At 49.1% G+C, this 50,107-nt stretch carries 50 protein-coding genes, 1 tRNA gene and 1 pseudogene (1 of these 52 only partly in view); 25 read left to right on the top strand and 27 right to left on the bottom strand.

Features of this window, described 5'->3' with window-relative positions:
• Positions 1-502: 502 nt before the first annotated feature.
• From ACTHS4_RS04455 to ACTHS4_RS04405, 11 genes are all read right to left on the bottom strand, one after another.
• Positions 503-928 carry a F0F1 ATP synthase subunit epsilon gene (locus ACTHS4_RS04455; RefSeq protein ID WP_070826683.1) on the bottom strand — a complete coding sequence of 142 codons (426 nt, stop codon included), beginning with the start codon at positions 926-928 and terminating at the stop codon, positions 503-505.
• A gap of 10 nt (positions 929-938) precedes the next feature.
• Positions 939-2,336, bottom strand: a complete 1,398-nt coding sequence (gene atpD / locus ACTHS4_RS04450) for a F0F1 ATP synthase subunit beta (protein WP_003683789.1) — start codon at positions 2,334-2,336, stop codon at positions 939-941.
• Positions 2,337-2,374: 38 nt separating this feature from the next.
• Positions 2,375-3,250, bottom strand: a complete 876-nt coding sequence (atpG, locus tag ACTHS4_RS04445; RefSeq protein WP_070826682.1) for a F0F1 ATP synthase subunit gamma — start codon at positions 3,248-3,250, stop codon at positions 2,375-2,377.
• Between the two features lie 24 nt (positions 3,251-3,274).
• Positions 3,275-4,822 carry a F0F1 ATP synthase subunit alpha gene (gene atpA, locus ACTHS4_RS04440; RefSeq protein WP_070646547.1) on the bottom strand — a complete coding sequence of 516 codons (1,548 nt, stop codon included), beginning with the start codon at positions 4,820-4,822 and terminating at the stop codon, positions 3,275-3,277.
• A gap of 10 nt (positions 4,823-4,832) precedes the next feature.
• The gene (locus ACTHS4_RS04435; protein ID WP_070826681.1) at positions 4,833-5,366 is read right to left on the bottom strand and encodes a F0F1 ATP synthase subunit delta; all 534 of its coding nucleotides are present in this window, start codon (positions 5,364-5,366) and stop codon (positions 4,833-4,835) included.
• 4 nt (positions 5,367-5,370) lie between these two features.
• A complete protein-coding gene (locus tag ACTHS4_RS04430) occupies positions 5,371-5,841 on the bottom strand; it encodes a F0F1 ATP synthase subunit B (RefSeq protein ID WP_004464459.1) in 471 nt (156 codons plus the stop codon).
• 73 nt (positions 5,842-5,914) lie between these two features.
• Positions 5,915-6,151 carry a F0F1 ATP synthase subunit C gene (gene atpE, locus ACTHS4_RS04425; RefSeq protein WP_003748101.1) on the bottom strand — a complete coding sequence of 79 codons (237 nt, stop codon included), beginning with the start codon at positions 6,149-6,151 and terminating at the stop codon, positions 5,915-5,917.
• Between the two features lie 64 nt (positions 6,152-6,215).
• Positions 6,216-7,082, bottom strand: a complete 867-nt coding sequence (gene atpB / locus ACTHS4_RS04420; RefSeq protein WP_003748099.1) for a F0F1 ATP synthase subunit A — start codon at positions 7,080-7,082, stop codon at positions 6,216-6,218.
• The gene (locus ACTHS4_RS04415) at positions 7,072-7,425 is read right to left on the bottom strand and encodes an ATP synthase subunit I (RefSeq protein WP_049331704.1); all 354 of its coding nucleotides are present in this window, start codon (positions 7,423-7,425) and stop codon (positions 7,072-7,074) included. The genes atpB and ACTHS4_RS04415 overlap by 11 nt, the downstream gene beginning before the upstream one ends.
• Positions 7,426-7,706: 281 nt before the next feature.
• Positions 7,707-8,564: a ParB/RepB/Spo0J family partition protein gene (locus ACTHS4_RS04410; RefSeq protein WP_101755790.1), complete on the bottom strand. Its 858-nt coding sequence runs from the start codon at positions 8,562-8,564 to the stop codon at positions 7,707-7,709.
• Positions 8,565-8,665: 101 nt separating this feature from the next.
• The gene (locus tag ACTHS4_RS04405; RefSeq protein WP_440365541.1) at positions 8,666-10,447 is read right to left on the bottom strand and encodes a chorismate-binding protein; all 1,782 of its coding nucleotides are present in this window, start codon (positions 10,445-10,447) and stop codon (positions 8,666-8,668) included.
• Between the two features lie 167 nt (positions 10,448-10,614).
• Here ACTHS4_RS04405 and ppk2 point away from each other — a divergent pair, with 167 nt between their 5' ends.
• The gene (gene ppk2 / locus ACTHS4_RS04400; protein WP_036492084.1) at positions 10,615-11,544 is read left to right on the top strand and encodes a polyphosphate kinase 2; all 930 of its coding nucleotides are present in this window, start codon (positions 10,615-10,617) and stop codon (positions 11,542-11,544) included.
• Between the two features lie 52 nt (positions 11,545-11,596).
• Here ppk2 and ACTHS4_RS04395 read toward each other — a convergent pair whose 3' ends face one another.
• The 5 genes from ACTHS4_RS04395 to tpiA all read right to left on the bottom strand — a co-directional run bounded on the left by ACTHS4_RS04395 (position 11,597) and on the right by tpiA (position 13,975).
• Positions 11,597-12,031, bottom strand: a complete 435-nt coding sequence (locus ACTHS4_RS04395) for a pyridoxamine 5'-phosphate oxidase family protein (RefSeq protein ID WP_070826678.1) — start codon at positions 12,029-12,031, stop codon at positions 11,597-11,599.
• Positions 12,032-12,085: 54 nt separating this feature from the next.
• A complete protein-coding gene (locus ACTHS4_RS04390; RefSeq protein ID WP_070826677.1) occupies positions 12,086-12,643 on the bottom strand; it encodes a UbiX family flavin prenyltransferase in 558 nt (185 codons plus the stop codon).
• A gap of 90 nt (positions 12,644-12,733) precedes the next feature.
• Positions 12,734-12,819, bottom strand: a tRNA-Leu gene (locus ACTHS4_RS04385).
• 15 nt (positions 12,820-12,834) lie between these two features.
• On the bottom strand, positions 12,835-13,194 hold the full coding sequence (gene secG, locus ACTHS4_RS04380) for a preprotein translocase subunit SecG (RefSeq protein WP_004519013.1): 360 nt from the start codon (positions 13,192-13,194) through the stop codon (positions 12,835-12,837).
• A 7-nt stretch (positions 13,195-13,201) separates the two neighbouring features.
• Complete coding sequence (gene tpiA, locus ACTHS4_RS04375) at positions 13,202-13,975, bottom strand: triose-phosphate isomerase (protein ID WP_004519014.1); 774 nt, start codon at positions 13,973-13,975, stop codon at positions 13,202-13,204.
• Positions 13,976-14,157: 182 nt separating this feature from the next.
• Here tpiA and ACTHS4_RS04370 point away from each other — a divergent pair, with 182 nt between their 5' ends.
• Entirely contained in the window at positions 14,158-14,814 is a 657-nt protein-coding gene (locus ACTHS4_RS04370) for a protein-L-isoaspartate O-methyltransferase family protein (protein ID WP_070826676.1), read from the top strand.
• Positions 14,815-14,864: 50 nt separating this feature from the next.
• The gene (locus ACTHS4_RS04365) at positions 14,865-15,194 is read left to right on the top strand and encodes a rhodanese-like domain-containing protein (protein WP_003679997.1); all 330 of its coding nucleotides are present in this window, start codon (positions 14,865-14,867) and stop codon (positions 15,192-15,194) included.
• Between the two features lie 55 nt (positions 15,195-15,249).
• Here the strand turns inward: ACTHS4_RS04365 and ACTHS4_RS04360 are convergent, their stop codons facing one another.
• The 5 genes from ACTHS4_RS04360 to ACTHS4_RS04340 form a co-directional block, all read right to left on the bottom strand.
• On the bottom strand, positions 15,250-15,942 hold the full coding sequence (locus ACTHS4_RS04360; protein ID WP_440365540.1) for a hypothetical protein: 693 nt from the start codon (positions 15,940-15,942) through the stop codon (positions 15,250-15,252).
• A gap of 179 nt (positions 15,943-16,121) precedes the next feature.
• Positions 16,122-17,369 carry a beta-ketoacyl-ACP synthase II gene (gene fabF, locus ACTHS4_RS04355; RefSeq protein WP_440365542.1) on the bottom strand — a complete coding sequence of 416 codons (1,248 nt, stop codon included), beginning with the start codon at positions 17,367-17,369 and terminating at the stop codon, positions 16,122-16,124.
• Between the two features lie 161 nt (positions 17,370-17,530).
• Positions 17,531-17,767: an acyl carrier protein gene (acpP, locus tag ACTHS4_RS04350; protein ID WP_003679644.1), complete on the bottom strand. Its 237-nt coding sequence runs from the start codon at positions 17,765-17,767 to the stop codon at positions 17,531-17,533.
• 289 nt (positions 17,768-18,056) lie between these two features.
• Positions 18,057-20,690: a DEAD/DEAH box helicase family protein gene (locus ACTHS4_RS04345; protein ID WP_440365539.1), complete on the bottom strand. Its 2,634-nt coding sequence runs from the start codon at positions 20,688-20,690 to the stop codon at positions 18,057-18,059.
• A 10-nt stretch (positions 20,691-20,700) separates the two neighbouring features.
• Entirely contained in the window at positions 20,701-22,434 is a 1,734-nt protein-coding gene (locus ACTHS4_RS04340) for a site-specific DNA-methyltransferase (RefSeq protein WP_141761486.1), read from the bottom strand.
• A 66-nt stretch (positions 22,435-22,500) separates the two neighbouring features.
• Between ACTHS4_RS04340 and ACTHS4_RS04335 the strand changes: the two genes are divergently transcribed.
• Positions 22,501-22,656, top strand: a complete 156-nt coding sequence (locus ACTHS4_RS04335) for a hypothetical protein (RefSeq protein WP_371460174.1) — start codon at positions 22,501-22,503, stop codon at positions 22,654-22,656.
• 281 nt (positions 22,657-22,937) lie between these two features.
• Here ACTHS4_RS04335 and ACTHS4_RS04330 read toward each other — a convergent pair whose 3' ends face one another.
• Both ACTHS4_RS04330 and ppk1 read right to left on the bottom strand, forming a co-directional pair.
• On the bottom strand, positions 22,938-24,953 hold the full coding sequence (locus ACTHS4_RS04330; RefSeq protein ID WP_070826673.1) for a prolyl oligopeptidase family serine peptidase: 2,016 nt from the start codon (positions 24,951-24,953) through the stop codon (positions 22,938-22,940).
• A 102-nt stretch (positions 24,954-25,055) separates the two neighbouring features.
• Positions 25,056-27,113: a polyphosphate kinase 1 gene (gene ppk1, locus ACTHS4_RS04325; protein WP_101755779.1), complete on the bottom strand. Its 2,058-nt coding sequence runs from the start codon at positions 27,111-27,113 to the stop codon at positions 25,056-25,058.
• A 208-nt stretch (positions 27,114-27,321) separates the two neighbouring features.
• Between ppk1 and fabI the strand changes: the two genes are divergently transcribed.
• On the top strand, positions 27,322-28,110 hold the full coding sequence (gene fabI / locus ACTHS4_RS04320; protein ID WP_003748060.1) for an enoyl-ACP reductase FabI: 789 nt from the start codon (positions 27,322-27,324) through the stop codon (positions 28,108-28,110).
• A gap of 448 nt (positions 28,111-28,558) precedes the next feature.
• The gene (mscL, locus tag ACTHS4_RS04315; protein WP_003748057.1) at positions 28,559-29,002 is read left to right on the top strand and encodes a large conductance mechanosensitive channel protein MscL; all 444 of its coding nucleotides are present in this window, start codon (positions 28,559-28,561) and stop codon (positions 29,000-29,002) included.
• Between the two features lie 121 nt (positions 29,003-29,123).
• Here the strand turns inward: mscL and ACTHS4_RS04310 are convergent, their stop codons facing one another.
• Complete coding sequence (locus tag ACTHS4_RS04310; protein ID WP_199900426.1) at positions 29,124-29,843, bottom strand: hypothetical protein; 720 nt, start codon at positions 29,841-29,843, stop codon at positions 29,124-29,126.
• Positions 29,844-30,076: 233 nt separating this feature from the next.
• Positions 30,077-32,974 carry an Rne/Rng family ribonuclease gene (locus ACTHS4_RS04305; protein WP_440365538.1) on the bottom strand — a complete coding sequence of 966 codons (2,898 nt, stop codon included), beginning with the start codon at positions 32,972-32,974 and terminating at the stop codon, positions 30,077-30,079.
• 514 nt (positions 32,975-33,488) lie between these two features.
• On the opposite strand from ACTHS4_RS04305, the gene ACTHS4_RS04300 reads away from it, so the two are divergent.
• The 3 genes from ACTHS4_RS04300 (at position 33,489) to ACTHS4_RS04290 (ending at position 35,744) form a co-directional block, all read left to right on the top strand.
• Positions 33,489-34,475, top strand: coding sequence for an RluA family pseudouridine synthase (locus tag ACTHS4_RS04300; RefSeq protein WP_070826669.1), 987 nt, complete (start codon positions 33,489-33,491; stop codon positions 34,473-34,475).
• Between the two features lie 39 nt (positions 34,476-34,514).
• A complete protein-coding gene (locus tag ACTHS4_RS04295; protein WP_070826668.1) occupies positions 34,515-35,006 on the top strand; it encodes an SHOCT domain-containing protein in 492 nt (163 codons plus the stop codon).
• Positions 35,007-35,093: 87 nt separating this feature from the next.
• On the top strand, positions 35,094-35,744 hold the full coding sequence (locus ACTHS4_RS04290; RefSeq protein WP_070826667.1) for an HAD-IA family hydrolase: 651 nt from the start codon (positions 35,094-35,096) through the stop codon (positions 35,742-35,744).
• A 65-nt stretch (positions 35,745-35,809) separates the two neighbouring features.
• Here the strand turns inward: ACTHS4_RS04290 and ACTHS4_RS04285 are convergent, their stop codons facing one another.
• Positions 35,810-36,616 (bottom strand): DNA ligase, encoded by an 807-nt coding sequence (locus tag ACTHS4_RS04285; protein WP_070826666.1) that lies wholly within the window; start codon positions 36,614-36,616, stop codon positions 35,810-35,812.
• Positions 36,617-36,727: 111 nt separating this feature from the next.
• On the opposite strand from ACTHS4_RS04285, the gene ACTHS4_RS04280 reads away from it, so the two are divergent.
• The 9 genes from ACTHS4_RS04280 (at position 36,728) to ACTHS4_RS04240 (ending at position 44,114) form a co-directional block, all read left to right on the top strand.
• Positions 36,728-37,366, top strand: coding sequence for an MBL fold metallo-hydrolase (locus ACTHS4_RS04280; protein WP_004519037.1), 639 nt, complete (start codon positions 36,728-36,730; stop codon positions 37,364-37,366).
• A gap of 460 nt (positions 37,367-37,826) precedes the next feature.
• Positions 37,827-38,342, top strand: coding sequence for an outer membrane protein assembly factor BamE (locus ACTHS4_RS04275; RefSeq protein WP_070587953.1), 516 nt, complete (start codon positions 37,827-37,829; stop codon positions 38,340-38,342).
• An 8-nt stretch (positions 38,343-38,350) separates the two neighbouring features.
• Positions 38,351-38,779: a hypothetical protein gene (locus ACTHS4_RS04270; RefSeq protein WP_049332858.1), complete on the top strand. Its 429-nt coding sequence runs from the start codon at positions 38,351-38,353 to the stop codon at positions 38,777-38,779.
• A 301-nt stretch (positions 38,780-39,080) separates the two neighbouring features.
• Positions 39,081-40,298, top strand: a complete 1,218-nt coding sequence (locus ACTHS4_RS04265) for an MFS transporter (RefSeq protein ID WP_440365537.1) — start codon at positions 39,081-39,083, stop codon at positions 40,296-40,298.
• A gap of 164 nt (positions 40,299-40,462) precedes the next feature.
• Entirely contained in the window at positions 40,463-41,122 is a 660-nt protein-coding gene (locus tag ACTHS4_RS04260) for an amino acid ABC transporter permease (protein WP_070826664.1), read from the top strand.
• On the top strand, positions 41,112-41,780 hold the full coding sequence (locus ACTHS4_RS04255) for an amino acid ABC transporter permease (RefSeq protein ID WP_049344971.1): 669 nt from the start codon (positions 41,112-41,114) through the stop codon (positions 41,778-41,780). Before ACTHS4_RS04260 ends, ACTHS4_RS04255 begins: the two co-directional genes overlap by 11 nt.
• A gap of 1 nt (position 41,781) precedes the next feature.
• On the top strand, positions 41,782-42,513 hold the full coding sequence (locus ACTHS4_RS04250) for an amino acid ABC transporter ATP-binding protein (protein WP_440365536.1): 732 nt from the start codon (positions 41,782-41,784) through the stop codon (positions 42,511-42,513).
• A gap of 74 nt (positions 42,514-42,587) precedes the next feature.
• A complete protein-coding gene (locus tag ACTHS4_RS04245) occupies positions 42,588-43,442 on the top strand; it encodes an amino acid ABC transporter substrate-binding protein (protein ID WP_315611280.1) in 855 nt (284 codons plus the stop codon).
• Positions 43,443-43,658: 216 nt separating this feature from the next.
• Positions 43,659-44,114, top strand: a complete 456-nt coding sequence (locus tag ACTHS4_RS04240; protein WP_371460179.1) for a four-helix bundle copper-binding protein — start codon at positions 43,659-43,661, stop codon at positions 44,112-44,114.
• A 61-nt stretch (positions 44,115-44,175) separates the two neighbouring features.
• Here the strand turns inward: ACTHS4_RS04240 and ACTHS4_RS04235 are convergent, their stop codons facing one another.
• Positions 44,176-44,709: an acyltransferase gene (locus ACTHS4_RS04235; RefSeq protein ID WP_371460180.1), complete on the bottom strand. Its 534-nt coding sequence runs from the start codon at positions 44,707-44,709 to the stop codon at positions 44,176-44,178.
• A gap of 281 nt (positions 44,710-44,990) precedes the next feature.
• On the opposite strand from ACTHS4_RS04235, the gene rpmE reads away from it, so the two are divergent.
• The 7 genes and pseudogenes from rpmE to ACTHS4_RS04200 form a co-directional block, all read left to right on the top strand.
• On the top strand, positions 44,991-45,206 hold the full coding sequence (gene rpmE / locus ACTHS4_RS04230) for a 50S ribosomal protein L31 (RefSeq protein ID WP_003681847.1): 216 nt from the start codon (positions 44,991-44,993) through the stop codon (positions 45,204-45,206).
• Positions 45,207-45,441: 235 nt separating this feature from the next.
• Positions 45,442-47,100 carry an ArnT family glycosyltransferase gene (locus tag ACTHS4_RS04225; RefSeq protein ID WP_371460181.1) on the top strand — a complete coding sequence of 553 codons (1,659 nt, stop codon included), beginning with the start codon at positions 45,442-45,444 and terminating at the stop codon, positions 47,098-47,100.
• 139 nt (positions 47,101-47,239) lie between these two features.
• Positions 47,240-48,127, top strand: a complete 888-nt coding sequence (locus ACTHS4_RS04220; protein ID WP_371460182.1) for a hypothetical protein — start codon at positions 47,240-47,242, stop codon at positions 48,125-48,127.
• A 113-nt stretch (positions 48,128-48,240) separates the two neighbouring features.
• Positions 48,241-48,717 carry an SMI1/KNR4 family protein gene (locus ACTHS4_RS04215; RefSeq protein WP_070826657.1) on the top strand — a complete coding sequence of 159 codons (477 nt, stop codon included), beginning with the start codon at positions 48,241-48,243 and terminating at the stop codon, positions 48,715-48,717.
• A 308-nt stretch (positions 48,718-49,025) separates the two neighbouring features.
• Positions 49,026-49,268 carry a YrhB domain-containing protein gene (locus ACTHS4_RS04210; protein ID WP_440365535.1) on the top strand — a complete coding sequence of 81 codons (243 nt, stop codon included), beginning with the start codon at positions 49,026-49,028 and terminating at the stop codon, positions 49,266-49,268.
• A gap of 112 nt (positions 49,269-49,380) precedes the next feature.
• Positions 49,381-49,587: pseudogene (locus tag ACTHS4_RS04205) on the top strand (hypothetical protein); the annotation flags it as partial.
• A 189-nt stretch (positions 49,588-49,776) separates the two neighbouring features.
• On the top strand, positions 49,777-50,107 hold the start of the coding sequence (locus ACTHS4_RS04200) for an ABC transporter ATP-binding protein (protein WP_440365534.1). It continues 470 nt past the right edge of the window; 331 of the gene's 801 nt are visible here — the first part of the coding sequence; the start codon lies at positions 49,777-49,779; its stop codon lies beyond the right edge, outside the window.

Below are 50,107 nucleotides of genomic sequence, written 5' to 3'. Positions count from 1 at the left end.
TAATTAGGAGCGGAAATAGACGAAAACCTGTTTTGGAGTTTCAGCTGTCGAAGGAAGGGCTTTTTTGCAAAGGTCTCATTGGGTAAGGGAAAAGGCAAAGGTCTCAACCTGTGTTTAGGTTTCAGTTGTTGGGGGGGAGGAATTTTGCAAAGGTCTCAGGCCGTCTAAAACTTTTCAGACGGCCTGTTTATACAAGAGCTTCCGCAAATTCTAATATTTTCAATACTGATCAATTCAGATCTGTTGCAGTAGCAATAAATTAGGAATCATCCAATCTATTTTTTGAGGATAAAAAGATTGGGGGGGCTATTTTAAATGTGAATCACAAGGCTAACTGCTTCAATAATGATCCGCCAACAATTTAGTCATAAAAGCCGGTTCTAGCGTTTCGATTTCAAGTTTGCCATCTACTCGTCTGTCGACATTTCAATATCAAGCCGCTTATCTTCAAGAAAATAAAAAAGCACAACATTTCGTTGTGCTTTTTCTTGATGAACCCACATTACTTGTTTTTTTGCGAACGAAGGTAATCCAAAGTTTTCAGCTGGGCAATGGCTGCTGCCAATGCTTTGTGCGCTTCGGCCAAAGATTTTTCGTCTCTAGCTTCATTAACACCTGTTTCGGCTGCTTTTTTAGCTGCTTCAGCACGCGCCTGATCCATTTCTGTACTGCGAACGGCAACGTCTGCCAATACGGTAATCTTATCAGGCTGTACTTCTAAAACGCCACCGGAAACGGCAACCAGCACTTCTTCAGCTTCACCCGGAACAGTCAAACGCAATGCTCCGGGGCGTACCAAACTCATAATCGGCTCGTGTCGTGGATAAATACCAAGCTCACCTTGAACGGTCGGAACCACCACAAAGCTGGCCTCGCCCGAATAGATGTTTTGCTCGCTACTAACCACTTCAACTTGCATGGTGCTCATGCCGGCCTCCTTAGTTTAAGGTTTTCGCTTTCTCAGCCGCTTCTTCGATACCGCCTACCATGTAGAACGCTTGTTCAGGCAGATGGTCGTATTCGCCGTTCAAGATGGCTTTAAAGCCGGCGATGGTGTCACGCAATGAAACGTATTTGCCTGGAGAACCGGTAAATACTTCGGCAACGTGGAACGGTTGAGACAGGAAGCGTTGGATTTTACGGGCACGCATCACAGTCAGTTTGTCTTCGTCAGACAATTCGTCCATACCCAGAATGGCGATAATGTCGCGCAATTCTTTGTATTTTTGCAAAGTAGACTGTACACCGCGCGCTACGTCGTAGTGCTCTTGACCCAATACCATCGGATCCAATTGGCGTGAAGTAGAATCAAGCGGGTCAACTGCCGGGTAAATACCCAAAGATGCAATGTCACGGCTCAATACGACGGTCGCGTCCAAGTGGGCGAAAGTTGTCGCTGGAGACGGGTCAGTCAAGTCATCCGCAGGTACATATACGGCTTGGATGGAAGTAATGGAACCGGTTTGGGTAGAGGTAATACGCTCTTGCAAACGACCCATTTCTTCAGCCAATGTCGGTTGGTAACCCACTGCAGAAGGCATACGGCCCAACAGTGCAGATACTTCGGTACCGGCCAGAGTGTAACGGTAGATGTTGTCAACGAAGAACAATACGTCGCGACCTTTACCGTTTTCGTCTTTTTCGTCACGGAAGTATTCAGCCATAGTCAAACCGGTCAAAGCAACGCGCAGACGGTTGCCCGGAGGTTCGTTCATTTGGCCATACACCATGGCTACTTTATCCAATACGTTGGAATCTTTCATCTCGTGGTAGAAGTCGTTACCTTCACGGGTACGTTCACCCACACCTGCGAACACGGACAGACCGCTGTGCGCTTTGGCGATGTTGTTGATCAATTCCATCATGTTCACGGTCTTGCCCACACCGGCACCACCGAACAGACCTACTTTACCGCCCTTAGCAAACGGACACAGCAAGTCGATCACTTTAATACCGGTTTCCAGTAATTCGGTAGTTGAAGACAACTCGTCGAATTTTGGAGCAGTTTGGTGAATGGCACGGCTCTTGTCGGTATCGATCGGACCTGCTTCATCAACAGGCGTACCCAATACGTCGACAATACGACCCAATGTACCTTTACCTACCGGCACAGTGATTGGCGCACCAGTATTGCTTACAGACATGCCGCGTTTCAGGCCGTCTGAACTACCCATTGCAATAGTACGGACAACGCCGTCACCCAGAAGCTGTTGAACTTCCAGAGTCAGACCGTTCTCGTCCAATTTCAGGGCATCGTAAACATGCGGGATAGCGTCGCGTGGAAATTCCACGTCAACCACCGCACCAATAACTTGTACGATTTTGCCTTGGCTCATTATCGTATCCTAATTTCCTGTTCAGGCTTCAGACGGCATTAAACTGCCGCTGCACCTGCTACAATTTCTGACAATTCTGTGGTAATCGCGGCTTGACGCGATTTGTTGTACACCAAGCGTAATTCTTTAATGGCATTGCCTGCGTTGTCGGTTGCAGCTTTCATCGCTACCATACGCGCGGCTTGTTCAGATGCCATGTTGTCGCTCAATGCCTGATAAACCACAGACTCTAAATAGCGGCGAACCAAATATTCCAATACGGCGATAGGACTCGGCTCGTAGAGGTATTCCCAAGTAAATGAAGAATGACCTGTTCCATCGTCAATAACGTTTTCACCGATAGGCAGCAAAACTTCCATACGCGGCTCTTGGCGCATTGTATTGACGAAACGTGAGTAAACCATATGGATACGGTCTAATTCATGCTTCTCATAACGTTGGAAGATTTCGGTCAGAGGGCCGAGCAGCAATTCCATTTTTGGGGTATCACCCAAATTGGTTGCGCTGGCAATAACATTCAAACCGATGCTTTGGCATGCAGCCAAACCTTTACTACCCAGGCACACGACTTCGACTTCGATGCCTTGTTCCTGATACTCTTGAACTTGCGCCAAAAACTTTTTCAGTACGTTTGCGTTCAAGCCACCGCACAAACCTTTATCCGAGGTAATCAAAATGAAGCCGACACGACGCACTTCACGGTGCGGCTCCAACAATTTGATACCATGATCGGCATTAGTCTGTGCAAGATGGCTCATCACTGTACGCACTTTTTCGGCGTACGGACGCGCTAAGCGCATCCGGTCTTGAGTCTTCCGCATTTTAGAGGTCGACACCATTTGCATCGCTTTAGTGATCTTTTGGGTATTTTGAACACTACGGATTTTGGTGAGAATCTCTTTTCCGACTGCCATTTCAGACTCCTTTCATCTCAATACTTATGCTTGGTAAGCGTAAGAAGATTTGAAAGATTTCATGGCTTCGGTCAATGCTTTTTCGCTTTCGTCAGACATTGCGCCTGATGCATTAATCGCTTCCAGAACGTCAGGATGTTGCGTACGTACGAAACTCAAGAATTCTGCTTCGAAAGCCAAGGCTTTGGATACCGGAACATCTGCGTAAGAACCGTTGTTGATCGCCCACAAAGTCAATGCCATTTCGGCAGTGTTCAATGTGCTGAATTGTTTTTGTTTCATCAATTCAGTAACCACTTCACCGTGTTGCAGCTGTTTGCGTGTTGCTTCGTCCAAATCGGAAGCAAATTGCGAGAACGCTGCTAATTCACGGTACTGTGCCAACGCCAAACGGATACCGCCACCCAGTTTTTTGATAACTTTGGTTTGTGCTGCACCACCTACGCGCGATACGGAAATACCGGCATTGATTGCAGGACGGATACCGGCGTTGAACAAGTCGGTTTCCAAGAAGATTTGGCCGTCTGTAATCGAGATTACGTTGGTTGGTACGAATGCTGATACGTCACCGGCTTGGGTTTCAATAATTGGCAACGCAGTCAGAGAACCGGTTTTGCCTTTTACTTCGCCATTAGTCAGTTTTTCAACTTCGTTTTCGCTGACGCGGGCTGCACGTTCCAACAGACGGGAGTGCAGATAGAATACGTCGCCAGGATATGCTTCACGGCCAGGAGGACGGCGCAACAGCAGGGAAATTTGACGGTATGCAACGGCTTGTTTAGACAAGTCATCGTATACGATCAGTGCATCTTCACCACGGTCACGGAAGAATTCACCCATGGTACAACCGGAGTAAGGAGCGATGTATTGCAGCGCAGCGGCTTCAGAAGCAGTTGCAGCAACCACGATAGTATGTTCCATCGCGCCATGCTCTTCCAATTTGCGTACTACGTTGGCAATAGAAGATGCTTTTTGACCGATAGCCACATAAATACAGATAACGCCTGTACCTTTTTGGTTAACGATGGCATCCAGTGCTACGGCAGTTTTACCAGTTTGACGGTCACCAATGATCAACTCACGTTGGCCACGACCAACCGGAACCATAGAGTCAATGGCTTTCAGGCCGGTTTGCATTGGTTGGTCAACCGATTTACGCGCAATCACACCTGGTGCAATTTTTTCGATTGGAGCAGTCAATGTTGTGTTGATTGGACCTTTACCATCGATAGGACGACCTAATGCATCAACCACGCGGCCAACCAGTTCACGACCGATCGGCACTTCCAAAATACGGCCGGTACAGGTAACTGTATCGCCTTCTTTAATGTGTTCGTACTCACCCAACACTACGGCACCGACGGAGTCACGCTCCAAGTTCATGGCTAGACCGAAAGTGTTACCGGGGAATTCGAGCATCTCACCTTGCATCGCGTCTGACAAGCCATGAATGCGCACAATGCCGTCTGTAACAGAAACAACGGTACCACGGGTACGTACTTCTGCATTGACGGACAGATTTTCGATTTTGGCTTTAATCAAATCGCTAATTTCAGCAGGATTAAGCTGCATGAAAACTCTCCTAATTTGTCATAGTCGCATACAAAGCATTCAGTTTGCCTTGTACGGACAAATCCAAGACCTGATCACCCACTTCTACTTTGATGCCGCCGATTAATTCAGGGGCAACTTTAGCTACCACATCCAATTTGCTGTTGAAGCGTTTTGTCAGGATATCGGTAACATCGGCCAGCTGCTGAGAACTGAGCTCATACGCGCTGTAAATTACTGCCGATTTCGTACTGTTGTGTATCAAGGTCAAATCTTGATATTGGGCATAAATTTCCGGCAATACTAGCAAACGCTTTTGCTCGGCCAAAACGGTAATGAAATTTGCCAATTCGACATTTTTGATACCGACAAGACCTTTGAGCGTTTCTGCTTTTTCGGAAGCTCCTGTTTCCGGTTGCTCGATGAGCGCAATGACTTTCTCATCTTGAACAACCGCTGCGAGTTCTTTCAGTTCGCCCAACCAAGACTCGATTTGGTTTTTTTCCTGAGCCAGACTAAATAATGCTTTCGCATAAGGTCTGGCAATCGTTGCGAACTCTGCCATAAGATTACAGCTCCTGTTTTAAGGTACTGAGCAAATCTGCATGTTTGGAAGCATCAACTTCTTTACGCAAGATAGATTCCGCACCTTTAACAGCCAGTGTAGCAACCTGTTCGCGCAACACTTCGCGCGCACGGTTAACTTCTTGCTCTACATCAGCTTTTGCTTGGGCTGCAATGCGTGCTGCTTCATGAGAAGCTTGCTCTTTGGCTTCTTCTACAATTTTTGCAGCACGTTTTTCGGCGTTGGCAACCATTTCGGTTACCTGATTACGCCCTTCGGCCATAAGTTCTGCAACTTTTTTCTCTGCCTGCTCAAAATCGCTCTTACCGCGCTCGGCAGCAGCCAAGCCCTCGGCGATTTTTGCGGCACGCTCATCCAATGCTTTGGCAATCGGAGGCCATACGAATTTCATCGTAAACCAAACCAAGCCAAAGAAAACTAGGATTTGCGCAAATAAGGTTGCATTAATATTCACGTTACTTAACCTTCGTATCTGGGTTAATCAAACAGACGGCAAGCCTGTATCTGAACGGATCGCTCCGTCTTGATTACGCACCACCAAACGGGTTAACGAAGGCGAACAACAGGGCAATAGCCACACCGATCAAGAAAGCCGCGTCGATCAGACCAGCGATCAAGAACAGTTTGGTTTGCAGAGGACCGATCAGCTCAGGTTGGCGAGCAGAAGATTCCAAGTATTTAGAACCAACCATTGCGATACCGATAGAGGCACCCAATGCGCCCAAGGCAACGATCAAACCACATGCGATAGCAATCAAACCCATTTTTAAACTCCTTAAAATAGTAAAGGTTAAACTACAAAAAACAAACTACAAAAAAACTACTTGATTAGTGTGCATCATGCGCCTGTCCGATATATACGAACGCCAACGCCATGAAAATAAATGCCTGCAAGGTGATGACCAAAATGTGGAAAATCGCCCAAGCCAAACCGGCAATCAGGTGGAACACAAATAAAATCGGATCCAAAGTTTCAACACTACCGGTTGACGCCCATGCACCGCCCAACAGAGCGATCAACAGGAACACCAGCTCGCCGGCATACATATTACCAAACAACCGCATACCGTGGGATACGGTTTTGGACAAAAACTCTACCAAGTTCAGCAGGAAGTTGGCTGGAGCAAGCCACGGACCGAAAGGTGCGCAGAACAACTCGTGAATCCAACCGCCAAGGCCTTTTATTTTGACATTGTAGTAAATACAGATCAGCAATACGCCAATCGCCAGAGCCAAAGTCGTATTCAAGTCAGCTGTCGGCACGACGCGCAACAGAGCATGATGATTACCGGTAATGCCTTGCCATGCCATCGGCAGCAAATCAACCGGCAGCATATCCATGGCATTCATCAAGAGAATCCAGACAAATAAGGTCAGACCCAACGGGGCAACGGCTTTACGCGATTGTTCGTTATGGATAATGCTTTTACACATGTCATCCACGAATTCGAACAGAATTTCAACAGCCGCTTGGAAACGACCGGGAACACCGGCCGTCGCTTTTTTGGCACCGCGCCACAAAAGGAAGCTGCCGATTACGCCCAACAGAACGGCAAAAAAGATTGCATCAAGGTTAATGAACGAAAAATCAGCAATGTTTTTCAGTCCTTGACCCTGAGTAACATCCGACATACTGGTCAAGCTTTGCAAGTGGTGCTTGATGTAGTCGGCAGCGGTCATAGTTTCACCTGCCATAGTGTTTCACTCTCAACAATACTAAAAAAACCAAATGACTGACGCCAAGAAACGCCAATAAAAATGGGTAAAATACCAGTGATCGATGCCATATCGCAAAAACGACCAACATAGATACCAGCGACAGCACTACTTTTAAAACCTCTCCGCCGATAAACATCGAACTTTGCAGATCGGGATTTCGTCGGGAAAACTTTAAAAGTAAAACTGCAACTAGGGTAGGCAAAATGTACGAAAATCCTCCCGCCAAAGCAGAGAGGAAGCCGGGCAATCCGGAAAATAATGCACAAACAACTGAAATTATTAACAATACAATCACTTGCAATGGGACTATCTGATTCATTGTACTTTGTACCCCAAAAAGCAAGGCAGGCTAATATAATCAAGAAGTTTGTTAACGTCAAGCAATATGTTAATCTTTGTGAACCTTTCACAAATAAATGATTAACACATATAAAACAAATCTTTGCTGGAATGGAGTTTAACACAAATTACATGTTGTTACATAGATTTTACAGAAGATTTTGATTTGTATTGTAAACATTTATACGCTCTACGCTTTTTCAAAAATTGAGGCCGTCTGAAAAGCTTTTTTTCAGACGGCCTGTTCTGTTTATAAAGCCGTTAGAACGCTTGATTGATGCCCAACTGCTTCAGCAAATATTCGAATGTTTCCGGCGTATCAAAATGCAGCACGATTTTGCCTTTTTTCTGATTGCTGGTTTTGACTTCGGCATTAACGCCCAAATGCTCGGTCAATGCATCATTGATGCGGCGGATATCCGGGCTGATGGTTTTGGCTGCTTCGGGCTTGGCTTTTTGATGCGCCAATTGGCTGCGGCGTTCTACTTCGCGCACCGACCAGCCGTTTTTGACGGCTTTTTGCGCCAACTCCAATTGATCGACCACATGCAAGGTCAGCAACGCACGGGCATGACCCATTTCCAGACGGCGTTGGTAAAGCATTTCCTGAACCGGCTCAGGCAGGCCCAGCAGGCGCAGGCTGTTGGAGATGGCGCTGCGGCTTTTACCGACGGCTTTTGCGATGGTTTCGTGGGTCAGGCCGAATTCGTCGGCGAGGCGTTTCAAACCTTGCGCCTCTTCAATCGGATTGAGGTTTTCACGTTGCAGGTTTTCAATCAAACCCATGGCCAACGCGGTTTCGTCACTGATGGTTTTGATGACGACGGGAATTTCGGTCAAACCGGCTAACTGGGAAGCGCGCCAACGGCGTTCGCCGGCAATCAATTCATATTGAGACAGACCACGTTCGCGTACGATAACCGGCTGGATAATGCCTTGCGCTTTAATGGAGTCGGCCAATTCCTGCAAGGCTTCGTCATCCATTTGCACACGCGCCTGATAGCGGCCGGGCTGAATATCGGCGATGGCAACCGTTGTCAGGCGGTCGCTACTGCTGCTGTCCACCGCATTGGATATTAGCGAATCCAAACCGCGTCCCAATCCTTTTGCTTTTGCCATATTGTTTTCCCTTTCAGACGGCCTCAATGTTGAAATGACGTATTCTATCGGATATTGCCGCTTTACGACAATTTGAATCACGATGATTTGACCCTCGCTATTTATTTACGGAGCGAAACCGCAAACACACCCCTTAAAGCATTGCTCAAGCGGATTTCTTCCGCATTTTCCAACATAGAACGCGAGATGTGGGTTTCTTTGATTGTATCCGCACCTAAAAGCCGCGGCTGCTTCAATACCGCTTGGCGCATTACCCCATTCAAAATATCCAAATCCAAAGACGGCGTAAGCCATTGTCCCTGATATTTGATAAACACATTGCTTCTTCCGCCCTCCAACAACAGGCCGTCTGAATTGAAAAACAAGCTGTCAAATGCGCCCTGCCCTTCTGCCGTTTTCCACGCTTGGTCAAACATTTCACGGCGCGTGGTTTTGAAACGGCGCAGATAATCGCGTTGGCTTAATGTGTGCTCACTCAAGATGACGTATTGTTGTTCACTCAATTCAGAAACAGCCGCATGGCTCAATGCGAGGCCGTCTGAAAACAAGGCGGCTTTGACTCTAAATAACCCTCTTGGCAACGCATCTATATAATGTTGGATTTGCTCTATTGCGTTTTCAGGCCAAGTCAGGTTGAGTGCTTGCGCCGAGCTGTTCAGACGGCCCAAATGCAAATCAAGCAACCGGCATTGTTTGTCTTCCACGCGCATGGTTTCAAAAATACCAAAATCAGGCCGCAAGTCATTGAGAAAGCGCGCCTTCCAACCGCACTCGCGATATTCGGCCTCCGGATCGCTATCAATCACAATCCCCGAACCTACACCATAAACACCTTGATAAAGGCCGTCTGAAACCGGCTTCAGAGATAAAGTACGGATCACGACATTGAACACACCTTCAAACCCCAAACCCGTATCACACGGATGCAAAAAGCCAATGCTGCCTGTGTACAAACCGCGCGGCTCAAATTCAAGGGACTCAATAATCTGCATACTCATGCGTTTGGGTGCGCCGGTGATACTGCCGCACGGGAAGGCTGCGCGGATAATATCGGCAACCGAAACATCAGCCAGCGCCTGCGCTTCGATGGCACTGGTCATCTGCCAAACCCTGCCGAAACGGGAAACTTTAAACGGTTCAGGCACGCGTACTTTGCCTGTCTGCGCGATTTTGCCGAGGTCATTGCGCAACAAGTCGACAATCATCACATTTTCGGCGCGGTTTTTCGGGTCGTTTTGCAATTCAACGGCACGGCGTTCATCTTGCCCATCGTGAAGAATCGGCGCAGTGCCCTTCATCGGCTCGGTTGTAATCAGGCCGTCTAAATCGATTTTGAGGAAAAGTTCAGGAGAAAAACACAAAGTCCACGCCTCCTGCCCTACCCCGTCGGGCAGACAAGACAAAACGGCATACGGCACAGGCTGGCGCAAGCGGCGGTAAAGCTGGATCGGATTGCCGTAAGTTTGCAGGTGCAGGCGTGCGGTGTAATTGATTTGATAGGTATCGCCGCGGCGGATGGCTTCGTGGATTTGACGGATATGCTCGAGATAATCGGCTTCGGATACGGAGAATCGGGGAGTAGAAATACCTGCCTCAAGGCCGTCTGAATGATTGGCCAGCCAGCTTTCGGCATCGATTTTGGAACAATCGGCAAACCAGTGCAAACGCAGACTGCCACTGCGGCCAGATGGAATATCCATCAGCGGCAACCCAAATTCGTAGTCTGCAAACAACACTGCATGCAAACCCTTTTTCCAGCCGGCTTGCAAAATACTTGTTAACGAATCCAGTTCGTTATGATAAAACCGATGGCTTTCTACATGATTTTGATAGAGTTTTGCTCGGCCGCTCACGGCATCGTCGAACAGGGCGAAATAAGGCATGATGTATGATACAAATAGGCTGATTATACGCTGGTTTTACAAAAATTATCAAACAAGTCGGAAAAAATCGCTTATGTGTAATTTTATGTAGGCTAACACAGCATAAAGAGGTAAAATCAAGTCATACCACACCATATCATTTAAAACTTAATCGATAAGGAGACTTTATGGCAGACCACCAATTAGAACCGTTCGAGAATGTTGAACTGGGCGAGAAACAAGACCAGCTGCAAGTATTCGAAAAGGCTGTTTTGGAACACGAAGGACGCGGCACTGACGAAGATTCCAGCAGCGCACCGCTTCCTGCCAACTACCCGTACAAACAACGTATGCGTCGCTCTGTTTACGAAAAAGAAAAACAGAAGCTGCAAATCGAATTGTTGAAAGTACAAAGCTGGGTTAAAGATTCCGGTCAGCGTATCGTCAGCCTGTTTGAAGGCCGCGACGCAGCCGGTAAAGGCGGTACCATCAAACGCTTTATGGAACATTTGAATCCGCGCGGCGCACGCGTTGTCGCACTGGAAAAACCGACTACTACCGAACGCGGCCAATGGTATTTCCAACGCTACATCCAAAACCTGCCGACCGCAGGCGAAATGGTATTCTTCGACCGCTCATGGTACAACCGTGCAGGCGTAGAACGCGTAATGGGCTTCTGCGAACCCAACGAATACCTGCTCTTTATGCGTCAAACCCCTGAATTGGAACGTATGCTTGTTGCCAGCGGCATCCATCTGTTCAAATTCTGGTTCTCCGTATCCCGCGAAGAACAACTCCGTCGCTTCATCTCCCGTCGTGACGACCCACTGAAACACTGGAAACTGTCCCCTGTGGATATCCAGTCACTCGACCGCTGGGACGACTACACCGAAGCCAAAAACGCTATGTTCTTCCACACCCACACCGGCGACGCGCCTTGGGTCATCATCCGTTCCGACGACAAAAAACGTGCACGTTTGAACTGTATCCGCTACTTCCTGCATCAACTGGACTATCCGGGCAAAGACGTGAAAGCCATCGGCAAAGTGGACGATAAAATTGTCTTGATTCCCGACACGCGTTACAAAGAAAAAACCGTAGACATCGGACACGATTAATTCTTAAAGCATCAAAGGCCGTCTGAAATTTCATCTTTCAGACGGCCTTTTCTTAATCCTCACGATTCCAATACGTTTTTTGTGCGAATACCAATTTATTGTCAGTGAATTTTACATTATCCAAATTCAACACCCAGACATCACTTTTCATCACTCGAGCAGCAGGATGCGCTTTGTAAAATAAAGACTGCGCCGCTTTCAAATCCGCTTCATCTTCAATCAAAGCGGCAGTCGCCGCAAACTGAACACCGCTGATTTTCGTGATACTGTCAGGCTGTCCGGCAATGGTGCCGGCTACTTTGGCAGAACGGCTCATCAGTCCGCCATGCTTTGTTTTCAAAGAAGTCAGCACAATCAGGCGGGCATTGGCTTCATCAAACACATAAAAACAACAAGCCGCCCAAACTTCGCCGTCTGCCGCAGCGGCAATACTGACGACATGATGATTGCTCAAAAATTTAACGATATTGGTAGGAATCGCTTGCATGATTTTTATCCTCTTTCTCAGTGTATTAAATTTATTTTCAGGCCGTCTGAAACATCAGCCCTGCCAGCGCGGCGCATCGGTTTGAAAAATACCGAACAAGTCCAAAGCATGAGACACGCTGTGTGTAATCATATCTTCGATGGATTCGGGCTTCTGATACAGAGCCGGAACGGGAGGAAACACGATACCGCCCATCTCTGTCACACGGCGCATATTTTCAATGTGCGCCAAGTTTAACGGCGCTTCACGCACCATCAACACCAGCTTGCGCCGCTCTTTCAACGTTACATCCGCCGCACGGCTGAGCAAATTATCGGCAAATCCATGAGCAACCGAAGCCAAAGTTTTCATTGAACACGGCGCAATCAACATTCCATCCGTCAAAAACGATCCGCTGGCAATACTTGCCCCGACATTACGGACGGAATGCACGACATCTGCCAAAGCATAAACGTCTTCTTTAGTGTAATCCGTTTCCAAAGCGCGGGTCATTTCCGCCCCTTGCGAAACCACCAAATGCGTTTCTACCTGATGCTCACGCAAAAGCTGCAAAGCCTTCACGCCATACTGAAAACCGCTGGCACCGCTGATGCCGACAACCAAACGCTTCATTGTATTTCCCTGTCTCGGCCTAAAAATAAATGAAAGGCAGATTCTCAAGACGAAAAAATAACCGCTAAAAAGCGGTTAGATTTTCTAATGTGGTGCCGACAGCGAGATTTGAACTCGCACAGCCTACGGCCACTACCCCCTCAAGATAGCGTGTCTACCAATTCCACCATGTCGGCATAAATTAAATTGTCTTACTGCTGCTGAGGATTCGGTGCAACAGGAGTTGTATTGTTTTGTGCAGGCGTTGCAGGCTTAGGAGCTTGCTGGGTCTGCTTCACATCGCTGAAGTCTAAACCATGCTTACTGGAGTGGGTGTGAATATACACCATTGCCATGCAAGTCGCAAAGAAAAATGTTGCAGCAACGGCAGTCGAGCGGCTGAGAAAATTGGCATTACCGGCAGAACCGAATACGCCTTGCGCGCTACCGCTGCCGGAACCGAATGTTGCTCCGGCATCCGCACCTTTACCGTGTTGCAGCAATACTAACACGATTACGAATAGAGCGGAAATAATATTAATAATCCAGATAAGGGTTTTAAAGGCTTCCATATGTTTTCTACGAGGCTTGTGCTGCGTTGATGATGGCGGTAAAGGAGTCATATGATAATGACGCGCCACCAACCAATGCGCCGTCTACATGAGGTACTGCGAAGATGTCGGCTGCGTTATCCGCTTTCACACTTCCGCCGTAAAGAACGCGGATTTTAACATCGCTTCCGCACAAAGACAAGATTTCTTTGTAGATAAATGCGTGCATGTCGGCGATTTGTTCGACGGTGGCGACTTTGCCTGTACCGATCGCCCAAACCGGCTCGTAGGCAACGGCGATGTTTTTGGTGTTTAAACCTTGCAGGATGGAAAGCTGGTGGGCAATGACTTCGTGTTCTTTACCGGCTTCGCGTTCTTCCAAGCTTTCTCCGACGCACAACAATGGAATCAGGCCGACGTTGAGGACGTTTTCCATTTTGCGGCGTTGGATTTCGTTTTTCTCGCCGAAATAAAGGCTGCGCTCGGAGTGGCCGATGAGGACGATGTCTGTACCGATGTCGGCAAGCATTTCGGCGGACACTTCGCCGGTGTACGCGCCGTTATTCGGGAAACGGCTCACGTCTTGCGCACAGGTCAAGATACGGTTGTTCAAAACAATCTGCATGGCGTTGTGCAGTTGCAACAGATAAACGGTCGGAGCGGCCAAGCCGATTAACACGCGTTCTGCGGTTGGCATGACACGGAAGCGGTGCATAAGCGCATTGTTGTTTTGGAGTCGGCCGTTCATTTTCCAGTTGCCGATAACCCATTTTTGGTCCCACATTCCGATTTGGTGATACATCTTTATTGCTCCGTGTGTTGGTTGTTGCTTGTTGTAGCGTGGTGTAATGTGAAAGTTTAGTGGATATATGTGCGCTTGGCAATTATTAACAAGCCTTGAGGCCGTCTGAAAGATGGCACACTCTCCGACAAGGATTTATAATGTATGTTTCGATAAAATTAAGAATTGAACGGAGCACAAATATGGACTTTGAAAAAGCGCGTTTCAATATGGTTGAACAGCAGATTCGTCCGTGGGATGTCTTGGATTTCGACATTTTGGATGCTTTGGAGGAGATCGGGCGCGAACATTTCGTCGGCGAGGCTTTTCAAGGCTTGGCCTATGCGGATATGGAGCTGCCGCTGGCCAACGGCCATAAGATGTTGGAACCCAAAGTCGTTGCCCGCCTAGCTCAAGGTTTGAAACTGAAAAAAGACGAAACCGTCTTAGAAATCGGTACAGGCTCAGGCTATGCAACCGCCCTGCTGTCCAAATTAGCCGGCAAAGTCGTCACCGACGACATCGATGCCGAGCAGCAGCAACGCGCCAAAAAAGTTTTGGACGAATTGGGCTTTGCTAACGTCGATTATGTGCAAAACAACGGCCTGACCGAAGCATCGCAAGGCGCGCCTTTTGATGCGATTTATGTGGGCGGCGCAGTAGACAGCGTGCCTGAAATCTTAAAAGAGCAATTGAAAGACGGCGGCCGCATGGTGGTCATTGTCGGTCGCAAACTGGTACAACGCGCGCTTTTGCTGACGCGTAACGGCAACGAGTTTTCCGAAAAGGTATTGTTCGACACCGTCGTAGCACACTTGGAAGACAAATCGGCCAATCCGTTTGGCGATTTCGATTTTTAAACAACAGGCCGTCTGAAAATTCAGACGGCCTCATGCTTTTACCCAACCCTATGACCGACATCATCCAACTCTCACCCACCGAATTGAAACAATGGCAGGACGAAGGCCGCGCATTTCACCTGCTCGACGTCCGCACTGATGAAGAACGCGCCATCTGCACCCTGCCCGCTGCCATTCATATTCCGATGAACCTCATCCCCCTGCGTCAAAACGAGCTGCCCGACGACGATTTGCCCATTGTCGTTTACTGCCACCACGGCATCCGCAGCCTGCACACGGCAATGTATCTAGAAGACGCCGGATTTGAAAACCTTTACAACCTGCAAGGCGGTATTGATGCTTGGGCAATGCAGGTGGACAGCAAAATGATGCGGTATTGAATCGGTTTTATCAATAAAAGGCCGTCTGAAACTGGATTTCAGACGGCCTTTGCAATTATTTCACAAACCGTGCATCTGCCATAAACGGCCGTGTAGCAGCCGGTTTGGCGGAATAGAAGCGGGAGAAAGTGCTGTCGATTTTAGTCTGTATCGGCTTACCGTCCAATGTTGCCGATGCTTCCAATTTCACGCCACCGCCACTGGTTTCGCCCAATTTCATATTTGGCAACGTCAGTTTGGCAATATTGAGTTTCACATTTTCCACTTTGGTATCGGGAGACATCAGCTGTTTGCCGACCGGACGGATTTTTTCACCCTCATCATGAGGCGCAGCACCACCGTTATCGTCAACCACGCCGATATTAATCAATCGGGCAGCTGCCAAATCCATCTTGCCGTTTTTAACCGGAATACCAACAAACAGTTTTACGCCGCGATGAATGAACGTATTGTCCCGCCACTGAGTTTGGCCCTCTTTCGGCGGTTTGGTTTCTGCCGCCACCGAATAAGTACGGCCCATAATCATCAATTTATAACCTGGAATTTTTTTCGAACCGAATCCATCGGTAATGTCTTCGACCAGTTGCGGCGCAGTCAGGGTTTCGTTTGCCAAAATACGGGCTGAAGTTTCTGCCAGATGGGCAGGCTTGCCGTCTATGGTCAATGCCTGTTCATGGCCGAAATCAGACGCAAATGCGGGCACGGCGGCCAGTGCAGCGGCCAATGCTAGAATACGAATAGTTTTCATTGCAGACTCCTTAAAAATGTAATTGGGTTGATTACCCGATAAAATTCGGGCGATATTGATAGGAGTCGATATTTTTATATAAATGATACAGATTATCAAGAATATTTGTATTTTAAAATAAAAAAGGCCGTCTGAAACTTAGTTTCAGACGGCCTTTTCAATCTACTTAAAACCTTCTATCAGTCTTTGAAGCGTTTGAATACCAATGTGCCGTTGGTACCGCCAAAGCCGAAGGAATTGGAGATGGCAACGTCGATTTTCGCATCGCGTGCTTCATTGGCGCAGTAGTCCAAATCGCAACCGGCTTCAACGTCTTGTTCAAAGATATTGATAGTCGGTGGAGATTTTTGCTCGTATACCGCCAACACGCTGTACAACGCTTCCACACCGCCGGCCGCGCCAAGCAAGTGGCCGGTTATGGATTTGGTGGAGTTAACGATGACCTTGCGCGCATGACCGCCCAAAGCGCGTTTGAGGGCTTTGGTTTCGTTGGCATCGCCTAAAGGAGTCGATGTACCGTGTGCGTTAACGTAATCAACGTCTTCAGGATTCAGACCGGCATCTTTCAGGGCGCGGGTAACGGCCAATGCAGGACCTTCTTCGTTAGGCGCGGTAATGTGGTAAGCATCGGAGCTCATACCGAAGCCGACGATTTCGGCGTAAATTTTCGCACCGCGTTTTTTCGCATGTTCCAATTCTTCCAACACCAGCACGCCAGCGCCTTCGCCGATAACGAAACCGTCACGGCCTTTGTCCCACGGACGGGAAGCGGTAGCAGGGTCGTCGTTGCGGGTGGAAAGTGCTTTCATGGCAGCAAAACCACCAACGCCCAAAGTGCTGATCGCGCCTTCTGCACCGCCGGCAATCATCACATCCGCGTCGCCGTATTTAATCAGTCGTGCAGAGTCACCGATGGAGTGTGCGCCGGTCGTACAGGCAGAAACCATACCGTAGCTCGGGCCGCGGTAGCCTTTGAGAATAGTGACGTGGCCGGAAATCAGGTTAATCAGCGAGCCTGGGATAAAGAAAGGATTGATTTTGCGCGCGCCGCCTTCGATGACGGCTTTACCGGTCGCTTCAATGCTCGGCAGGCCGCCGATACCGGAGCCGATATTGACACCGACGCGGTCTTTGTCGAGGGTTTCCAAATCGTCCAAGCCTGAATCATTAATGGCCTGCAGGGCGGCGGCAATACCGTAGTGGATGAACACGTCCATACGGCGCGCTTCTTTCGCGCTGATGTATTGGCCGATGTCGAAATCGCGAACTTCGCCGGCGATTTGGCTGTTGATGTCGGATGCGTCAAAGCGGGTAATCCGTCCGATGCCGCTTTTGCCTGCGAGCAGATTGCTCCATGCGGTGGCGACGTCGTTGCCGACCGGTGATACTTGGCCAAGACCTGTGATGACTACTCTTCTCTGACTCATGATAATCTCGCTGTTGGTTGTCGGGATTTTCGCGGCAGCCTTGCTCTTTTTCTTCGTAAAACGGGCAAAACTCATGCCGTCTGAAATTTCAGGGGTTTAATAATAAGGTAAAAGCCTCTATTGCGATGGCGCAGCAGAGGCTGGATGTTTGGTGCGACCGATTAGCCTTGGTGGGCGTTGATGTAGTCGATAGCCAATTGTACGGTAGTGATTTTTTCAGCGTCTTCATCAGGGATTTCGCAGCCGAAAGCTTCTTCCAAAGCCATCACCAGTTCTACGGTGTCCAGAGAGTCAGCACCCAAATCGTCTTGGAAAGAAGATTCGTTTTTCACTTCGGCTTCGTTTACGCCCAGTTGTTCAGCAACAATTTTTTTAACTTGTTGTTCGATGTTTGACATGTCAGTCGTTCCTTTTCGCCTTGCGGCAGGTTGTTTAAGGGAAATGATTCGTCGGTATTGTACCGAATTCGGATAGAGTTTTCCATCTAATCCTGCATTTTAGCACAGATTATTCAGTAAAAACCTGTTGTTGCGCATATTAGCATAGGCTGATTTTAACCTACAAGCGGGAATTTGTTTTTGTTTGATATCATAGGGTTAAGTTTGATTATCGTGAATCGTGGCCGTCTGAAAACCCTAATATCGGCTTCTCAAACGGCTTTAATGCAATTTCAAATATTTCCTCCAATTATTTTTCCAAACTGCCCACATCATCCGTCTCACGATATTCCAGCCCGTCCAATGCCGCAAAATGCCGCTTGCCGCATTCGATTTTCAGCCTCTCATTTTGGCGTAGTTTGTCCGTATCCACACCAGCCTGAATGCCTTTGCCAGTATTTTTGGTTTCTGCAACAAAGTACACTTTGCCCTGAACCTGTTTTACCACTGCCCAATCGGGATTGTAATTGCCCAGTGGGGTAGGGATTTTGAACCAGCCGGGTAGTTTGAAATAAAACGCTACACCGCCTTCATGGTCAGCATCATAATGCTCGCAATCGGCGGCAAAGTTTTTTTCCGTCCCGGAATCCAATGGGATATAGTTTTCGCAAATGGTTTTTTGCGGATTACTTACTGCAAATGTAAAGCTGTTCTCATAAAACTCAATGCCTTCACGAACCATATTTTCCAACAGCTTTTGGTCATACACTTTGCCGGTTTGTTCATACTCGATTCCTGCCGCCATCAACGCGTACAGACTGCGGTTTACCGCTTCGGCGGCAAGGTCGATAAAGCGTTGCGGATTACCAGTTACATCTTTCAGACGACCCGACTGTGTGATGATTTCGTACACCGTGCGCCGCGTCAGCCCTGTCTTTTTTTGGATCTCGCCGAGTATGTCCGGGATTTCCCATTGAACGTCCATTTCGCGGCTGCGGCTGGCAATTTCGACTGTTTCGATACCGTAGGTTTGTGATTGTTTCAATTGTGCCTTGCGGACGCGGATTCTCGGCTTTTGGATTTCTGGCAGGTTTGCCACTGCTTCCGAAGCCTGTTTGATCAATTCTTCCGTATCAAAGCGCACCCGGTAGCGCGTTTTGTATTTCAACCTCTCCCAAATTGCCTGAAATTCGGGATCAAGCGGAAAATCTTTGCGAAATAGCTGTTTTTTCTTCTTGTTGCCGTTTTTGATGTTTTCGGCGGCAAATTTAATACCGCATTCATCTTCGTATTCTTTTTGCAGATTTGCGGCAAATAATTCGTAGCTTTCGTTCGGCACTACAGTCAGTATGTTCACTTTTTCATCGCGCACGCGCCGTCCTTCCTGATTGACGGCTATACGCAGCCCGCGCCCGATTTCCTGCCGCTTTTTCAGCGGCGAGCGGGTTTCGTTGAGCGTGCAGATTTGGAATACATTGGGGTTGTCCCAGCCTTCTTTCAGCGCGGAATGGGAAAAGATAAAGCGCAGCGGGCTGCCGAAGGAAAGCAGGGTTTCCTTGTCGCGCATAATCAGGCGGTAGGTATCGTTGTCCGCCTGCGTTGTGCCATCGGTGTTTTTCAGACGACCTTTCTTGTCTTGTGAGAAATAGCCGTCGTGTACGCCCGCCGTATCGGTGTTGCCTGCAAGCTCTCGATAGATTTCTTCAAACCAAAGGGCAAACTTGCCTGCTGTTCCGTCTGCCGCACGGTAATTCTCTACGCGGTCGATGAAAAACAGCGACAACACCTTAATCCCCAGCGGATTCAGCCGTTTCTCCTTCGCCAAATGCTCCCTTACCGTTTCGCGGATTTGGTTTTTCATGATTTCATCGCGCACCGCGTCGCCGTCTCCGCCGCGCGTAATGGTTTTACCGCTTGAGCACGCCAATTCCTGATTCTCGAAATCCATGCCGTCAATGATGAAACCGTGGCGGTAGGCTTCGTTGCCGCCCGATTTTTCAAACAAATCGTCTCCATATTTGACGGATACCTTTTTCTTCTTGGTTTCTTTCTTATCCTGATAATGAATGTTCAAATCGGCTTTCAGACTGCCTTTGGCCGCCTGTTTCACTTCCAGCAGCTCCGCAAATGCGCCGTTCACATCGTTTTCCGCCAATACCGGTAAAACTTCAATCTGTTTGACCAGCTTCAAATTGTATGCCTGCACGGGATTCAGGCTGTAAACCTTGTGGTACGGTTTTTTATGCGTTGCCGAATAGCGCAGGGTAAAAAGCGGATTGAGCGATGCCAAGGCGTTCAGACAGCCTTCCGTTTCCATATTCTGCGGCTCGTCGATAATAACGATAGGACACGTTTCCTGAATAAACTTAATCGGCGCTTCCCCGCTTTCGTTTACCTTATTGATAACGTTTCCATCTTTTTCAAACGACTGGATGTTGATCACCAAAATCTCGATGTGGTCGTTTACCGCAAAAGCGCGCAAGTCCGACAGCCGGCCGCTTGAATATTCCGCATAACGCATCACGGGCCTGCCAAACACCCCGTCAAAATGCGCCTTCGTAATTTCCAGGCTTTTCAACACGCCTTCTCGTATCGGTACGCCCGGCACGACAATCACAAATTTCTTCCAGCCATAACTGCGGTTCAATTCGTAAATCGTGCGCAGATAGACATAGGTTTTGCCCGTCCCCGTTTCCATTTCCAGGGAAAAATTCAGCCCGTGTGCGCCGATTTCCGTTTCAGGCTGTCCGTTTTGCTTTTGCACCGCATTCAAATTCCGGCCTAGCGTTTCCCAATCCAAATCCAAGCCGTTGCCGACAAACCGCCCTGTCCCCTGACTGGTCAAATCAAATGTCCGGGCATGGTTCGGTTGCCCTGCAAAAAGGTTCGCAACGGCATTTACCGCATCAAGCTGATAGGGCAGTTCTTCAAATTTCAGTTCCATCGTTTTCTCCCTACACACACTCGAACATCACGCCCGCGTCCTTCATCTGCAATACAGTATTGCTTTTAAGCGCGTCGTCGCCCTCGAACAGCCTGTCCAATGCCGCTACCTTGACGGGATGCTTCGCCAGCACGGCATCAATCAAACCTTGATCCACACGTTCCAGCAGGAAAGCGTACAGCCCGCCCGTATCCTCGTCTTCCACGAAATATACGCCGTCTGAAAACGAAACCTTGCAGGTCAGCTTCAAACCCATACGCAGCATCAATTCGTAGAGCAGATTTTCAGACGGCGTTTCAGACAGCACGGAATCGATATTCAACGACAATTCGCGTTGCAGGGCTTCCGTATCGGCCTGCTCGGGCTGCCGCCATTGTTTGAAACCGCTTTCGGCAAGTTTGAAAACTTTGAAACCAGTATCTATTCCTGTTCCGTCTTGAAGGCCGTCTGAAATCTGCCTGCCCGCGCGGCGGATGCGTTCTTTGGCGATTTCGGCAATATTCTTAGGCAAATCATGCTCTTCTAAAAATTCCATTGCTGCTAAGATGATCTTCTTAGCTTTGTTTGATGTGGCTTGTCGCGTATCCAATTCTTCAGGTAATTGAATCGATAACCAACGAATATTTTTCTGATTTTTTGCATTCAAATCATAAACAGCATGAGCCAGCGTTCCACTACCTGCAAAAAAATCTAAAACTGTAAAATGGTTATCTTGGCAAATGGATAAAAATGATTTGATCAATTCCAAAGGTTTAGGATTGGAAAAGACTGTTATTTCTGTTTCAAACATTCGTTTCAAATTATCGCTATCTTTGCGCGTTTGCATTTTAAAATAGGCACGCAAAACATCTAATCGCTCTGTACTTACATAAGTTTTTTTTGCTGGTAAACTATCATCATTTTCTGGAAAATGTATTAAGTTATCTTTTTTCCACTCCTCCCATGTCTCTATATTACAGCTCCATCCTCTGCTTGGTATTTTGCAAGGGTTTCCAGTTTTGGGATTTATCCTAACATCTGTAGCCCCTGATGATTGTGGGTCATCAATCGGTCCTATTCGATAAATACCATGTTCATCACAAAATTTATAATTAGCGATATTGTCATCGGCTAGTTGATTTTTCTTGTAAAATTTTTGCAATTCTTCTTCAACAATGTTTTTCCCTTGTGAGAAATTCTTCTCAAATATTTTAAGTAATTCCGCATAGATTGGATTTTTTATTCCATAATTCTCAGCTTTAGCACTTTCAAAATTTTTAGTATACACAAGGCAGTATTCATGTGCCGTTGAAACAATATAAGGATCATTTTTTGGAGTCCCCTCTACTACAATACAAGCTACAAAATTCTCCGCCCCAAACACTTCATCACACAGCAATTTCAACTGTGCCTGTTCGTTGTCGTCAATGCTGATGAAAATCACGCCGTCTTCGCGCAGCAGGGTTTTCGCCAGATGCAGGCGCGGCAGCATCATGGAGAGCCAGTTGCTGTGGTAATGGCCGCTGTCTTTGCCGTTTTTGCGCCACGCCCCTTGGAATACGCCGTCGCGCTTCAGGTAGCCCGCGTCGTCGGTATCGCCCACGCGGCGGGCGTATTCATCGCGGCTTTCAGAGAATTTGTCGGGATAGATAAAAGAATCGCTGCCGGTATTGTAGGGCGGGTCGATGTAAACCATCTTCACGCTGCCGGCGTAGGATTTTTGCAGGATTTTCAGGGCTTCGAGGTTTTCGGCTTCGATAAACACGTTTTGCGTGCCGTCAAAATTTGAGGATTCTTCTTTACAGGGAGCGAGGGTGCGGGAAGTGGGGCTTTGCAGGTTAAGATAGGCGGCGGTTTTGCCTGCCCAATCGAGTTGATAACGTTCGCCTGCGTCGGCAAGGTTTTCTGCGCCAAGGACGAGTTTGAGCTTCTCAAAGTCGATTTGGTCTTCGCAAAAGACTTCGGGAAAGATTTGTTTGAGTTTTAATATGTTGTTTTGTTTGAAATTATTTTCTAAATCGTGTATAATTTCGGTTCGGTTCGGTTCGGTTCGGTTCGGTTCGGTTCGGTTCGGTTGCCATAATTGCGTCTTCCATCAATGATTACTTACAAAGTGTCCATTTTATCGGGATATGTTGAAAGTTAAAAGAAAAGAAGGCCGTCTGAAAAACTTTAATATTCGTTTTTCAGACGGCCTTCTTTTCACTTGCCGAAACAAGAGTATTTTGTCTCTCAACTTTACAAAACGGTCAGTCCTGCTGCTTACTTCTACCCCAAAAACTCTTTCAAAAACAGCAATACGCAGGCCAGTTCATCGGCGGATTCGCGTTGCGTGCCGTTGCCGGTATGGCCGCCGCCGTCAGGCGAGTAGAGCCAAGATTGCGGCGAGGTTTCTCGCAGTTTGGCGTAGAACTTGAGCGCGTGGGCGGGATGGACGCGGTCGTCGCTGAGGCTGGTGGTAATGAGCGCTGGCGGATAATTGATGCCGTCTGAAAGATTGTGATACGGCGACAATTCGCCCAGCCAGCGTTTGCAGACTTCGTATTTTTGCGGATTGCCGTATTCGTCCGTCCAGCTTGAACCGGCGGACAGCAGCGGATAACGGATCATATCGGTCAGCGGCACTTCGCACACCAGCGCGCCTATGCTTTGCGGTTCGCGCACGAAGGCGGCGGCGGTAATCAGGCCGCCGTTGCTGCCGCCCTGCAAACCGATGTGTTTGGGCGAACTCATGCTGCGTTCGGACAAATCGCGCACGACTGCTAATAAATCATCAACGCTTTTGTGTTTGCTGATTCCCTGCGCCGCCTGATGCCAGCGCGGGCCGAATTCGCCGCCGCCACGGATGTTTGCCAATACAAAGGCATTGCCCTCTTCCAGCCAATATTTGCCGACACTGCCCAGATAATGCGGCAATTCGGGAATGCCGAAACCGCCGTAGGCATAAACCAAGGTCGGCGTGTCGAGCGTGGCGTTTTTGCCGACGTGGAAATAAGGAATGCGCTCGCCGTCGACCGAAGTCGTCCAAAACTGCTGCACGTTGATGCCGTCTGAATCAAACTGCTGCGGCTGACGGCGCATGACGGTCAGTTCCATCACGTTCAGATCCAATGCAAACAGTGTCAGCGGCGTGGTGAAATCGCTGGCGGCAAGGTAAACCACGTCGCCGCCCCACGGTTGGTCGGTCATTTCCAACGCGCCCGAAGGCAGGCGCGGCAGTTCGACTTCCTGCCATTTACCGTCGCTAAAGCGCCATGCTTTCAGACGGCCTTGTACGTTCTCCAGTAGGCTCGCCACGACAAAACGCTTGGTCGTTTCCACGCTTTCCAATGCCTGCGTTTCATCGGGCGCAAACAAAAGCTGCGCCGCGCCTAATTCGCCACGGTTTAATTTTACTGCCACCAATGCGCCGCTCGGATAGCTTTGGTTCGCTCGATTCCAGTCTTTGCGCAGCGTCAGCAAAAGATGTCCCGCCAGATAGCCAACTACGTCGCAATCATTGGGCAGGTTTAACGGTTTCGCCTCGCCTTCGGTCGACACCTGCAAATAGGTTTTGGTGTAAAAACCGTCCGATGCTTCAATCAAATCAATCGGCGAACCCTGCGGATCGAGATAACGCCACGCGTTCACCATCATGCTGTCTTCGGCAATTTGATACACCGGCAAGCTTTCCTCGAAACTCTTGCCGCGTTCCACCAGCCATACTTCGCGCGGATAGCCCGATTCGGTCAACTGGCGTTCGTCCCAAGCCGGACACACCCAAACGCTGTTTTCATCGCGCCACGACACATGGTTTTTGCCTGCCGGAAAGTGAAAACCGCCTTCTACCAACTCCCCTGCTTCCAAATCCACTTCCAGCGTGTACGCCGTATCGCCGCCCGATTTGCTCAGTGTCAACAGCGCGCGGTTGGGCTGTTCCACCAAGTGCGACACGCCGCCCAAATACACATCGTCGCCAAGCAATTCGTCGAAATCCTCCACTGAAAACAGGATTTTCCACTCAGGATAGCCGGAACGGTACGTCGCCGCGGTACATACGCGGTACACGCCCTTCGGATATTCCGCGTCCTGATGGAAATGGTACATCCGCGCGCGGTGTTCCTGACAAAACGGAATCTGCCGCGTGTCCTGCAACTGCGCCAAAATACCGTCAGACAATTCACGCGCCTTGTCATTTTCTAAAAAACGCGCACGCGTTTCGGCATGCGCCGCGGCGGCAAAATCTTGCGTTTCAGGAGATTCGAGGTTTTCAAAATGGAGATAGGAATCGGGGTAAGATTTCATAGGAAAAGGCCGTCTGAAAGATTGGGAAACGGAATTATAACGGCAAAATCAAAAAAGGCCGTCTGAAACCTGCATTTCAGACGGCCTAAGACATTATTCAATTTAACGTCCGTATATTTTCCACAAACCTTCCTGCAAACCAAACGCAGGCTCGCCGTCTTGCGGCTGGGTGCGGACGTAGCTGCCGTCAGGCTGCATCAGCCAAGCCTGGGTATTGTCTTCCAAGGCCATTTCCAAACCTTCGCGGATCACGCGTTCTTTGAGTTCAGGCGTGGTAATCGGCGTGGCGACTTCAATGCGGCGGAAGAAGTTGCGCCCCATCCAGTCGGCGCTGGAGATAAAGGTATCGTCTGCGCCGTTGTTATGGAAGCAATACACGCGCGAGTGTTCGAGTTGGCGGCCGATGATGGAGCGGACGCGGATGTTTTCGGACAAGCCTTTTACACCCGGGCGCAAAGTACACATACCGCGCACAATCAGGTCGATTTGCACGCCTGCCGCGCTGGCTTGATACAGCGCATCAATTACACTCGGCTCGATGAGGGAGTTCATCTTGGCGGTAATCCGCGCCGGTTTGCCTGCTTTGGCGTGTTCGGTTTCCTGCTTGATGCGGTCGATGACCATTTTGTGCAAGGTAAACGGGCTTTGATAGAGCTTGTTCAGACGGCCCGGCTTGCCCAAGCCTGTGATTTCCATAAACAACGTGTTCACATCGGCAGTGATTTGCTCGTCGGCGGTGATGATGCCGAAGTCGGTGTAGATGCGCGATGTGCCTTGGTGGTAGTTGCCGGTACCTAGGTGGGCATAACGCTTGAGCACGCCGTCTTCACGGCGGATAACCAAAGCCATTTTGGCATGGACTTTATAGCCGAATACGCCGTACACGACGTGCGCGCCCGCCTCTTCCAGCTGCTTCGCCCAGTTGACGTTGTTGGCTTCGTCAAAACGCGCCATCAGTTCGACCACGACGGTAACTTGCTTGCCCGCCAGTGCGGCCTTCATCAATGCGCGCACAAGCTCAGAATTGCTGCCGGTACGGTAGATGGTCATTTTGACGGCCAACACATCCGGATCGGCGGCGGCTTCGCGTATCATTTGGACAACCGGATCGAAAGACTGATACGGGTGGTGCAGCAAGATCGGTGACTGTTTGACCAGTTTGAATACGGAGCCGTTTTTGCGCAAGGCTTTCAGACGGCCTGCATTGCGTGGCGGAAACTTCAAATCCGGCCTATCCACCAAATCGGGAACGGCATTGAGGCGCACCAAATTGACTGGGCCTTTGACCTGATACAGCTCGGCAGAAGTCAGCTTGAACTGGGCAAGCAAGAAGTCGTGAATATGCGCCGGACAAGTGTCCGCCACTTCCAAGCGCACGCCGTCGCCGTATTCGCGGTCGTGCAACTCGTTTTGAATCGCAGCACGCAGGTTTTTCAAATCTTCTTCATCAACCGTCAAATCGCTATCGCGCGTGAGGCGGAACTGATGGCAGTCTTTAACCTTCATGCCGGGAAAGAGTTTGCCGACATGGGCGTGCAAAATCGAAGACAAGAACACAAAACCTGCATCGCCGCCGCAAATTTCAGACGGCATGGGGACGACGCGCGGCAAAATGCGCGGAGCCTGCACAATCGCCATCCCGGACGGACGGCCGAACGCATCCGTGCCTTCGAGTTCGACGGCAAAGTTGAGCGATTTGTTTAACGGGCGCGGGAATGGGTGTGACGGATCAAGGCCGATGGGCGTGAGAATGGGCAAAAGCTCGTTGTCGAAATAGTTTTCGATCCATTTTTTCTGCGCAGCCGTCCATTTGTGGCGGCGATAGAAATGAATGCCGGCACGGCTGAGTGCAGGCTGCAATACTTTGTTAAACAGGTCGTACTGCTCGCGGATCAGAGCCTGCGCCTCTTTCGCCACCGCTTCGATGGTTTCGGCCGCGGTTTTTCCGTTGTCGAGCAGCTGATGCGGGCGCAATTTGTTTTCGCGTTTCAACCACGCCATGCGCACTTCAAAAAATTCGTCCAAATTGGAAGACACGATGCACAAAAAACGCAAACGCTCCAACAAAGGAACTTTCGTATCCTGCGCCTGAGCCAGTACACGGCGGTTAAACGCCAACAGGCTGAGTTCTCGGCAGAGAATGCGGTTTTGCTCGGGCATGGTTCACTCCTGAAACATCGGTCATTAAGACTATCAAGTATAACGTTTTGCCGCTGTTCCGTCAGGTTTCAGACGGCCTTAGCAGACAACCTTATCCCTATTTGAGGCAAGACAAAGGGTTATCCGTTTTTTTCTATGCCGAAACAGCGGTTTTTGCTATAATGCGCAGTTTAATGCAACCGCAATACCACTGCTAAAGGATAAGAAAATGGGCTTTTTGCAAGGCAAAAAAATTCTGATTACCGGCATGATCTCCGAGCGTTCCATCGCTTACGGCATCGCCAAAGCCTGCCGCGAACAAGGCGCGGAATTGGCATTTACTTATGTTGTCGACAAACTGGAAGAGCGCGTCCGTAAAATGGCGGCCGAACTCGGCTCCGAACTCGTGTTCCGCTGCGACGTTGCCAGCGACGACGAAATCAACCAAGTTTTCGTTGACTTGGGCAAACACTGGGACGGCTTGGACGGCCTCGTTCACTCCATCGGCTTCGCCCCTAAAGAAGCTTTGAGCGGCGACTTCCTCGACAGCATCAGCCGCGAAGCGTTCAACACCGCTCACGAAATCTCCGCATACAGCCTGCCTGCGCTGGCAAAAGCCGCCCGTCCGATGATGCAGGGCCGCAACGCCGCAATCGTTGCACTGAGCTACTTAGGCGCCGTTCGTGCCATTCCTAACTACAACGTTATGGGCATGGCCAAAGCCAGCCTCGAAGCCGGCATCCGCTTCACCGCCGCCTGCCTGGGCAAAGAAGGCATCCGCTGCAACGGCATCTCCGCAGGCCCGATCAAAACCCTGGCCGCTTCCGGCATCGCCGATTTAAGCAAACTCTTGGGCCACGTCGCTTCCCACAACCCATTGGGCCGCAACGTTACCACTGAAGAAGTCGGCAATACAGCCGCCTTCCTGCTGTCCGACCTCGCTTCCGGCATCACCGGCGAGATTACATACGTTGACGGCGGTTACAGCATCAACGCGCTGAACGACGAAGAGAACTAAACAGTTTTCACTCCAAACGCACTTTCATGATGAAAGTGCGTTTTTTATGGCCGTTACATTATGGCTTGAATAACTGCATAACCAAAAAGGCCGTCTGAAAGTCAAATACGGATACGAAACATTAACTTTACAGGCTTTCAATGATTATGTTTTCAACATTATTATATTATCATTCCACCTTAACCTAAAGATTCGATAGAGCATTGATTCTAAAGATAACATTCATATTATCTGATACTTAGCCACGGATAAAAAGTGGTGCAAAAAAGTAACAAAAAAAATTCAGACGGCCTGTTTTTCATACAGAAGGCATAGAAGCCGGGCATTTTTAGCATGAAATACAAAATTTAACATTATTGAAATTTTCTTAACCGATAAAGCGTTAATATGCCTGCCGTTTTATTGAACTACATCTGATTTTGACTCAAACACATACAGGAGATTAATTATGTCAATCGCTTCAGAATTTAAAGAATTTATTATGCGTGGCAACGTGATCGACCTCGCAGTCGGTATGGTTGTCGGTACAGCATTCAGCGGCATCGTCAAATCATTGGTTGACGACGTAATCATGCCCCCTATCGGCCTGTTGATCGGCGGCGTTGATTTCTCCAACCTGTTCATTACGTTGAAAGACGGCGCACAAGCCGCTCCTGCAGAAGGTTACGCCAACTTAGCAGCCGCCCAAGCAGCCGGTGCCGTTACCCTGAACATCGGTCTGTTCATCAACACTGTAATCAGCTTCCTGATCATCGCCGCTGCCATCTTCTGCGTGGTTAAAGCCATCAACTCTGTGAAAAAAGCCGAAGCTCCTGCTGAAGAAGCACCGGCAGAGCCTAGCGAAGAAGTTCTGTTGTTGCGCGAAATCCGTGACTCTCTGAACAAAAAATAATCACAATACCTAAACATACACACACAAACCAAGGCCGTCTGAAACCATTTCAGACGGCCTTTTCTAACTCCATCGCTCTGACATAGTTGGCTGTTTAAGAAAAACTACAAGCAGCTATCCTTCATTTATTTATAGAAACCTTGCTTACGACCTCATTATTTTTACCCAATAGATAAAGGAAATTATCATTTACCTCTAATTTACCAAGGTAAACGCCATAATCCATTTCATGAGCAGGACAGGTTTTAATCAAATGACGAATACTCTTGTCTTTATTTTCAATATTCCAAAACAAGTCAACTTTATCGATCTGATGTTCCACTTGAATGGAAAAAGTGGTGGATTGAATCTTCTTCTTTTTCCATACCCAACTATTTTCATAATGGTTTCTCTCTATTTCATTCACTACATCCCCAAGTAAGCAGAATGGAATAGAAAGCTTATGAAATACACGGTTTGCCCCTTCGACTAAGGCAGCCAAGAGCATCTTTTTCTTATCAACAGGATCTAAAGCTTCATAGGTACAAAAATCAAATGGAACCTGAACAGTATAGACACCAAGTAAGTTTATGATACAAGGATTGCAGACCTTATCCATGCATTCTATGATGATTTTCCAACAATCCTTAGTTGGAACAGGCTTGAAGAGTCGCTCCAACATAGATGTCATACACTTCGATTCATATACAAACGCTTTTCTACGGCATTTCCAATTTTGATTGTAGTCCTCTATCCTGGCCTCCTCGTATCTTAATGAAGCTGAGTCCATCAACTCCTCGATCCTTTGGCGATTTTCCACATAAGGTCTATCTAATTCAAAATATCTTAACTTCATATTCATACTTCCATGATCTTATTTTTTATACAGGACCAACCCTATGTAAAGGCTAAGTCTTTCAAGGTAGCAATGATTCTGACCTTTAAATATCGATAACTCCAACTTCTTGATGCTTCATACTTCTCACTCTCCTCAAAAGAAATTTCCTTTTCTTAACTATTCCCTATAGTCGTAGCACTTCTCCTGTAAAAAAGCCCGATGCGTTCAACATCGGGCTTTTAACTGGAAAACCAATCTTAGTCTTTGCGTGTTTCCACCAAAATCATTTCGACTGCTGTGTCTTCCACTTCTACTTTAGGCACATCCGAACGGCGTGTTTTAGCAACCGGTTCAGGTTGTGGCTGCGCGGCAAAAGCGGCAACGGCTTGCGGATCGGTTTCAACGAAGATCAAATCGCCCAAGCTCTCAGGCACAACGATTGCGACAGGCGCTGCTTCAGCTACGGCTTCAGTTTGTGTGACAACAGTTTCGGCTGGTGCTTCAACCGATGCAACAGTAGCCGTTGCATTTGGAGACAATACCGCAGCAATGGCTTCTTTGACATTGCTGACTGCAGAAGCAAGCAGGGCTTGTTCGGCATCAGCGCCTTCAGTTTGCGCTACGGCAGGCTCGTCTTCGCTTTCAATCGCAAATACGAATGGCTCTGCGCTGGTCACTTCAGGCTCGGATACTACAATCACCAGCGGCTCGGCTTGATCGCTTTCAGAAGACAATGTCGCATTTGCAGCTTCAACCGTTTCGTTCAAACCCAAAACATGCGCCACAGCAAAGAGAACTTTGTCGGCGGTATCGGTAATGTTCAGGTATTGCTCGATTTTTGCTGAAGACGGAATATTGCGTTTTTTGCTGTTAGAACGGCGGTCGTTGCGGTTGTTGCGCTGACGGTTGTTGCGCTGACGGTTGTTGCAGTCGCGTCCTTGACGGCCGTTGTTTTTCACACCCTCTTCGCTGCGGGCGTTGTCGTCCGCTTCGACTTGCGCCTGTTCGCCATCGGCTTGAACGTTCACGTCCTCAACACGGTTTTCCGCAGGTTGATGACGGTTGCGCTCGTTGCGACTGTTGTTGCGGCGGCGTTTATTGCCGTTTTGTTCCGCTTGGTTTTCAGACGGCATCTCAGCCAGTGCAGCCACTTCCTGAACGTTTACGTCTTCAACCACTTCCTCAACACGATTGCGCTCGTTGTTGCGATCATCGCGGCGGTTGTTACGGTTGCGGTTGCGGCGGGTGTCTTTACGCTCGTCGTTGCGGCTTTCGTTTGATTTGCTTTCTTCAAACTTGCTGTCGGCAGCTTCGGCATTTACTTCGCGCACTTCAACTTTACTGCCGTCGTTTTTGTTGCTGCGGCGTGGATTTTGACGGCGACTGTTTGCGCGGCGGTTGCTGTTTTGGCTACGGTTGGTTGTAGTGCGTTTTTCGGCAGGCTCTTGAGCAACTGCGACAGGTGCAGGCTCGCCACCGAAAATGCGTTTCAACCAAGCTTTAAAGCTGTCCCACCAAGAGGCTTTTTTCTCAGGAGCAACCGTCGGTGCAGGCTGGGTATGACGTACGCCTTTGACAGCCGGCTCAGGACGGGAAGCTTTGGCTTTTTCGCTGCCGAAAGGTTTGGCGGACTCGTCTTCTTCCGGCTCGGCGACGCGTTTGTAGCTCGGTTCGCCGTCTTCTTCTACGTCATCGATGCGGATGCGGTTGATTTCGTAGTGCGGATTTTCCAAGTGGATGTTTGGAATCAGGACGACGTTCACATCCAAGCGCTCTTCCATCGCAAACAGCTCGGCGCGTTTTTCGTTCAACAGGAAGGTAGCAACATCGACAGGCACTTGTGCATGCACTTCGCCGGTGTTGTCTTTCATCGCTTCTTCTTGAATGATGCGCAAAACGTGCAGGGCTGTCGATTCGATGCCGCGAATCACGCCGGTACCGGCGCAGCGCGGGCAGGCGACATGGCTGCTTTCGCCCAAGGCGGGTTTCAGGCGTTGGCGGCTCAATTCCAAGAGGCCAAAGCGGGAGAGTTTGCCCATTTGCACGCGGGCGCGGTCTTTTTTGAGCGCATCGCGCAGGACGTTTTCAACATCGCGTTGGTGTTTCGGATTTTCCATGTCGATGAAGTCGATCACGACCAAACCGCCCAAGTCGCGCAAACGCATTTGACGGGCAACCTCTTCGGCAGCTTCCATATTGGTTTTAAACGCAGTGTCTTCGATGTCAGAGCCGCGTGTGGCGCGCGCAGAGTTTACGTCGATGGAAACCAGGGCTTCAGTGTGGTCGATCACAATCGCGCCGCCGGAAGGCAGGCTGACACTGCGTGAGAACGCACTTTCGATTTGGTGTTCGATTTGGAAACGGGAGAACAGCGGCGTGTGGTCTTGATAGAGTTTCAGACGGCCTACATTGCTCGGCATGACATAGCTCATGAACTCGGCAACTTGGTCATAAACTTCTTGATTATCCACCAGAATCTCGCCGATGTCGGGACGGAAATAGTCGCGAATCGCACGAATCAGCAGCGAGCTTTCCATAAAGAGCAGGTAAGGGTCATGATGCGCTTTGCCTGCTTCTTCGATGGCTTGCCAGAGTTGCTTGAGGTAGTTTAAGTCCCATTCCAACTCTTCCGCGCTGCGGCCGATGCCGGCTGTACGGGCAATGATGCTCATGCCGCTTGGAATGTCGAGTTCGGCCATGGCGGCTTTCAACTCTTGACGCTCTTCGCCTTCGATACGGCGGGATACGCCGCCGCCGCGCGGATTGTTGGGCATCAATACCAAATAGCGGCCGGCCAGGCTGATGAAGGTGGTCAGCGCCGCGCCTTTGTTGCCGCGCTCGTCTTTTTCGACTTGGACGATGACTTCCATGCCCTCTTTGAGCACGTCCTGAATACGCGCCCTGCCGCCTTCGTAGTCGCGGAAATATGAACGCGATACTTCCTTAAACGGCAAAAAGCCGTGGCGGTCGGTTCCGTAATCGACGAAACATGCTTCCAGCGACGGCTCGATGCGGGTAATGATACCTTTGTAGATATTGCCTTTACGCTGTTCTTTGCCCAGCGTTTCGATGTCCAAATCCAAAAGGTTTTGGCCATCGACAATGGCAACGCGCAGCTCTTCGGCCTGCGTTGCGTTGAATAACATTCTTTTCATAGTCACCTCGTGAACAGCGGCCGTTTGATTTGTGAATATCTTTTTCAGACGGCCTGTCTGTCCGGTTGGCACTCTTCAAAGGCAAGATGGGAAAATCCCCGTGTAACCAGTATTTGATTTGAAATCCGCAAGGTTGCATGCTTGAGCTCAAGCCATGTGCGGACGGATTCGGATAAAGAAGGAAATAAAGAACAATGCGGCGGAAAGGTTGATGGTTCCGCTGCCGTCCGAATGCTAATGCTTCGGACAAAATAAGGCAGCCTACATCTTCTTATTATCGTAGCGCCGGTAATTTCGGACGGTGCTGCGCGGACTGCGTCTTACGCCCGGCCGGACGGCAGGTTCAATTCAAACTTAATTACGGGATTGCGTTTGCCGGCTTTGAACAAACACAAGGAAATGCTTTGCGGAGTGCGTTTTTAATATAAAATCTCGTTTTAACAATAAATCCGTTTCAGACGGCCTGCGACGGCAGGTTCTGGTCCCGAAACGGACGTTTGGGATTATAGAGAAAATGCACGCAATACGCAAAGATTCAGTCAGCCTGATTGCCGTTGCCGAACACGAGGAAGGCCAACGCCTTGATAACTATCTGATAAAAATCCTCAAAGGCGTCCCGAAAAGCCATATCCACCGCATTATCCGCGCCGGCGAAGTGCGGCTGAACAAAAAACGCTGCAAACCCGACAACCGCATTCAGGCAGGCGATACCGTCCGCATTCCGCCGATACGCACCGCCGAAAAACAAAGGCCGTCTGAAAGCCAGGCCGCGCCTGCGCGCGAATTTGACATCATTTACGAAGACGATGCGCTTTTGGTCATCAACAAACCGTCCGGTGTTGCCGTCCACGGCGGCAGCGGCGTGAGCTTCGGCGTCATCGAACAAATCCGCCGCGCCCGTCCCGAAGCGCGTTATCTCGAACTCGTCCACCGCCTCGACAAAGACACCAGCGGCCTTTTGATGATTGCCAAAAAGCGCAGCGCCTTAGTGAAGCTGCACGAAGCCATCCGCAATGACCATCCGAAAAAAATCTATCTCGCACTGGGTGTCGGCAGGCTGCCGAACGACCGCTTCCACGTCAAGCTCCCCCTGTTCAAATACACCGGCGCACAAGGCGAAAAAATGGTGCGCGTCAGCGAAGACGGCCAATCCGCCCACACCATCTTCCGCGTGTTAAACCGTTTTTCAGACGGCCTTTTGCACCAAGTCGGCCTATCCGACCTGACCCTTGTCGAAGCCACCCTAAAAACCGGTCGCACCCACCAAATCCGCGTCCATCTGCAATCGCAAGACTGCCCCATTGCCGGCGACGAACGCTACGGCGACTATCAAGCCAACAAACGCCTGCAGAAACTCGGTTTGAAAAGAATGTTCCTGCACGCCTCCGAGCTGCACCTTGCCCATCCGCTGACCGGCGAAAAACTGATCCTGAAAGCCTCCCTGCCGCAAGAATTGGCGCAATTCATTGTAATGTTGGAAAATCAGGAAAAGGCCGTCTGAAATCAAATAGATTTACTTAACCCAAAATAAGGAAACGTCATGTCTAAATTTTATCTTCTATTAGCATTAATTTTAGCTGGTTGTACAACTGCATCGGGAATCCAAATCGTTGAAAAGGGCAACTCGGGTTTTGATACAGCAATCATTTACAAAGGCAAAGAAACTATTTTAGATGTTAATGAAAATAATGAACAAGAATATCGCATATTCCACCAAGGAGCATCAGGATTTACTCCTTCAACTGCTGTGAGACACAGTGCCGAAAAAAGAGCACAGGCTTTCTGCAAACAAAAAAATAAAAGTATGAAAGCAATTAGAGAAAGAGCATCTACTCCTCCTCACATCTTAGGGAATTGGCCTAGGATTGAAATTATTTTTATCTGCACAGAGACAAAACAAGTAGATATTGATAATTCAAGCAACAACAAAAAATATGATCAATTAGTAAATTTAAAGAAATTATTAGATCAAGGTATTCTTTCCGAACAAGAATTCAATCAAGAAAAAGTTAAAATATTAAGTAACCCATAGTTCTATTCGTGTATTTTGGTAAATTCAGCCACACCAAAATACACTTTTAAAATAATAAGTTATTCAAGGCCGTCTGAAAGGAAACCCATGAAACCCAAACTCATCATTTTCGACTGGGACGGCACGCTTGCCGACACCACCAACCCCATCATCCACACCTTCCAGCAAAGCTTTGCCGATTGCGGCCTACCCGTTCCCGAAGCCGACCAAATCCGCCCGCTCATCGGATACAGCCTCTCCGGCATCATCCGCCGCCTTGCCCACAACGTCAGCGAACACGTTCAGGAAACCCTGATTGAGACCTATGCCGCGCACTACCTCAATCCCAACAACCACAACATGACTCTGTTCCCCGAAGCCCTGCCCTGCCTGCAACGCTTGAAGCAACAAGGCTATTGGCTTGCCGTAGCGACCGGAAAAGGCCGCAGCGGACTGGATAGGTCCATCGAGCAAACCGGCACCCAAGCCTTCTGGCTGGAAACTGCCTGCGCTAGCGAATATCCGTCCAAACCCGCGCCCGATATGGTACTCGCCCTCTGCGACCGACTGGGTGTTGAGCCGGAAGAGGCCGTCGTCGTCGGCGACACCACCCACGACCTAGAAATGGCCGCCAATGCCAAAATCCGCGCCATCGCTGTCACCACCGGCGCACATACCGCCCAACAGCTTTCCTCCATGCCCCATGTCGCCATGCTCAACAGCTTGGCCAAATTGCCTGATGTATTGGAAACCTTATAAAAGGCTATGCAACATCTATATTAAAGGCCGTCTGAAACCTATTTTCAGACGGCCTTTAATTTGTTTTATCGATCCGAGCGCACCCTGACAAATGTTGCAAATTTCGGCGTTCCTTTTTGCGTAAAACCACGATAACGGTAAGTAATCAGCGCACCGATTTTCGGGGGATGGTCGCGGTCCTTATCCTTAAAACCGCTGCCGATACGAAACTCGCCATATTGGTTTTTGCATCCTACCGCACCCAAACGCCCGACATTGCGCCCTTTGCCCTCATAATGACGCGTTACCGTACATTCATCATCATATTCACTTTTCAGCTTCAACAGCTGCCCATTTCTACCGCTTGCATAACGGGCTTCAGGTTGACGCAGCATCACCCCTTCCCCACCCAGCGCTTCAACTTGTTTCAAAAAATCCAAAGCATGCTGTTTGTCGCGCACCTTGACTTGCGGAATAACCGTAAACCGTGCCGACGGGTGTGATTTCAGCCATTTCGAAGCCGTTTCCAGCCGCTGATACAGATTGCCCTGCGCCTGCGGCACATCAAAAACATGCAAACGAATGCCGTCCCAATTTCCCGAGGCAGAACGCACCGTCGCGGAAATTTGCTCAAACCGCCCTCGTCCGCTGTACAACTCGCCATCCATCGGAAACGACGGAAAACCTGCTGTAAAACCTTTGGGCGGTGTAAACGCATAGCCCTGACGACTGATCAGCTGCCTGCCGTCCCAATACGCGCGTACGCCATCCAACTTTTCACTCATGGCCCAACCGGCAATATCTTGATTTTTATATTCCTGCGCCAACAACAAATCTGCACCAAACGCCGCAGAGATGAAAGAAGCCGCAAAAATCGGTATCATGGTTCGCATTACATTATTCATAAGACACTCTTCCAGACTTGCTTTTTATTATATATGCATAATAACAAAAGACCGTCTGAAACGCAAACAACATTAAATAAACATTTCCCAGGAACACCCATGGCACTCCAATTTGAAATCAACGCCGTTACCCCCTTCCGTCAAAACTGCACGCTGATTTGGGATGACGAAACCAAAGAAGCCGTTTTGACCGATGTCGGTGGCGACGTACCCTATTTATTGCAACAAGTCCAAAATAAAGGCCTCAAGCTGACTGCCATTTGGCTGACCCACGGCCATCTTGACCACGCAGGCGGCGTGGTTGAACTTTTGAAAACCTGCGACGTACCCGTTCTCGGCCCGCACAAAGACGACGAATTCCTGCTCCAAGCCCTTCCGCAAACGACGGCGCAATATGGTTTCCCCGTTTCTCCGTCATTCACGCCGACACGCTGGCTGGAAGAAGGGGAAACGCTCAAGGTCGGCAATCACAGCTTCCAAGTCCTCCACATTCCCGGCCACACTCCCGGCCAAGTCGTTTTTTACAACGCCGAAAACGGTCTTTTAGTCGCAGGCGATGTTTTATTTTATGAAACCGTTGGTCGCACAGATTTTCCGCGCGGCAATCATGATGACCTCATAAACAATATCTGCGCTAAACTATTAACCCTACCCGAAACCACGCAAGTGATAGCCGGACACGGCCGCATGACCAGTATCGGGCATGAGAAAAGGTACAATCCGTTTCTGGTTCGTTAATATGAATGTTGTATAAAGCCAACATTCTGGCATACACAGATTATGCGCACAAAGGGAAACTGGCATACAATTTGCAGGGATAACACCCGAAAGATTAAGTACCTAATCTCCGGCAAATGCCAAAATGAACTAAAGCACAAAGATAACAAGGTATTACGCAATACAACCTGATTTATCAAAAACCGGAAATCTCTAAACCCCAAGCCTTACTCGCAGTGAAATTGTTACAAAGTGACAATAAATGTCAGTCGGGCCGTCTGAACGGTTCTGCCGACTCAGGCGGATACAACGGAGATGAGGCGCAATGCCCTGCCGGAATGTGCCGAGGTTCTTGTTTGTCAAACCGTCGGGTACATCTTTAAGAAGCACAACATTATTTGGGTAAACCGGCAAACTCGCTGCCGGCACTAACAGGCCGTCTGAAAAGTTCGGCTGGTAAAATCAATAAAAGGATTATCAAATGAAAAAAATCGCAAAAGTGGGCTTCGTCCTGCTGGCTACCGGCCTGCTGGCCGCCTGTGCTACTAAGAGCAAAATCACTCCTGAAGGCACTACAGACGAGCCACGCTTCCCTAAACCTTACTCCCTGACCTTCAACAAAGACCGTGGCACATTCCCGACTTTTGACGAGCTGGATCAAATGCGTCCTGGCCTGACCAAAGACGACATCTACAAAATCCTCGGCCGTCCTCACTACGACGAAGGCATGGTTGGCGTGCGTGAATGGGACTACCTGTTCCACTTCTACACCCCAGGCGTAGGCGTTGACCCTGAAAACACTTCCGGCGTTGAAGGCATCACTACTTGCCAATACAAAGTGATCTTCGACAAAGACAAATTTGCACGCAGCTTCTTCTGGAATCCAGTATTCCCTAAAGATGCCGTATGTCCTCCTCCAGCACCTACACCTAAACAAGAGCCTCAAGTGATCATCCGCGAGATCATTAAAGAAGCTCCTCAACGCATCCGTCAATAAGGACAAATTTGAAACGGATCCTATTAGGTATAGCCTTGGCAGCAGGCCTGAACTCTTTGGCCGCTGCTGATGCTGTCAGCGACTATATCCAACGCAAAAAAGTTGTGGTCAATACAGCTAAGGCAGAGCTTTGCTTTGCCGATGACGGTCAGTGCCATCCGGTACTGATTGGCAAAACCACGCCGAAAGGCAAATTCAATATGACGCCGATGATGACCAGCAAACCGGGTTACGGTGGTGAGGTTATCGGCTTCAAAGAAGAAAATGACTTTCTGTTTGCGTTACACCGGGTATGGACGCTCAAGCCGCAGGAAAGACGCATGGAACGCATCGCTTCTCCTCATGTGGCCGACCGCATCATAACCAATGGTTGTATCAACGTACAAAATAATGTGTACGAAAAACTGCGTCAGTATTTCATTCTAGAAATAATCTGATGTAAGTCAGTCAAACAAAGGCCGTCTGAAACTTTTCAGACGGCCTTTCTTCTCAAACGAAAATTCAACGGCAATTTGCTTGCTCCGTCAGTACCGAACGAAGAATATTTGACCGCTTCATCCTCAATTCATCCTCAAGCCATATCACTTTTTACCATATCCAAAGAACCAACGGTTATTTATGCCGTTTCTCACCCAATGCTAGAATCGCGCGTTTATATATCGGCTCGCCGAGAAATCAAATAAATAATATAGTGGCAGGAGTAGCTTTTATTCCCTGCCCCTTACACACACAAACATCATGACCGATTCTTCTGCCAAATTACCCAATTTGTGGCTGCTGATTGCCGCTGCCGCCTCCATCCTGCTGATTACCATCGGCATGAGGATGACTTTAGGGCTTTTTGTCCTACCCGTCGTCAACTCTACCGAATTAAGCATGGCCCAGTTCAGCCTGATTATTGCCGTGTTCCAATTGATGTGGGGCATATCGCAACCCTTGTCCGGCGCGTTGGCCGACCGTTTCGGCGCGTTTAAGGTTTTAGCCGGCGGTACGGTTCTGTTGATTGCCGCCTGTCTGATTGTTCCGCAAATGCCGACTTATTGGGGACTGATGCTGGGTATCGGTTTATTGTTGGCATTTGGTACGGGTTCGGGCGGATTTTCCATCATTATGGGACAAGTCGCCGCCAAAACGCCGCCTCATCGGCGCGGCTTGGCTTCCGGCTTGGTCAATGCAGGCGGGTCCGCAGGGCAATTTTTGTTCGCGCCGCTGGTTCAAGGTTTGATTGCCCTGCCCCACATCGGCTGGACAGGGACATTTTATGTTTGGGCAGTCATTGCCATCTTGATTTTGCCGATTTCTTGGTGGCTGGCCGGCGGCAAACATGCTTCTCATACCGTCCACACAGACGACGGCGGCCAAACACTGAAGCAGGCCGTCTGCAAGGCTTTCGCCAACCACAGCTATATCTTACTGCATTTGGGTTTCTTTACCTGCGGTTTTCACATTGCCTTTTTGGTTACCCACCTACCGACCGAAATTTCACTTTGCGGCCTCCCCGCTACGGTCGCTTCGACCTCCATTGCAATTATTGGTTTGGCAAACATCGCCGGCTGTATTTTTTCAGGCTGGTGTACCGGCAGATTTTTGGGTAAATACGTCCTCTTCGGTTTATATGCTTCGCGTGTCGCCATGATATTGATTTATCTGGCCGCACCTAAAACCGATTTAAACTTCTATCTTTTCGCTGCCGGACTCGGTTTCACTTGGTTGGCAACCGTCGCCCCCACCGCCGCCATTACCGGCAAACTTTTCGGTACGCGCTACTTGGCCACCCTCTTCGGGTTGACCATGTTGAGCCACCAAATCGGCGGCTTTTTGGGTTCATACATCGGCGGCATCGTCATCACGCGCTTCAACGATTACGGCTGGATGTGGTACGCCGACGCAGTCTTGGCAGGCGCGGCCGCCCTGTTGAATTTACTGATTCATGAACGGAAAGCGGCTACCGCCTGACGCGGAAACTTTGACATTTTAAGGCCGTCTGAAACGTTTCAGACGGCCTTTGCCTTATTCCATTTTTTGTGTTTTATCCACAATCGATATTCCTATCCATTATTTAACACTCTCTTACAAACCCGTTAAAATACTGCCTTTATCATGCTGATTGTCTGACTCTGATGAACTGGTCTTATCTGATCGATGCCATCCCTAAATTTGTCGATGCGGCAAAGCTGACGCTGGAATTGTCGGTATATGGCGTCGTTTTGTCGTTGCTGTTCGGCCTTCCCGTTGCCGTGGTTACGGCATACCGCATCCGCCCCTTCTACGCATTGGCACGCACCTATATCGAGCTGTCGCGCAATACGCCCCTGTTGATCCAATTGTTTTTCCTGTATTACGGCCTGCCGAAAATGGGCATTAAATGGGACGGTTTCACCTGCGGCGTGATCGCACTGGTTTTCTTGGGCGCAAGCTATATGGCGGAAGCCATCCGCGCCGGTATTTTGGCCGTCCCCAAAGGGCAGATCGAAGCGGGCAAGGCCATCGGTTTGAGCTGCTTTCAAGTGTTCCGCTATGTCGAATTGCCTCAGGCATGGGCGGTCGCCGTTCCCGCCATCGGCGCAAACGTATTGTTTTTGATGAAAGAAACATCTATCGTCAGCGCGGTCGGCATTGCAGAATTGTTGTTCGTTACCAAAGACATCATCGGCATGGACTATAAAACCAACGAAGCCTTGTTCCTGCTGTTTGCCAGCTACCTGATCATCCTTCTTCCCGTTTCGCTTCTAGCGCGCTGGGCAGAAAACCGCGTACGGAGTGCAAAATATGGTGTTTGACTGGCTGTTTGAAGGACAAAATGCTGCACGCTTGGGCGAAGGCCTGTTGCTGACGGCGCAGATTTCCCTGGCCTCCGTTGCCGCCTCCTGCGTATTGGGTACGCTGTTCGGCTTGGTTTTGCGTTCGCGCAACCGGCTCATCCGCTTTATCGGACGGTTTTATCTCGAAACCATCCGAATCGTACCGATTTTGGTGTGGCTGTTCGGCCTGTATTTCGGCTTATCCGTCTGGACAGGCATCCACATCGACGGATTTTGGGTCTGCGTCTGGGTATTTACCATGTGGGGCATCGCCGAAATGGGCGATTTGGTCCGCGGAGCATTGGAATCGATTGAAAAACACCAGGTCGAATCAGGCCTGGCACTCGGCTTAAGCCGCGGGCAGGTATTCCGCTACATCGAGCTGCCGCAAAGCATCCGCCGCGTATTGCCCGGCGCCGTCAATCTGTTTACGCGCATGATCAAAACCAGCTCGCTCGCCTCCCTTATCGGCGTCATCGAAGTCGTCAAAGTCGGCCAGCAAATCATCGAAAACTCGCTGCTGACGCAACCCAATGCTTCATTTTGGGTTTACGGCCTGATTTTTATGCTGTATTTCTTCTGTTGCTGGCCGCTGTCGCTGCTGGCGGCAAAACTTGAACAAAAATGGGAACACTGACATGGCTTTACTGAGCATCCGCAACCTGCACAAACAATACGGCAACGTAACCGCCATTCAATCCTTAGACTTGGACTTGGAAAAAGGCGAAGTCATCGTACTGCTGGGCCCGTCCGGCTGCGGCAAATCCACCCTCCTGCGCTGCGTCAACGGTTTGGAGCCGCACCAAGGCGGCAGCATCGTGATGGACGGTATCGGTGAATTCGGCAAAGACGTTTCCTGGCAAACCGCCCGGCAAAAAGTCGGCATGGTCTTTCAAAGCTATGAACTGTTTGCCCACATGACCGTCATCGAAAACATCCTCTTAGGCCCGGTGAAAGTACAAAACCGCAACCGTGCCGAAGCAGAGGCACAAGCCGACAAACTGTTGGAACGCGTCGGCCTGCTCGACCGCAAAAACGCCTATCCGCGCGAACTCTCCGGCGGCCAAAAACAACGCATCGCCATTGTCCGCGCCCTGTGCCTGAATCCGGAAGTCATCCTGCTGGACGAAATCACCGCCGCACTCGACCCCGAAATGGTGCGCGAAGTCTTGGAAGTGGTTTTAGAACTCGCCCATGAAGGCATGAGCATGCTCATCGTAACCCATGAAATGGGGTTTGCCCGCAAAGTTGCCGACCGCATCGTCTTCATGGACAAAGGCGGCATCGTCGAATCGACCGACCCAGAAACCTTCTTCTCCGCCCCCAAAAGCGAACGCGCCCGCCAATTCTTGGCAGGCATGGACTACTGATTTTATTTTCAGGCCGTCCAACCCTTTTTCAGACGGCCCCCACTTTCAACCAAACATTTGAAAAGGAAACACTCATGCAATTGAATGCCAAATTCAAAGCCCTCCTCGCCTCCGCCGCCATCGCCGTCGGCTTGACTGCTTGCGGAGGCAGCTCCGGCGATGCCCAATCTTCACAAAGCAGCGGCGCGGCAACCGTTGCCTCCATCAAAGAAAAAGGCGTCATCCGTATCGGTGTATTCGGCGACAAGCCTCCGTTCGGCTATGTTGACGCCAACGGCAAAAACCAAGGCTTTGACGTTGAAATCGCCAAAGACCTGGCCAAAGACCTGCTCGGCAGCCCCGACAAAGTCGAATTCGTTCTGACCGAGGCCGCAAACCGCGTCGAATACGTCCGTTCCGGCAAAGTCGACCTCATCCTCGCCAACTTCACCAAAACACCCGAACGCGCCGAAGCCGTCGATTTCGCCGATCCTTACATGAAAGTGGCCTTGGGCGTAGTTTCCCCCAAAGACAAACCGATTACCGACGTTGCACAATTGAAAGACCAAACCCTTCTGGTCAACAAAGGCACCACCGCCGACGCCTTCTTCACCAAAAGCCATCCTGAAGTCAAACTGCTGAAATTCGACCAAAATACCGAAACCTTCGACGCACTGAAAGACGGCCGCGGCGTAGCACTCGCCCACGACAACGCCCTGCTGTGGGCATGGGCAAAAGAAAACCCGAATTTTGAAGTCGCCATCGGCAACCTCGGCCCTGCCGAATTCATCGCCCCGGCTGTTCAAAAAGGCAACACCGACCTCCTGAACTGGGTCAACGGCGAAATCGCCGCCATGAAAAAAGACGGCCGTCTGAAAGCCGCCTATGAAAAAACCCTCTTGCCCGTGTATGGAGAGAAAGTCAAACCGGAAGAATTGTTGGCGGAATAAACCGACTATTTTCTCGGCAAAAGTCACTTGGCCGCATTCCAAACATCCGATTTGTAATTCATTTAAACAAATATCATATCCGACGACAGGCCGTCTGAACGTGTTCTCGATACCTTCAGACGGCCTGTTGTTTAAAAACGAATAACATGATAACCTTTTAATAATGGATGAAATAATTCGTCCGATATTTCTACAAAGCAAAAAGGACTCTATCTTATGAACCGTCGTCAATTTATCGGCAGCGCTGCTGCTGTTTCCCTCACCGCCGCCGCTTCTTTTGCCCGTGCTCACGACCATGCAGGCCATGCACACCATGCTGGTCACGCGCATTCTGCACCGCGCGCCTACGAAGCTGCGCGCAAAGCGGCCGCACATTGCGTTGAAGCCGGTCAAATCTGCTTGGCGCACTGCATTGCCCTGTTGAGCGCAGGCGATACCTCCATGAAAGACTGCGCAGCCGGCGTCAATCAAATGCTGGCTCTGTGCGGCACCTTGCAAAACCTCGCCGCCCAAAATTCACGCCTGACCCCGTCTTTGGCAAAAGTGTGCATCGAAGCCTGCAAACAATGTGCTGCCGCCTGCAAAGAACACGCCGGCCACCACGCTGAATGCAAAGCCTGCTACGAATCTTGCTTGGCTTGCATTAAAGAATGCGAAAAAATTGCCGCTTAATCAGTATTAAAAAAGGCCGTCTGAAATTCAGACGGCCTTTTATTTTGCTATTTTGTTCACGTTATTCGGCTGCAAGCTCTTGCTCATCCAGCAGTTTTTTCCGAACAATCGCAGGATTGCCTGCAGCCACACAATAAGGCGGCACATCTTTGGTAACCACCGAACCTGCGCCGATTACCGCTCCCTTGCCGATGGTAACGCCGCCCATGATAATCGCACGCCGGCCAATCCAAACATCATCTTCAATCACAATCGGGCTGATATCTGTATAACCTTCGAAGTGGCGGGTTTCAGGGTTGAATTTGTGGTTGGTCGAATAAAACAGGCATTCCGGCCCCATCATCACGTTCTTGCCGAGGGTCAAACCGCGGCAGATTTCGCAATTTACGCCGATACCCGAATTGTCGCCGACTACCGTATCCGGAAAGACGTATCCGCCTTTTTCAATATTGACGTTTTTACCGATGTTTGGAGAAATACACGCAGCCAAAGCGGCACGGAATTTTTGCGCAATTCTGCCGAATGGTTTGCAATAAGACGGAGGCAACATTCCTCCCCAAACACGCAAAATGCACGTCAATATCTTTTTCCACATTGATTCCGTCTCCTGTTCGTACAAGCGTAAATATTATTCAGACTATTATTCTTCTTAAAGTTTCACATCTAGAGGAGGTTTTACATCCTCTTTTCAGTTAGATTACAATCTGATCGCATAATATTTGGTTCGATATTCTATTCTAAACTGTTCTCTTCTGTTGCGAAACTACCCTGCATACAAAATATCCTCTTGACGAAACAGCCAAAAATAGCGAAAATCCCACGCTTAACTGAAGTACAGGCAAAACCCCTGTGCCCGCTTAATCGAAAGGAAATCAAATGAAACAAGGTATTCACCCGAACTACCACGAAATCAACGTTACCTGCTCTTGCGGCAACAAATTCGTAACCAAATCCGCAATGGAAAAAGACAGCTTCAACGTTGAGGTTTGCTCTCTGTGCCACCCTTTCTACACCGGTACTCAAAAAATCGTCGACACTACCGGTCGTGTGGACAAATTCAACAACAAATTCGGCAACCTGTTCAAACGCTAATTGCCGCTTTGTCAAAAAGACTGCTTCGTGCAGTCTTTTTTGCATTCAGGCCGTCTGAAACATTTCTTTCAGACGGCCTGAGCTTTTTGTCGTCAACCGAATGCCATATCATTCCAAACACCCGATAAAAACGAGCCGTAAGCATTATTTTACAAAGCTCTCCGGTCCGGCATATCGCGCAAACCCGTCAAACCCTGTACCATTGCTATTCAAACCAACCGTTTTTTGACCTTCCATGCTGACTTACACACCGCCCGATCCACGCCGCCCCAAAAAAACCCATGAAAAACCATGGCTTCTGCTGCTGATGGCCTTTGCCTGGCTGTGGCCGGGCGTGTTCTCGCATGACTTGTGGAACCCTGCCGAACCCTCCCTCTTTACCGCCTCCGAATCCATGAAAAACGGCGGCAGCCTGTTGGTTGCACAAATCTTCGGCCAACCCGACTTCACCATCTCCCCTGCTTTTTTGTGGATGGCAACCGCATTCCAAACCCTGTTTTCGCCTTGGGCGGCCGATGCCTATGATGCCGCGCGTTTTGCCGGCGTGGTATTTACCGCTATCGGACTGACCGCCTGCGGATTTGCCGGTTTCAACTTTCTCGGCAGACATCACGGCCGCAGCGTTGTCTTGATCCTTATCGGCAGCATCGGTTTGCTGCCCATCGCCCACTTCCTCAATCCCATGTCGGCCGCTTTTGCCGCATTTGGATTGATTCTGTGCGGCTTTTCACTGGCACGCCGCCGCGTCATTATTGCCATTTTGCTGTTGTGCGGCGGCTGGGTTTTACTCTCCCTCTCCTCAGGCTACCTGCTGACCGCGGCCATGATGTTTTTGGCACTTGCCCTGTCGTTCCATTCTACTTGGCAAAGCAAACGCTATCTGCTGACCCTGATTGGCGCCATCGTCGTTTCCCTGCCCCTGCTGATTCTATATCCGCTGGTTTTATCCAAAACCAATCCCGAATGGTTTGAGGTTTGGTTCAACCATTATTCCTTAGGCGTATTCGGCGGCTTCCATCAGATTCAGACGGCCTTCAACCTGCCCTATTATCTGAAAAACCTGCTGTGGTTTGCCTTGCCTGCCTGGCCGCTAGCGGCATGGACGCTCAGCCGCACGCGTATCCACGATAAAAACTGGGGCATTCTGAGCCTGTCGTGGCTGGTTATCATGACAGCCCTGCTCGCCATCAATCCGCAACGCCTGCAAGACAACCTCGTTTGGCTGTTGCCGCCGCTCGCCCTGCTCGGTGCGGCACAACTGGACGGCCTGCGCCGTGGCGCAGCGGCATTTATCAACTGGTTCGGCATCATGGCATTCGGTTTGATTGCCGTCTTCCTGTGGCTGGGCTTCTTCGCCATGAACTACGGCTGGCCTGCCAAACTGGCCGAACGCGCCGCCTATTTCAGCCCATATTACATCCCCGACATCGACCCGATTCCGATGACCGTCGCCCTACTGTTTACCCCATTATGGCTCTGGGCGATTACGCGTAAAAACATCCGCGGCCGCCAAGCCGTGACCAACTGGGCGGCCGGCGTTACCTTGGCCTGGGCCTTGCTGATGACCCTGTTTTTACCGTGGCTCAACGCCGCCAAAAGCCATGCACCGGTCGTACACCAAATGGAAGCCGCGCTTTCTTCCGAATTGAAACAGCAACTTTCAGACGGCCTCGAATGTATCAGCATCGACGGCCAAGACCAGCGCACACGCATCGCGTGGACACAATACAGCCATATTAAAACCACAACCGACAACCCGTCCTGCCGCTACCGCCTCATCCGCCAAGCCGCCAATGTCGGCGCACCTTCGGGTTGGCAAACCTTGTGGCAAGGCGCAAGACCGCGCAACAAAGCCGAGACTTTCCTATTGTTGGAAAAAACTGCAACGCAATAAATCACACCAGCCTCAAAACTGAACATTCCCCGTTCAACAAAGGCCGTCTGAAAGAACTTTTATCCTTTCAGACGGCCTTTGACTCACTTTAACACCGCTTCCCGTACAATGGCTTTTTTTCCTTTCAGCCACAAAAAATATGAAACCCAACCGCCTTTTGCCCCTCGCCCTCTTATTGACCGCCCTCTCCGCCCATGCCAAAGATTTCATCATCTACGACCGCATGGACTACGTCGGCAAACCCGACCTGACCGCTGACAAACTCTCCAAAGTGTTCTTGGTTTACGAAAGCGAGCTGGTCAAACCCGATTCGACGGGCAAACGCAAACACGGCGTACTCAATGAGGCGCGTATCCGCGAATTGGCCAAACAATCGCGCCGCGAAGGCTACCGCACCATTTCCACCGACATCGAAAGCTGGTTTGCCGAAAAAGACGGCCAACTGCTGACACCCGACGAATTGAGAACCGACTTTGCGCGGATGTACCAAATCTTCAGAGAAGAAAACCCGCGCGCCTTCATCAGCAACTACGGCATGCCCTCCGAACACCTGCACGGCATCCGCCACTACCGCCCCAACGTTGACAACGAAGCCATCTTGGCCAAATGGCGGCAAGTCAGCAAACGCCGTGCGCCCACCGCCGCCATCAGCGACTATGCCAATCCTGTGTTCTACATCACTTCCCCCGATTTGGTGCAATGGGAAAAAGACGTGAAAACCGCCGTTGATGATATCCACCAACGCTTTCCCAACAAAAAAATCATCGGCTACATCTGGCCGCAATATTATTCGGCCACCAACAGCCTTTATTTCAAACAATTCATCGACCCCGTCCGCTGGCGCAAAATGCTCGAAATCAGCAAAAAATATACTGACGGCGTGATTATCTGGTCGGACAAGCGCGATGAAAACAACCAAATCGTGCACTGGAACGATCCGCGCATTCAGGCCACGATGAAAGCGACTCAAGCCTTCATCCATGCCAATGCCAAAGAAATCAAGGTAGAAGGTTTGCAGAAATATTAAAAACAAGGCGGGCATATTTGCCCGCCTCTTTATAATATGCAGTTAATTCCTAATAGTATTCATAAAGCTGTTAGGCATACTGGTCAAAAATCGTTAAAGAAAGGTCAGTAAAAATGAGAAAACTATCAATATTATCAGATGAGGGATTGGTTCCAATAAGAACAATTCAACAATTTGCTGAAGATGTAGGGGTCGTTTTTCCTGTTTCATATGTATCATTTCTTAGCAAACATGATCATTTATACCCTAAAGAAAATATTTTCAATTTTATCAATCAATACGGTGAAAATGATGAAAGGGACATTTCATTTTTAGGGTATAAGCAAAATTTAGGCTATGAAGATATTTATAGCTATTCATGTATTGATGATGAATATGGGTATGCAAAAAAAGTGATTGCTTTTGGGATTTCAGCTAATGGCGATTATATCTGTTTTGATTACAGAAAATGCAATGAAAATCCATGTATAATTCTGATGTATCATGATGATTTTTATGAAGATGAGAATGGAGATACGAAAATGGTAACTAGCCATATTGCAGATAGTTTTGATGCCTTTTTGGATATGCTATATGAACTTTCAGATTAAGTGTGTAGGTTGAGTTGAAAACCCAACTAAATTAAAAAAAAATTGTCTGACATCCGCAAGCCGTAGCCCATATGAAACCTAAACTCAACAAGTAGGATGTGTATGAAACGCACGCATGCGGTTCTCAAGGTTTGAGCTTAGAGGCTATCTAAAAACAGAAAAATCGTTTCAGACGGCCTTTGTTTAACGCTACCGATCCAGTAGGCCATAAAGCGCAATTATCCCAAAAGGTATATTGATGGGCAAATACAAAAAGGAGGCGAAGTCAATTTTACTATCTTCAAACATTTTCAATTTGGAGTATTTCCATGATAATTACTTATCAAGAAGCAAAGAAAATCGCAGTATCTTTTTTAAGTCAAGTAGAGCAAGAAATGGGAATTTCATTGTTAATAGTTGAATCTCATGTACGAGAAAATGATGATGGGTGGTTTTTCCCATATCAGTCAAAAGAATATTTAGAGACAATGGATATAGACAAATCTATTATTGGAAATTGGCCTATATTTGTTTCTAAAAATGGAGGAGTTCCTTCTACTTCGTTGATTTAAACCCATTAGCTAAGTCCGTATCCCACTAAATTTGAAACTATATGGATGAAAACAGACTCATAACGGGGGAAATGTATGGACCAACAGGACGCTTTAGGCACAGAGCAAAATAATGAGATTAAAGAAATATCCTTATAACTCTATAAGAGAGAAAAGGAGATTTATCGATGTTTTATTCTTTCTTTTCACAAAGAATTCAATAGATATTGGATTAGCCGTGTCCTGTATAAGCACCCCCAAAAAAAAGTATTGATATTTGATGATAAAAATATTTTTATTGGATTTGATTCAGTTGTTTTTTTGTATTTCTATACAAAATATACCTACACAGCCGTCTGTATGTTTGACACAACACGCGACAAAACGACCGTAGCACCAACGCTTCTGCATTCTTTCACACGTTTTTACCCATTATTCTTAAGCGCAGGCCGTCTGAAAATTGCCCGAATATCCAATACCCTTTACAATACCCGTAATTAAAATACATTTTTTGACACCCCTCTCCTGCATGAGTTCCACACCCTTCATCGAAATGAAAAACGTTGCCTTCGCATATGGCGACCGTCCTATTCTGAACAACATCAACTTCAGCATTCCACAAGGCAATTTCGCCGCCGTAATGGGTGGTTCGGGCAGCGGTAAAACCACGCTGATGCGCCTGATTACGGGGCAAATTCACCCGCAATCGGGCAAAGTGTTGATTGAAGGGCGCGATTTGGCCGCATTTTCGGCGCAGGAGCTGTATGAACACCGTCGCCGCATGGGCGTTTTGTTCCAACACGGCGCATTGTTCACCGACTTATCCGTCTTCGACAACATTGCCTTCCCCATGCGCGAGC

The sequence above is a fragment of the Neisseria sp. P0014.S009 genome (genome assembly GCF_051958155.1).
GTDB classification, from domain to species: domain Bacteria; phylum Pseudomonadota; class Gammaproteobacteria; order Burkholderiales; family Neisseriaceae; genus Neisseria; species Neisseria flavescens_C.
This window is presented reverse-complemented; position numbering and strand designations above follow the sequence as displayed.

Excerpts from the sequence above, each read along its gene's own strand:
- ACTHS4_RS04290 (WP_070826667.1), top strand. The coding sequence starts at position 35,094 with ATGAAACCCAAACTCATCATTTTCGACTGGGACGGCACGCTTGCCGAC.
- tpiA (WP_004519014.1), bottom strand. The coding sequence starts at position 13,975 with ATGTATCACCAAATCGGAATGTGGGACCAAAAATGGGTTATCGGCAAC.
- mscL (WP_003748057.1), top strand. The coding sequence starts at position 28,559 with ATGTCAATCGCTTCAGAATTTAAAGAATTTATTATGCGTGGCAACGTG.
- fabF (WP_440365542.1), bottom strand. The coding sequence starts at position 17,369 with ATGAGTCAGAGAAGAGTAGTCATCACAGGTCTTGGCCAAGTATCACCG.
- ACTHS4_RS04415 (WP_049331704.1), bottom strand. The coding sequence starts at position 7,425 with ATGAATCAGATAGTCCCATTGCAAGTGATTGTATTGTTAATAATTTCA.
- ACTHS4_RS04255 (WP_049344971.1), top strand. The coding sequence starts at position 41,112 with ATGGTGTTTGACTGGCTGTTTGAAGGACAAAATGCTGCACGCTTGGGC.
- ACTHS4_RS04455 (WP_070826683.1), bottom strand. The coding sequence starts at position 928 with ATGAGCACCATGCAAGTTGAAGTGGTTAGTAGCGAGCAAAACATCTAT.
- ACTHS4_RS04370 (WP_070826676.1), top strand. The coding sequence starts at position 14,158 with ATGGACTTTGAAAAAGCGCGTTTCAATATGGTTGAACAGCAGATTCGT.
- ACTHS4_RS04295 (WP_070826668.1), top strand. The coding sequence starts at position 34,515 with ATGTCTAAATTTTATCTTCTATTAGCATTAATTTTAGCTGGTTGTACA.
- atpG (WP_070826682.1), bottom strand. The coding sequence starts at position 3,250 with ATGGCAGTCGGAAAAGAGATTCTCACCAAAATCCGTAGTGTTCAAAAT.
- atpA (WP_070646547.1), bottom strand. The coding sequence starts at position 4,822 with ATGCAGCTTAATCCTGCTGAAATTAGCGATTTGATTAAAGCCAAAATC.
- ACTHS4_RS04330 (WP_070826673.1), bottom strand. The coding sequence starts at position 24,953 with ATGAAATCTTACCCCGATTCCTATCTCCATTTTGAAAACCTCGAATCT.
- fabI (WP_003748060.1), top strand. The coding sequence starts at position 27,322 with ATGGGCTTTTTGCAAGGCAAAAAAATTCTGATTACCGGCATGATCTCC.
- ppk1 (WP_101755779.1), bottom strand. The coding sequence starts at position 27,113 with ATGCCCGAGCAAAACCGCATTCTCTGCCGAGAACTCAGCCTGTTGGCG.
- ACTHS4_RS04245 (WP_315611280.1), top strand. The coding sequence starts at position 42,588 with ATGCAATTGAATGCCAAATTCAAAGCCCTCCTCGCCTCCGCCGCCATC.
- atpB (WP_003748099.1), bottom strand. The coding sequence starts at position 7,082 with ATGGCAGGTGAAACTATGACCGCTGCCGACTACATCAAGCACCACTTG.
- ACTHS4_RS04395 (WP_070826678.1), bottom strand. The coding sequence starts at position 12,031 with ATGCAAGCGATTCCTACCAATATCGTTAAATTTTTGAGCAATCATCAT.
- ACTHS4_RS04260 (WP_070826664.1), top strand. The coding sequence starts at position 40,463 with ATGAACTGGTCTTATCTGATCGATGCCATCCCTAAATTTGTCGATGCG.
- ACTHS4_RS04435 (WP_070826681.1), bottom strand. The coding sequence starts at position 5,366 with ATGGCAGAGTTCGCAACGATTGCCAGACCTTATGCGAAAGCATTATTT.
- ACTHS4_RS04345 (WP_440365539.1), bottom strand. The coding sequence starts at position 20,690 with ATGGAACTGAAATTTGAAGAACTGCCCTATCAGCTTGATGCGGTAAAT.
- ACTHS4_RS04360 (WP_440365540.1), bottom strand. The coding sequence starts at position 15,942 with ATGAAAACTATTCGTATTCTAGCATTGGCCGCTGCACTGGCCGCCGTG.
- ACTHS4_RS04280 (WP_004519037.1), top strand. The coding sequence starts at position 36,728 with ATGGCACTCCAATTTGAAATCAACGCCGTTACCCCCTTCCGTCAAAAC.
- ACTHS4_RS04265 (WP_440365537.1), top strand. The coding sequence starts at position 39,081 with ATGACCGATTCTTCTGCCAAATTACCCAATTTGTGGCTGCTGATTGCC.
- atpD (WP_003683789.1), bottom strand. The coding sequence starts at position 2,336 with ATGAGCCAAGGCAAAATCGTACAAGTTATTGGTGCGGTGGTTGACGTG.
- ACTHS4_RS04405 (WP_440365541.1), bottom strand. The coding sequence starts at position 10,447 with ATGCCTTATTTCGCCCTGTTCGACGATGCCGTGAGCGGCCGAGCAAAA.
- ACTHS4_RS04275 (WP_070587953.1), top strand. The coding sequence starts at position 37,827 with ATGAAAAAAATCGCAAAAGTGGGCTTCGTCCTGCTGGCTACCGGCCTG.
- secG (WP_004519013.1), bottom strand. The coding sequence starts at position 13,194 with ATGGAAGCCTTTAAAACCCTTATCTGGATTATTAATATTATTTCCGCT.
- rpmE (WP_003681847.1), top strand. The coding sequence starts at position 44,991 with ATGAAACAAGGTATTCACCCGAACTACCACGAAATCAACGTTACCTGC.
- atpE (WP_003748101.1), bottom strand. The coding sequence starts at position 6,151 with ATGGGTTTGATTGCTATCGCATGTGGTTTGATCGTTGCCTTGGGCGCA.
- ACTHS4_RS04240 (WP_371460179.1), top strand. The coding sequence starts at position 43,659 with ATGAACCGTCGTCAATTTATCGGCAGCGCTGCTGCTGTTTCCCTCACC.
- ACTHS4_RS04220 (WP_371460182.1), top strand. The coding sequence starts at position 47,240 with ATGAAACCCAACCGCCTTTTGCCCCTCGCCCTCTTATTGACCGCCCTC.
- ACTHS4_RS04310 (WP_199900426.1), bottom strand. The coding sequence starts at position 29,843 with ATGAATATGAAGTTAAGATATTTTGAATTAGATAGACCTTATGTGGAA.
- ACTHS4_RS04225 (WP_371460181.1), top strand. The coding sequence starts at position 45,442 with ATGCTGACTTACACACCGCCCGATCCACGCCGCCCCAAAAAAACCCAT.
- ACTHS4_RS04215 (WP_070826657.1), top strand. The coding sequence starts at position 48,241 with ATGAGAAAACTATCAATATTATCAGATGAGGGATTGGTTCCAATAAGA.
- ACTHS4_RS04305 (WP_440365538.1), bottom strand. The coding sequence starts at position 32,974 with ATGAAAAGAATGTTATTCAACGCAACGCAGGCCGAAGAGCTGCGCGTT.
- ACTHS4_RS04250 (WP_440365536.1), top strand. The coding sequence starts at position 41,782 with ATGGCTTTACTGAGCATCCGCAACCTGCACAAACAATACGGCAACGTA.
- ACTHS4_RS04410 (WP_101755790.1), bottom strand. The coding sequence starts at position 8,564 with ATGGCAAAAGCAAAAGGATTGGGACGCGGTTTGGATTCGCTAATATCC.
- ACTHS4_RS04390 (WP_070826677.1), bottom strand. The coding sequence starts at position 12,643 with ATGAAGCGTTTGGTTGTCGGCATCAGCGGTGCCAGCGGTTTTCAGTAT.
- ACTHS4_RS04300 (WP_070826669.1), top strand. The coding sequence starts at position 33,489 with ATGCACGCAATACGCAAAGATTCAGTCAGCCTGATTGCCGTTGCCGAA.
- acpP (WP_003679644.1), bottom strand. The coding sequence starts at position 17,767 with ATGTCAAACATCGAACAACAAGTTAAAAAAATTGTTGCTGAACAACTG.
- ACTHS4_RS04365 (WP_003679997.1), top strand. The coding sequence starts at position 14,865 with ATGACCGACATCATCCAACTCTCACCCACCGAATTGAAACAATGGCAG.
- ppk2 (WP_036492084.1), top strand. The coding sequence starts at position 10,615 with ATGGCAGACCACCAATTAGAACCGTTCGAGAATGTTGAACTGGGCGAG.
- ACTHS4_RS04210 (WP_440365535.1), top strand. The coding sequence starts at position 49,026 with ATGATAATTACTTATCAAGAAGCAAAGAAAATCGCAGTATCTTTTTTA.
- ACTHS4_RS04235 (WP_371460180.1), bottom strand. The coding sequence starts at position 44,709 with ATGTGGAAAAAGATATTGACGTGCATTTTGCGTGTTTGGGGAGGAATG.
- ACTHS4_RS04285 (WP_070826666.1), bottom strand. The coding sequence starts at position 36,616 with ATGCGAACCATGATACCGATTTTTGCGGCTTCTTTCATCTCTGCGGCG.